Consider the following 57018-nt stretch of genomic DNA (forward strand, 5'->3'; position numbering starts at 1 on the left):
CGTAGATCGCGTCCGCGGGGCACGCCCACGCGCACAGCTCGCAACCGATGCACTTCTCAAGGCCGTCTGGGTGACGGTTGAGCTGGTGGCGCCCGTGATAGCGCGGCATGGGTGGCGTCTTCTTGTACGGGTACTGCTCCGTCACCACCGGCTTGAAGAAGTTGCGCAGCGTCACGCCAAAGCCCGCGACGGGCGCGAGCGCTTCGCCAAGCGATCCCTTCTTGGGGAGGTTCGACTCAAACGGCTTAGAAGCGCCGTCACGCTCGCGGTTCACCTGCCACCGCTCGTCATGGTCACTCACTGGCGTCCTCCTCACGTGCGGTGTCGCTCGCGGCGACGCGGGCCTCAACCGTGCGTCCAGAACGCGGCGAGGGCGGCAGAACTTGGTGCGGCAACGGGGGCACAGGGTAGCCACCAGCGAAGGCGTCGAGCACCTCGCCGTCCGGCTCAGGCTCCACCTCGGCGCGTGCCTTCTTGGCATCAGAGATGAAGCTCCAGAACGCCACAACGATGAGAATCGCCACAAGGCCAGCCACTGCGTCAAACACGCTCAGGTTGCGGCCCCATGCACCGAACGCCTGGCGACCAATCGCGAAGAACGCGAGCCAGCCAAGCCCAACGGGGATGAGCACCTTCCAACCGAACTTCATGAACTGGTCGTAGCGGAATCGCAACACGGAGCCGCGGATCCACACGAAGACGAACATGATCAGCCAGATCTTGATGATCAGCCAGATGGGCGGGAAGATCCCGGAGTTCAAGAAGTCTGCGCCAGGCCACGAATCGGCCCACGGTGCGCGCCACCCGCCAAGGAACAGCGTCGCCGCCACGGCGGAGACGTTGATCATGTTCATGTACTCCGCGAGGAAGTACCAGGCGAACTTGGTGGACGAGTACTCGGTCATGAAGCCCGCGACCAACTCGCCTTCCGCCTCCGGAAGGTCGAACGGCAAGCGGTTGGTCTCACCGATCATCGAGATGACGTAGAGCACGAAGGCGGGAAGTAGCGGCCACACCCACCAGCGGTCAACTTGCGACTCGACGATCGCAGAGGTGCTCATCGAGCCGGCCATCATGAACACGGTGACGAGCGAAAGACCCATCGCGAGCTCGTAAGAGATGACCTGCGCGGTGGAACGCACCGCACCCATGAGCGGATACGTGGAGCCGGAGGCCCACCCACCGAGCACGATGCCGTACACGCCAACGGACGCACACGCGAGGATATAGAGCACCGCCACGGGGAAGTCGGTGAGTTGCAGCGGCGTGATCTCGTCGGTGAACGGGATGCGCGTGGACGGCCCAAACGGGATCACCGCGAAGATCAGCAGGGCGCAGAACACCGAGATGATCGGCGCCGCGATGTACACCAGCTTGTCCGCCGCGCGCACCGTGATGTCTTCTTTGAAGACCAGCTTGAGCGCGTCCATGAGCGACTGGAACAGGCCAAAGGGGCCGTGCACGTTGGGGCCGGGGCGCTGCTGCAGGCGGCCAATCACCCGGCGCTCAAACCACACCGCGAACAGCACGGACAGCAGCAAGAACACGAGCACCAGCACGGCCTTGATGATGACGATCCAGATCGAGTCGCCGCTGAGGCCTGCCTCGGCAATGCACTTGGCCTGCTCGTCGGTGGCCTTCACGGCGGGGTCGGTCATCCCGCAAAGCTTCTGCACGGCATTCAGCGGCACCACCGTGGGGTCCACGGCAAACGGGAGGACGAGCGAGGCGAGGCTCACGCGGACACCCCCTTGGCGGTCACCGCAGTACCCGGCTCAACGCCAAGATCCCTGGCAACCCACGAGCCCGGCGACTTCGCGGGCACCCAAACCACGCCGTCGGGCATATCCGTGATGACCACGGGCAGCTCGATCGTGGCGCGCGAAGCACCCTTGAGCGATACGGCGGTCTCGGCACCAAGCTGCGCGGCCGTGGCGGCGGACATGCGCGCCACCGAGGTGCGGCCCGTGCCAGCAAGGAACGGCTCGCCGTCTTGCAGCGCGCCCTCGTCCACCAGTTGGTGCCACGAGGCAAGCACAACGCTGCCCGACGCTGCGGTTGAGTTTGCACCAGCAGTCGCCTTTGCCTTCGCGGGCGCCTTGGGGGCGGCGGGCCGGGCGGTCTCGTCGACGCCGAGCGCGGAGATCTCGCGAGAGATGTCCCGCACCGAAGCGGTGCCGAGGGTCACGCCGAGCTCCCTCGCGAGGACGTCGAGCACGCGGTGATCGCTCAGCGCTTCGGTGGGAATCGCGGTGGCGAAGGAGCGCAAGCGACCCTCCCAGTTGAGGAAGGTGCCGGATTTCTCCGAAGGAGGCGCAACGGGCAGCACCACGTCCGCGTACTCGGAGACCTCGCCACGGCGAACCTCAAGGCTCACCACAAAGTCGGTCTTTTCCAGGGCCTTTGTGACGTCTCCGGTGAGATCGGAGGGCGTCACGCCGCCGATCACGAGGGCGCCGATCTGGCCCTTGGCGGCAGCGGCGATGATGTCCGCGGCGCTACGGCCGGCCTCGGCGGGGAGGCTGTCAACGCCCCACGCCTGAGCCACGGCAGCACGAGCCGCGTCTTTGGCGACATCGCGTCCACCGGGGAGCAGGCTCGGAAGCGCGCCGGCCTCGACGGCGCCGCGCTCTCCTGCGCGGCGCGGGATCCAGGCCAGCTTGGCGCCGGTCTTCTTGGCCAGGGCAAGGGCCGCACCGAGCGCGCCCGGAGCTCCCGCTGCCCGCTCGCCAACGATGATGACGGAACCTGCCTCGCTCAAGGCGGCAACGGCGTCGGCGGGGAGGTCGGCGAGCGCGGCCGCCTCATCCCCGGGGCGCGTGGCCACGAGAGTGGCGCGAAGCTTCTGGTTGCCGCGGCTGAGCCACGGGGCAACAGCGATGACCTTCTTCGCGGCCTTCTTGAGGCGCAAGAAAACAACGCCGCCCTCGTCCTCGGGCTCAAACGCCACGAGCAGCACGGCGGGAGCCTTCTCAAGCTCGGCAAAGGTCACGCCGAGGCCGCGGCCCGCGACGTGATGACCGAGGAACGCGAGTTCCTCGTCGCTCGCGGTGCGCGTGCGGGCGTCGACGTCGTTGGTGCCCAGCACCACGCGCGCGAACTTCTGGTAGGCGTAGGCGTCCTCGAAGGTGACGCGGCCGCCGGGGAGCACTGCTGCTCCCTTTGGCTTCTTTCCCTCTCCAGCCGCCCTGATGCCGGCAGCCGCCGCCGCAATAGCGTCGGGCCATGAGGCCTCAACCAACTCGCCGTCGATCCGAACAAGAGGCCTGGTAATGCGGTCATCGAGGTTCTGCCACGTGAACGCGAAGCGGTCCTTGTCCGTGATCCAGTCCTCGTTGACGATGGGGTCCTCGTCCGCGAGGCGGCGCAGGATCTTGCCGCGGCGGTGGTCGGTGCGGATCGCGGAGCCGGACGAGTCGTGCTCGGAAATGCCTGCGCTGCTGACCAGGTCGAAGGGGCGCGAGCGGAACCGGTAGGCCGCGCTCGTCAGGGCGCCAACCGGGCAGATCTGCACGGTGTTGCCGCTGTAGTACGAAGAGAATGCCTTGCCGGACTCGTCCTCGGCGGCGACGCCGATGGGGCGGTAACCGTCAAAGTCGAGCACGTCCTCGTCGAAGGTGCCGATCTGCTGCATTGCGCCGCGGTTCTGCAGGTCGATGAAGGCGTCGCCGGCGATCTCCTTGGAGAAGCGAGTGCAGCGCTGGCACAGCACGCAACGCTCGCGGTCAAGCAGGATCTCGCTGCTCAGCGCGAGCGGCTTTTCGAAGACTCGCTTGACGTCAACGAAGCGGCTCTCGGGGCGGCCGTGGCTCATCGCCTGGTTCTGCAGCGGGCACTCGCCGCCCTTGTCGCACACGGGGCAGTCGAGGGGGTGGTTGATGAGCAGCAGCTCCAGCACGCCCTTCTGGGCACGGTCCGCCTCCGGCGACGTGTGCTGCGTGTTGACGACCATGCCCTCGGAGACCGTCATGGTGCACGAGGCCTGCGGCTTGGGGAAGGCGCGCAGGTTGCCGTCGGGGCCCGGGCTCGCCACATCGACGAGGCACTGGCGGCACGCGCCCGCGGGCGCGAGCAGCGGGTGGTCGCAGAAGCGCGGGATGTCGATGCCCACCTGCTCGGCGGCGCGAATGATGAGCGTGCCCTTGGGGACCGTGACCTCGGTGCCGTCAATCGTGAGCGTGACGGTGTCCACTGCCGCGGCCGCCGCCTTGTCTGCGGTTGCGGTCATGCGAGCACCTCCTCAGGCTGGGCATCGGTGTACTCAAACAGGGCCGACGCGGCGCGATCGAACGGGCACCCGCCGCCCGTGACATGGGCCTCGTACTCCTCGCGGAACAGCTTGATGGAACTCGTGATAGAGCTCGTGGCGCCGTCACCGAGGGCGCAGAAGGCCCGCCCAAGGATCGAATCGCACGTGTCGAGCAGCTGCTGGATGTCCGCCATGGTCCCCTGCCCGCCTTCGAGGCGCTTGAGGATCTGCGTGAGCCAGTACGTGCCCTCGCGGCACGGGGTGCACTTGCCGCAGGACTCGTGCTTGTAAAACTCGGTCCACCGCATGACCGCCCGCACCACGCACGTGGTGTCATCGAAGATCTGCAGGGCGCGGGTGCCGAGCATCGAGCCCGCGGCGCCAACGCTTTCGTAGTCGAGCGGAGTGTCGAGGTGCTCGTCGGTGAAGATCGGCGTGGAGGAGCCGCCGGGGGTCCAGAACTTAAGGGTGTGGCCCTCACGGATGCCGCCCGCGTGCCCGAGCAGCTCGCGGAGCGTGATGCCAAGGGGCGCCTCGTACTGGCCGGGCTTCTGTACGTGGCCCGACAGCGAGAAGAAGCCCATGCCCTTGGAGCGCTCAGTTCCCATTCCCGTGAACCAGTCAACGCCCTTGTCCACGATCGCGGGCACCGAGGCGATGGACTCCACGTTGTTGACCACGGTGGGGCGCGCGTAGAGGCCGGCGACCGCAGGGAACGGGGGCTTGAGGCGCGGCTGGCCGCGACGGCCCTCGAGGGAGTCAAGAAGCGCGGTCTCTTCGCCGCAAATGTAGGCCCCCGCACCGGCGTGGACGGTCACGTCAAGGTCAAAGCCCGTGCCGTGAATGCTCTTGCCAAGGTGGCCGGCTTCATACGCCTCGCGCACGGCCTGCAACAAGCGGCGGTACACGTGCACCACCTCGCCGCGCAAGTAGATGAAGGCGTGGTTGCAGCCAATCGCGAAGGACGTGATGATCACACCCTCCACCAGGGAGTGCGGGTTCGCGAGCATCGTGGGGATGTCCTTGCACGTGCCCGGCTCAGACTCGTCGGCGTTGACAACGAGGTAGCGCGGCAGCCCGTCGTCCGGAGGCAAGAAGCCCCACTTCATGCCCGTGGGGAAGCCAGCGCCGCCGCGGCCGCGAAGCCCAGAGTCCTTCACGGCCTGAATGAGGTCTGCGGGCGGCTGCTTGAGCGCCTTCTTGAGCGCCTTGTAGCCGCCTGCCCTGGAATACGTGTCAATGGTCCAGGACTTGTCCTGGTCCCAAATGGCGCTCAGTACGGGGGCGAGGTCTGTCATGACTACTTACCTGCCTTCCACCCACTGGCCTTTGCGGCCTCAAGCCCAGCCAGCGTCGGGCCGCCTGCGCCTTGGTCCTCATTGGCGAGGCCATCCTCAAAGCCGGCGAGCACGCGCTCCACCTGCTTGAAGGTCTGCACCTTGTTGGGCCCACGCGTGGGGGTGACGTCCTTGCCGGCGCGAAGGTCGTCGACGACCTGCTTGGCGGATTCTGGGGTCTGGTTGTCGAAGAACTCCCAGTTGACCATCATCACGGGCGCGTAGTCGCAGGCCGCGTTGCACTCGATGCGCTCAAGGGTGATGGAGCCGTCTTGGGTGGTCTCACCATTGCCCACGCCGCAGTGGCCGCTGAGCTCATCCCAAATGCGGTCGCCGCCCATGACGGCGCACAACGTGTTGGTGCATACGCCTACCTGGTACTCGCCGTTCGGACGGCGCTTGTACTGCGTGTAGAAGGTGGCGACGGCGCTTACCTCGGCGGCCGTGAGGCCAAGCTGGTCCGCGCAGAACGCGATGCCGTCAGGGCTCACGAAGCCATCGACGGACTGCACAAGGTGCAGCAGGGGCAGCAGCGCGGAGCGCGGCACCGGGTAGCGCGCGATGACCTCTTGCGCATCCGCCGTGAGCTGCGCGAGCGTCTCTTCGTCGTACGTCATCGGTCTACACCTCCAAGCACCATGTCGATGGTCGCGATCGCAACCACGACGTCGGCGATCTGGCCACCCTGGGTGAGGATGCCAAGCGACTGCAAGTTGTTGAAGCCGGGGTCGCGGAAGTGGGCGCGCCACGGCTTGGTGCCGCCATCGGAGACCAGGTGGCAACCAAGCAGGCCCTTGGGGCCCTCGATGGCCGTGTACACCTGGCCGGGCGGAACGTGGAAGCCTTCCGTCACCAACTTGAAGTGGTGAATCAGCGCCTCCATGGACTCGCCCATGATGGTGCGAATGTGATCGAGCGAGTTGCCCTGGCCGTCGGGGCCAAGCGCGAGCTGTGCGGGCCACGCAATCTTCTTGTCCGCGACCATCACCGGCTGACCCTCGAGCGCCTCAAGGCGATCCGCGCACTGAGCAACGATCTTGAGCGACTCGTAGCACTCCTCAAGGCGAAGTACCACGCGGCTATATGCGTCGCCATCGGTGCTCGTGGGGACCTGGAAGTCGTAGGTCTCGTAACCGCAGTACGGCTCTGCCTTGCGCATGTCGTACGGCAGGCCAGCGGAACGCAGGATGGGGCCGGTGACGCCGAGCGCCATCGCGCCGGAGAGGTTCAGGTTTGCGACACCCTTGAGTCGCAGCTTGAAGATGGGGTTCTGCAGCTGCAGGTCCGCGAGGTTGTCGATCTGCTTGCGGATCTTGGGGATCAGCTCGCGGATGTACTCCACGGTTCCTGGGGGCGCGTCTTGGGCCACGCCGCCGGGGCGGATGTAGCCGTTGTTGGTGCGCAGGCCCGTGATCATCTCGATGATGCGGAACGTGTCTTCGCGGCCGATGAACGCCTCGGTCATGACCGTGGTGGCGCCCATCTCGTTACCGCCGGTGCCCACCGCCACGAGGTGCGAGCCGATGCGCGTGAGCTCCATCATGAGCACGCGCAACACGTTCGCGCGCTCTGGGACGTCGTCCGTGATGCCAAGCAGCTTCTCGACGCCGAGGCAATAGACCACCTCTTGGAAAATCGACGCCACGTAGTCCATGCGCGTGCAGAAGGTCACGCCCTGAGTCCAGGTGCGGAACTCCATGTTCTTTTCGATGCCCGTGTGGAGGTAGCCGATGCCCGCGCGGGTCTCCGTGACGGTCTCGCCCTCGATCTCGAGCATCACGCGCAGCACGCCGTGGGTTGAGGGGTGCTGCGGGCCCATGTTGACGACAATGCGCTGCTGGGCAAGGCGAGCGGCCTCGTCGGCGATGTCGCTCCAGTCGGAGCCATATGCGGAGTACTCAGCGGCGTCTGGGTGGTCCGTGAAGGCACCCATTGCCTCGTACTCGGCCTGCTCGGCGTTGGTGGTGCGCGGGCTCATCGGTACTGCCTCCGCTCGTCCGGAGACGGGACGGTGGCGCCCTTGTACTCCACGGGAATGCCCCCCAGTGGGTAATCCTTGCGCTGCGGGTGACCTACCCAGTCGTCGGGCATCTCGATGCGCGCGAGCGAGGGGTGGCCGTCGAAGATGATGCCGAAGAAGTCCCACGTCTCGCGCTCGTGCCAATTGTTCATGGGGTACACGGAGACGATGGACGGGATGTGGGCATCCTCGTCGCTCACGGCAACCTCAAGGCGAAGGCGGCGGTTGTGGGTGATGGACTGCATGGGATACACGGCGTGCAACTCGCGACCGGTCTCTGCCGGGTAGTGCACGCCGGACACGCCAAGGCACATCTCGAAGCGCAGATCCTGGTCATCGCGCAGGTGCTGGGCCACCTCAAGCAGGTGCTCGCGCGCGATGTAGAGGGTGAGTTCTCCGCGATCAACGACCACGTACTCGATCGCCTCTGCGGCGCGGTCGCCAAGCAGTTCCTCGAGGATGTCCACCACGCCGTCAAACCACTCCCCATAGGGGCGGTCCGTGGCGCCGGGCATCTCGATGCGGCGCACAAGGCCGTCATAGCCGGACGTGTCTCCGCGAGCGCCAAACATGCCCTGACGCACGTTGATGAGCGTGAGTGCCTCGCGGCCGTCGGCCTCTGGCGCAATCGCCTCTGGCGCGCCGGCGGCGGGAGCCGTCGAGTCGGGAGCGGGCGCGTTGTCCACGGCGGTGCTGTCATCCACGCCGGTACTGTCCTTCACAGCGTCGTCCGTCACCGCAGCAGCCCCGTCATGTCAGAGGTGGGCGTCGCCTTGAGCGCGGCGGCCTCGGCGGCGGCAGCGATCTCGCGGCGGTTGGCGCCAAGCGGGGTGTTCTGGATCTGGGTGTGCAGTTCCAGTAGCGCGTTGAGCAGCATCTCTGGACGGGGAGGGCAGCCAGGCAGATAGATGTCGACGGGCACAATGTGGTCAACACCAGGCACGATGGCGTAGTTGTTGAACATTCCGCCCGACGAAGCGCACACGCCCATCGCGAGCACCCACTTGGGCTCCGGCATCTGGTCGTAGACCTGGCGGACGATGGGCGCCATCTTGTTGGAGACGCGGCCGGCAACGATCATCAGATCCGCCTGGCGCGGCGAACCGCGGAACACCTCTTGACCAATGCGGGCAATGTCGAAGCGCGGGGTGCCCGTACCCATCATCTCGATGGCGCAGCAGGCAAGACCAAACGTGGCGGGCCACAAGGATCCGGCGCGCGCCCAACCCAGCAAGCCCTCGACCGTGCCCAGCATGAATGGCGGTGCGTTTTCTTCAAGTCCCATGGATTACTCCCACTCAAATCCGCCGCGGCGCCACTCGTACACGAAGGGGATCGTGATGAGCACCACAAAGGTCATGATCGCGATGAGCCCAAACCATCCAAGCGCCTCGTGGGCAATGGCCCACGGGTACAGGAAGACCACCTCGACGTCGAACACGATGAAGGTCATCGCCACGAGGTAGTACTTGATGGGCATGCGCCCACCCTCGGCCGCGCCAGGGGTTGGCTGCAGGCCGGATTCGTAGCGATCGAGCTTGGCCGCGTTCTTGCGGTGCGGGCCAAGGACGCGGGACGCGGCAACGCCACCTACGGCGAGGAGTCCGGCGACCACCATCATCACGATGATCGGCACGTAAGGGTTCATGCCTGGCCTTCCTTCTTCACGAGTGACACGCCCCTAAGCCGCCGGGGCAATCTTGGTCATCAGGGCCAGCAATCGGTCCGACCATGACCCGCCACGGGGCTCATAAACGTCTGCCAGCAGTCTAGAGACAAATTCCATGATGAGCGGACGCGGGAGGCCGTAACGCGTGCACAGCTCCATCACGGTGGGGTGCTCCACGAGCGACGCGAACACGCGCCCAAGTGAGTAGTACCCGCCGAGGTCGTCCTTCATCATCCTTGCGTAGCCCTGCAACGCCGCCTCACGGCCCGACGCTGTGGTCGCCTCTCGCGCCGCAACCGCCGCTTCTGTGGCTCGGCGGGCGGCCTGCATTGCGTACGCGATTCCCTCGCCATTGAACGGGTTGACCATGCCGCCGGAGTCGCCGACGAGCATCATGCCGGGGACGTAATGCGGTTGGCGGTTGAAGGCCATGGGGATGGCGGCACCCTTGATGTCGCCCACCTGCTCGCCGAACTCCCAGTCCTCAGCTGAGTTCGCGAGCCACTCCTTGAGCATGGCGCGATGGTCCAACTTTGAGGGGGTTCCCTTGGCGCTCAGTGTGCCCAAGCCCACATTCGCGGTGCCGTCTCCCAAGGGGAAGATCCAGCCGTATCCCGGTAGCAACTTGTCTTTGCCGTGCGAGGTGTCCCGGATGGTGAGGTGCCCCTCCATCCACTCCTCCTCGTGGCGGGGAGTCTGGAAGTAGGTGCGCACCGCAACACCCATGGGGCGGTTCTTCTTGCGCTCCATGCCCAGCCCAAGGGCCATGCGCGCGCTCACGCCGTCGGCTGCGATGACGAGGGGCGCGCGGTACTCAACCGCCTCGCCCGTCTTGCGCCCCTTCTCGTCGACCTCGCGAGCGGTGACGCCAACCACCCTGCCGTCTTCCTGAATCGGTGCGTCGACATGCCAGGCCTCACGAACGTCGGCCCCTGCCTTGCGGGCGTGCTGGGCCAGGCGGTGATCAAAGTCCGCCCTCGGGAGGCTGAGCCCAAAGTCGGGGAACGCTTCGAGCTCGTGCCACGGGAATTCAAGGCGGTGGCCGCCGCCGATCATCCGCAGCCCACGGTTGGGGATCCATCCCTCCTCGCGCGGCGTCTCGAGGCCGATCAATTGGAGTTCGCGCACAGCGCGCGGCGTGAGGCCGTCGCCGCAGACCTTTTCGCGCGGGAAGCGGGACTTCTCGAGCGCGATGACGTCGAAGCCTTCGCTCGCAAGGTAGCGGGCCGCGGCCGCGCCGCCGGGACCGGCGCCCACGACGATGACGTCGGCCTCAGTTTTCACGACCTCAAGGGTAATCGCGCTGGGCCGGGACCTTGACCCATCGCCGATATCAGCCACGACCACTATGTGGCACTTTGGACCCTTCTCACGCCCTCAAAGACCCTGAACGCGGTCAGGGCTGTTGCGCAGCCGGACGCGCCTAGGCTTGCCTTATGTCCGACGCTGGAGTCACCTGGGCGGGAACCCACACCTTTGGCGCTGCTCGGCTGGTGATGGCGCGGTCCATCGAGGAGGCCGCGGAGGTGTTGCGCTCCGCGGATGGACCGGTGCGCGCGCTCGGCACGCGCCACTCGTTCCACGACCTCGCGGACACCGAGGGCACGCTCGTTTCCTTGGTAGACGTTCCTGCAGATCCGGTACTCGACGAGGCGGCGCACACCGTCACGGTTGGCGCTGGCACGCGCTACGGGGTGCTTGCGCTGTGGCTTGAGGAGCGTGGCTGGGCGCTCGCGAACATGGGCTCACTTCCGCACATCTCGATCGCTGGCGCCACCCAGACGGGCACTCACGGCTCTGGGGTGGGCAATGGCAATCTCTCCTCGTCCGTCGAGGCCCTCGAGTTCCTGGATGCCGTCGGTACAACAGTGACGGTTCAGCGGGGGGACATGGACTTCCATGCGCTCGCCGTGGGCCTTGGGGCGTTCGGGGTCGTGACGCGCGTGACGCTAGACATTCAGCCCACCTACCAGGTGCAACAAAGCGTGCTCGCAGGGATTACCTGGGAAGACTTCCTCGCCGATAGCGATCATCTCCTCGCCGCCGCGTACTCCGTGTCCGTCTTCACCAAGTGGGGCGAGCCCACGCTCGAGCAAGTGTGGGTGAAGGCGAGGGAGGGGCGAGACCCAGCCATAGCGTCGGGCTGGATGGGCGGAACCTTGCTGGACGGGCCAACCCGACTCGTGGACGGGGATCCTGCCGACCTCACCGAACAGGGCACGCCGGGGGCGTGGCTGCACCGGCTGCCGCACTTCCGGCTGGACGGCACGCCGAGCAACGGCGACGAGATTCAGACCGAGTACTTTGTGGCGCGCGAGGACGCCGCAGACGCGCTGCGGGCGGTGCGCGAACTCGCGCCCGCGATCGACCCGCTGCTCATGATCACAGAACTGCGGACGGTGGCGGCGGACGGGCTGTGGCTGTCGGGCGCGTATGGGCGGGACACGCTCGCGATTCACTTCACATGGCGGAATCTTCCGGGACCGGTGGCCGCGGTGCTGCCGAAGATTGAGGCCGCGCTGGCGCCCTTTGCGCCGCGACCCCACTGGGGCAAGTGGCACGCATTCGACAGCGAGCGAATTGCGGCGGCGTTCCCCAGGCTCGCCGACGCGCGCGAGGTCTTTGAGCGACTGGACCCGCATGGCAGGTTCGTGAACAAGCACCTCACCCGGCTGGGGGTACGTTAGCGAGGTGACCGTCCACGCCCCCACGCCCGGCCCGTTGGCGGTGCGCACGATCGTCATCGATGATCCAGGACCGCTCCTCGAGGTACTCCCCGAGTCCGCTGGTATCTCGTGGGTTCGCCGCGAGGAAGGCATGGTCGCGTGGGGCGAGGTGGCGCGGATCGACGTTGCCGGGCCCGCGCGCATCGATGACGCAGCGGCCTGGTGGCGGCGCTTGGTTCGCCACACCACGGTGCGCGATGAGGTGCGTTCGCGCGGCACGGGGCTGGTGGCGTTCGGCTCCTTCGCGTTTGCGGATGACTCGACGGCAGGTGGCGCGCTCGTGGTGCCGCGCTTCGTGGTTGGCTCGCACGAGGGAACGCACTGGTTCACCGTCATCAGCGAGGACTCCTCGGAGGAAATGCCAAGCCTGGCCGACGCTCGGGTCATGTTTGCCTCCCCCACCCCCTTGGGTGCGGTGACGGTGGAGGACGGTGACGAGGCCGCGTGGCAAGCGGCCGTTGGTGCGGCCGTTCAGCACATTCAGGGCGGCTCGCTCGAGAAGGTGGTGTTGGCCAGGGCCGTGGAGGCGCGCGCTTCGCGGCCCGTTGACGTACGGACCTTGTTGGCGCCGCTTGCCGCCGAGTACCCCACGTGCTGGGCCTTCCACGTGGACGGGTTGGTGGGCGCCACCCCGGAACTGCTCGTGCGTGTGGATCACGGTTTGGTGGCTTCCCGAGTGCTTGCCGGAACCATCCGCATGACGGGCGACGACATGGGCGATCTCGCCCGCGCGGGTGCCCTTGCGCGGTCCTCGAAAGACCGCGAGGAGCACGAGTACGCGGTTCGCTCGGTGACCCAAGTGCTCGCGGAGCACTGCGGCTCAGTCAACGTCCCGGACGAGCCTTCGGTGCTGCACCTGCCCAACGTCATGCACCTGGCCACCGATGTCACGGGGGTGCTGTCCCACAACGTTTCCGCGTTGGAGTTGGTTCGCGAGCTGCACCCGTCCGCGGCGGTGTGCGGAACGCCCACTCTCGCCGCGGCGCGGGTTATTGACGCGCTAGAGGGGCTCGATCGTGGTCGGTATGCGGGGCCGGTTGGGTGGATCGATGCGGCGGGGGATGGCGAGTGGTGCATTGGGCTGCGGTCTGCTGAGATCTCCCGCGCCGACCCTCGTGAACTGCGGCTCTTCGCCGGTTGCGGCATCGTGGCCGCGTCCGATCCTGCCGACGAGTGGGCCGAGTCCGAAGCCAAACTCGAACCAATGCGCAGGGCCCTGGGGCTCGCGTAGCTGGCAACCTGCGCAAACCGTCGCCCTGCGCAGCATGACAGCGCATCACACGCTTCGCCCCGCCTCGCCGGATCAGGCGGCGAGGCGTACGGAGCTGGACGGTTGTCGTCGCCGAAGCGGATCCACGCTGGAGGGTGGGATGAACCACACCTGACCCTCGTGGTCCACCTCGATGTCCCAGCCACAGTCGTGCACCCGATGGTGACACCCGACGCACAGCATCAGTCCGTTCTTCGCGTCCGACCTTCCCTTGCGGGACCAGAACTGGATGTGGTGAGTATCGCACCATGCTGGCGGTGCGGTGCACCACGAGCAACCTCTGTCTCGCTCCCCGATCACAATGCGCTGCGCTTCCGTGAAGTACCTGCGCGCACGGCCGACGTCCACCGGCAGCGACGCCCCACCGAGCACCACCGGCAGAAACTCCGCGTCCACGGCCATCCTCCGCAAGATCCCATAGTTGACGGGGCCCTCGAGCGAGTCGCACGTCCCGAAGCCCACTGCCTTCTCCAGGACCTCGTGGTCGATTCGCACCACCACGGTTGTCTTGGGCCGGGTGGTCGCGCGGTCGCACCCGGACGCATGCTTCGCGAGCGCAGCGAGGGTGTCGGCATTGATCTGGCCAATGCTCTGCCGTTCCGCCTCGTCCCAGCCGCGCTGATTCGCCATGGCGGCGCGCGCCTCCGCCCCAAACCAGGCGAGCGCAAAGGCGGCCGTCTCTGAGTCGAGCAAACCGCTCACCCTGACCATGCCGTCGGGCTGGGGAGAGAAGGCGAGATACCGATCCTCGCGTTGGCGCGTCTGCCGATCCTCGTAAGCGACCGGGTCTAGTTCCGCGAACCTCGCCAGGCACCAGACGCGCAGCTGCCGCAAGGTGAGCCGAGGCGCCTTGACGACCGCGTCGGCCTCAAACTGGGCCGTGTCGATAGACATCGCCGTAACAGTGGTCTCAATGATGCGGATCTTCTCTGGCGGCAACGTGCCAGACCGTGCGGCTTGCGCGAGAGGCGAGATCACGCGCACCGGCGCAGGCGCGACGGGCGGTGGTGGCACCTCCACGGGCGCCAGGTCGACGGCGCGCACGTCGACGGCGGGCGCGTCGAGATCGAGCGGCACTTCCACGGGAGCAGGCTCCGGCTCGAGCTCAACTGGCGCGCTCACTTCCACGGTGCGCTGCATAGTCTTCCCGAGCGAGATGAGCCGGTGGGCATCGCTCTGCGTGATGCCCGTGCGCCCCGACAGCAGGGCCGCCGTGCTGGGGAATCCCTTCCACCGCGCGAACCGCTCGGGGCCTTCGGAGAGCTCTTCTATGCGGCTCACGAACGGCGCCGCGAATGCGTCGATGGCATTGCGCACCTCGATGAGTCCCGTGGTCCACGCGAGCGCTTGGTCGCCGCTGAGCGCGCCGGGGTCGGCGTCGGCCAATCCGGCCAACGCCTCCATGCGCTGCTGCAGCGACTCGAGCCCGTCCATGCCTCTAGCCAACTCAGGGGGTCTGACATGAACACCCCAAAATCGGCCCTACGAAGGATTCCGTTACCAAAACGTGTCCAAATGTGGATAAACCCGACGGACCGGTCACCTGGGGACGCAGCTTGCCCATCCCAGTGAACAAGCCAAATAGCAGGTACAACTCACCTATCGACCGCAGCCATGTCCACGCGCGTGTCAGCGTCAAACTGCACAGACAACGGCTGGAACTCACCCGTCTCGGGCGTCCACAGCCCGTAAGCGCGGCCATACGTCGACTGTGCGCCAAAGCCGTCAGAGCTCGTCATGACGAGAAGCCGCCCATCGACTACCCCAAGCCCACGAACAGGCGCGTCGCCAACTGACACGGCCACACCTCCAGACGTAGTCAAGATCGGATCGCCCTCGGTCGTCGATCGATTGACATAGATCATGTCCCCTACGACCAGAGGCGGCTCAAGCGGCCCACGACCCACAGCGGTGGTGGTGCTCTCACCGCTCGACACGTCGGTGACGTAGAGGTACGTCGCCCCTCCCGCTGTCGCGCACGTCATCGAGTAGATCTGGCCCACTCGCACGCTCGCGCCGACGCACCGGACAAACGCCAACTCGGGGTCTCCGGGGTCCGGCATCGGAGCAATAGTCGCCTCAGAGCCCGATCCCACCGGACACCATCGATACGCATCCACGCTTCCAAACGAACCCGCACACGGGTCCACAACCATGACGGTTTCACCCAGACCCCAGTTATAGACCGCAATCCGCGCGGTTCCGCTATCGGTGGAATTGCTCAGTAGGAACACTGCCCGCGAAAACTCAGGCTGCACCTGAACAAGGGAGATCTCGGGCCAGTCCGCAACGTCGTCGCCAAGAGCCGCGCGCACCTCAAACCCGGGCACCCGTTCAACCGCCGTCGCGTTCGCATGCACGATTACCACGTCGTTCGCGACACTTCCCACACCATGAGTGCTGACGCTCAACACGGCATCACTCGCGCCGACAGTTCCGAGAATCCCCAGTGGCGAAGCCTCTCCCGGCGTCGCTGCGGGCGCCACCGGCTGCCCGGACCCCGCAAGCCCGTATGCGACCAGTCCCGTCAGGACAACGGAGAGGCCCGACGCTGCCGCCAGGCCCGCGCGCAACCGTCGCCTTCGCGCTACCTCGCCATGGATGCGCGAGACGGCAACTTCGTCCGACGCGCCAGGAGACCACTCGTTCGAGTACCGCACCGCACGCTCGCTCAATTGTGTTTGCAGGCTCACGACCCTCTCCTCACTTTGTGCACAACCACCTCAACGGCTTCCTCGGCTGGGTCCTGCGTGTAGACCCCCGCAAGCACCCCCTGCGCCTCATGCAGGTACCGCTTCACGGTCCCGTCCGCGAGCCCCATAGAAGAAGCAATCTGCGGCACCGTGAGGTCGTCAAAGAACCGCAGCACCACGACGGCCCGCAACTGCGGGCTGAGCGACGCTAGGGCGCGATCAAGATCTACGGATCCCTCGGCGACAGGCACTACGTCGTTGCCAGCAAGAGCGGGCGCCGCCTCCCGGAATCGAGCGTCGCGTCGCGCTCGATCGATGAACACCGACACAATCGCCCGGCGCACATACGCGTCCGCCTGATTCACATGAGCGAAGCCTCGCCCTCGCGAGAACGACTTCACGATCGCGTCATGCACCACGTCCTCGGCTGCGGCAACGTCGCCCGTCAGCAGCGCCGCGTAGCCAACGAGCGCGCCTCGGCGCGTCCGCATCAGCTCGTCCAGCACGGCTGGCCATGTCGCCACGTACCACTCCCCTCATCTTTGAGGACTAACGCCCGGCACCCCGCAAACCGTTGTGCCGCGCCCCACGAGAGGCTTACGCGACCACAGCCTCCACCACCTCAACCCCGCGCGGCGCGCGGCGCAGAGCAAGGCCAAGCTCAGCTACCGAAGAAACGAGCGAGTACCCCGCCCCGTACGCCGCACACAGCGGCCCAATCGCCACGCCATGCGGCGTCGTGAACACGCGCTCCACATGGTCGGAGGGCGCCGCCGAGTGCTCAAGCCCGCCAAAGATGGTCCCGCCCCCGTCGTTCACCACCACGATCCGCACGTCCGGCCGCGCCTCGAGCGGCCCAACGAGCAGCCCGCCAACGTCGTGCAGGAACGTCACGTCGCCCATGAGCGCCTCCACTGGCCCGCGCGCCCCAAGCGCCACCCCCACGGCCGTGGACACGGTGCCGTCGATCCCAGACAGTCCGCGGTTCGCCAGCAGCTGCGGCGCGCGCCCAACGGGCCACGCTGGCGCCACGCGATCGATCGCGCGAATCGGCCCCGACGATCCCACCACAGCAAGGCTCTCGGGCCCCAACGACGCCAGCCACGTTTCAGCGACGGCTTTCGCGTTCCACCCCTCTGTCACCGGAATGCCCGACGCTATCTCTAGCCACGCATTCAGCCACCCCTGGTCTGGGGTTACGTCTGGGCGGTCGAGCCAGGCTCGCGGCACTCGCGGCAACACCTGCGTGGCGTGCAGCGGCGCTTCGCGCCACCGCGCGCCGTGCGCGGCCACATACAGAGCAGGAGCAGACGCAATGAGCGACTGAACGCCGCGCGTGAGCGTTGGCCGCCCAATGACCACCACCTGCTCCACTGAACCGGCGAGTTCCCGCCCCTCCGGTGTGCCCAGCGCGTGCACATACCCCGCAACACAGTTCCCGCCCGCGCGCGCCCCGGACGTGGGTTCCGCGAACAGCGGCCACCCATGCGCCTCGGCAACGATCCGCGCCGCATCCCCCGCGCCGTCGCCCGCGATCACCACGCCACGCGCTACCGACGGCAGCGGCTCACCGATGATCTCCGCCGGCAGCCCCACATTGATCACCCCGGAGAATACGGGCTCTACGCGCGCGGTCTCCGGCCACGCACCGCCATCGGGCCCAAGCGGCTCGCGGAACTCCACATTCAGGTGAACGGGCCCTGCCGCCGCCCGGGCCTCATCGCTCGCCGCGTCACCAGTGGCCGTGGCTGCCGCCCGCGACGCAAGGCGAGTGGCCCGCCCAGGCGGCTCAGCGTCGGCCGGTGCGGCGATGTCAGCGGACCACCGCACAAAGGTGCCGAAAATCCCCACTTGGTCCGTGGTTTGGTTGGCGCCAACGCCGCGTAGTTCGCGCGGACGATCCGCCGTGATGACGATGAGCGGCACGCCCGAATGATGCGCCTCCATGACCGCGGGCAGCAGGTTGCCAACCGCCGTCCCAGACGTCGTCACCACCGCCACCGGCCGCGGCGTGCCCACGGCCGCAAGCCCGCGCGCAATGCCCAGCGCCAAGAAGGCCGCGGAGCGCTCGTCGATGCGCACGTGCAGGCTCACCTTTGGTGCGCCCTCACTGCCCGACGCTGCGGCCACCAAAGCGTGTGCCACCGGTCCGCTTCGGGAGCCCGGGCACAGCACAAAGTCCTCGACACCGTGCACGGCAAGCGACGCCACCAGTTCGCGGGCGAACGACGCCGCGGGGTGCGTCATACGGTGACCTCCAGTTCGCGGGCGCGCAACACGCCATCCACCGGAACCAACGTCTCGGTGACGGTATCCGTGGCAAGAAGCAGACCCGTGCCAAGCCCGCACGCGTACGGAAGCTCGGGGAGCGCCCGCGCAAGTGCGATGCCCGCGGCGAGACCCACCGAGGACTCAAGCGCGCTCGAGACCACAACCGGCAACCCAGCTCGCTCCGCGATCTCGAGGCACGCCTTCACACCGCCAAGAGGCGCCACCTTGAGCACGATGATGTCCGCGGCCTCCGCGGCAACCACGGCGTCCGCGTCGCCAGGGAGGCGCACGGACTCATCAGCGGCGATGGGCGTGTCCACGCGGCGGCGCAGCGCCGCGAGATCGGCAACCGTCGCGCACGGCTGCTCCGCGTACTCGAGGCCCTCGATGCCCCCACGCCTCGCGGCGAGTTCAAGCTCGGTGAGCGCTCGCACGGCGTCGTCCACGTCCCATGCGCCATTCGCGTCCACGCGCACGCGCCCGCCGGGCCCTAGCGCCCCGGCCACGGCCTCTACGCGAGCCGCGTCCTGCAGCGTGGAGCCAAGCCCGCCCACCTTGACCTTGGCGGTCCGGCACCCCGACGCCGCGGCCATCTCGGCCGCCTGGGCCGCTGGCACCTCGGGGATTACGGCATTGGTTGGCACCTCATCGCGTACGGGATCGGGCCATTCGCCGCGCGCCGCCTCCATCGCCGCCGCCCACCAGCGCGAGGCCCTGCGCGGGGTGTAGTCAGCGAAAGGTGAGTACTCCCCCCAGTGGTCCACGCCGTCGGGCCCCTGTGTGTGAAGAAGCACCCCCGAGCGTTCGGTGACCCCCCGAAACCGAGTGGTGAGCTCAACGCGGAACGGCCGGAAGTCCATGCACCTAACCTAAGCGGTGCACCCGGCTCAGCCCAACGGCTCCAAGGCGGGGGCGGGGGCAACGTCCAGCACGCCACGCGGCGTCGTGTCGCTGCCCGACGCTGTGGTGAGGTCGATCACTCGCGTCACCTCATCGAGGGAGACAGAGAAGTAGAGGTCTCCACCCGCGATATACCAGGTGTAACGCCCGTCTCGACACGAGTCGATGGGGCTACCGTTCGCCGTGAGAGCGACGGCGTGGTCGCCCTCGATGGTGCCGACCCCAACACTGCCGTCGGAGAGCGTGCCGTAGAGCGCTCCCGTGCCGCACAGCTTGGAGATGTTGGGGAGCGTGTCGACACCAGTCAGCGGGACCACGGTTCCTGCAATCTGGCCCGCATCCACCTCGAACCCACTCTCCGTTTGGCATCCCACGCCCACCAAGTACTGGCGTGGCATGACAAGCGGCACGCACTTCGTGGTGTCCATGAAGAGGTCCGTGTTCCCCACCATCACGCCGTGGTCGTTCGGTTCGATGCCGGTGATCCCTGCGCGCGGGAAGACGGCGTCGAGAAGCGCCACCTGCTGCTGGTCCGTGAGCTCCGTGCGCACGCTACCGTCCGTGGTGAAGAACTCCTCGCCACATCCGTTGCGCACGACGTAGCCGTCCTCGAAGGCGGCCGCGTATTGCTCCACAACGGGAGCGCCGGGATCGTTCATGCACTCTGATGTCCACGCATTCTCCGTGCGGTCAAGGCTGATCACGGCCAGCTCGGCGTCTGCTGAGATTTCTTTCGCTCCTCGCGGCGACGTGGAGATGAGCGCGGTGCGCGCCGCGGGATTCCAAGCAAGCAGTTGGGCATCGGGGTCGACGGCGACGAGGTTGGCGTTCCATGTGCTGCCGTCTGGGCCCACGATGATGAGCATGACTCCCGCGTTTGGCTCCATCTCCCACATCGCGAGCGCCCAGCGATCGTCAATGAGGTCAAACACCCGCGCGGAGCTAGGAAACGTAGGGTACTCGCCTTGATCGAGTTTGGTGACGCTCACCGCGTCCCTGGATGTCACGTCAACAACCTGCGGCTGAATAGCGGGTGGCACAGGCGTAGGAATATTCACGAGGTTCAGTGCCGCGAGTGTGACCCCGGCGGCCGCGACGATCGCGCCCACTCCCATTCCAAGGGCCCGGCCGGTGCGGCGCCGTTGCACGGACCGCATCACCTCATACTTCGCCGCCAGCGCGTCCACTCCGGTGGCGCCGCTCCGCTCGGCGGCGATGAGCCGCTGCTGAAGATCGTTCATGACCGCACCTCCTTCACCACCACGTCTGCAAGGTCTTCCTCGTCGGCGTCCGTGCCCAACGCTGCCGCGAGCGCTCTCACTCCGTCATAGACATTGCGCTTGACCGTGCCCTCGGCGATGCCAAGGGCGTCGGAGATCTGGGCGATCGACTGATCCGAGAGGTACCGAAGCACCACACACGCCCTCACCCGAGGGGCCAACTGAGCCAGCGCGGCGGCGAGCGCGGGATCTGGCTCAACCACAGCGTCGGGCCCATGCACGGCCTCCATGGGCGCTGCCGCACGTTCGCGCCTGAGCCGCCGGGCGCTCGAGCGAGACATGTCGACAAACCGCGAGGCGATCGCGCGCCGCACGTACGCCTCCGCGCCCGCCACCGAATCAAACCGCGCGCGCCGCGTGAAGGTGGCGATGAGCGCGTCCTGCACCAGCTCCTCGGCATCGTGCCGATTGCGCGTGAGCAGCAGCGCGTAGCCAACGAGCGCGCCGTAGCGCCGCTCTATCAGCTCGTCCGCAACCGCCTGCCAGGCTCCCATCGCGCCTCCTTCGCCCATTGAACGGCACCGGCCGCGTTCCGGGTTGGTACGCGCACTAGGCTCGCCACATGAGCTCTGTTCCGGCCCAGGTCTCCGATCTCATGGACGCCTCCCAGTGGCGCGCCATCGAGGGTTTTCCCGACGCTGACATCACCTATCACCGGTGGGTCGCCAGGTCTGGTGATGAGGAACGCGACCTCCCTGCCGTGCGCATCGCGTTCAACCGCCCCGAGGTGCGCAACGCCTTCCGCCCCCAAACCGTGGACGAGCTGTATCGCGCGCTCGACCACGCGCGCCAAACCGTGGACGTTGCGGCCATCATTCTCACCGGCAACGGCCCGGCGGCCGACGGCGTGCACGCCTTTTGCTCTGGCGGCGACCAGCGGATCCGTGGCCGGGATGGGTACCTGTACGAGGGTTCCGCTGCCAACGCACCGGCCCACGGCGGCCGGCTGCACATCCTCGAGGTGCAGCGCCTCATGCGGAACTCCCCCAAGGTGACGATCGCGGCCGTGAACGGCTGGGCGGCGGGCGGAGGGCACTCGCTCCACGTGGTGGCCGACCTCTCCCTGGCGAGCAAAGAGCACGCGAGGTTCAAGCAGACCGACGCCAACGTCGGCTCTTTTGACGCGGGCTACGGCTCTGCGCTGTTGGCGCGTCAAGTGGGGGACAAGCGCGCCAGGGAGATCTTCTTCCTCGCGCGCGAGTACTCCGCCGAGGACGCCGAGCGCTGGGGTGCCGTGAACGAGGCGGTGCCTCACCTGGAACTGGAGGCGCGCGCCCTCGAGTACGCCAAGATCATCGCCACCAAATCCCCGCAAGCCATCCGCATGCTCAAGTTTGCGTTCAACCTGGCAGATGATGGTTTGGCGGGCCAGCAGGTGTTTGCGGGCGAGGCCACGCGGCTCGCCTACATGACCGAAGAGGCGCAAGAGGGGCGAGACGCCTTCCTCGAGCGCAGAGACCCGGACTGGACCAAGTTCCCGTACGCGTTCTGACGGCGCCGCGCCCTAGTCGCTGAACGTCACCTTGGTCGCGAACTCGCCGTTGGTCGGCACCAGCTCCCACCACGTCTGACCCGGGGCCATGGCCACCGCGTCCCCATTGGAATCCTTAAGCACGAATGGCGCGGTGCGGCTCTTCTTGGACCACGTCACGGCGATGCGCTTGCCGCCGGTAGCCACAAAGCCCTTCCCCTTCTCGCCCGCAACGAGGGTCTCCGGCACCGACATCCCCACCGAGGTTGCCCCGGTCTCGCGCACGGTCACGTAGATGACCACCACGTTGGTGGCGCTGAGCTGCGTGCCTGACGCGGCCTTGTGGGGCGAGTCGTACTCGTAGCGCATCCACAGGGACTTGTCTGCGTTCCACTCCCAGTGCGGGTGCGAGTAGGACGAGAACCGGATGTCGATCTTGGACGTCGGCTTGCCTAGCAGGGTTGCTGTCGCCATAGTGCCGGGATAGGCGAACGCCCACTGCTCCTTGGGCGCCACGGCCCCCTTTGACTGCTCAGCGAAGTCCGCGGGATGCCCGTGCAGGTTGTGGGGGGCAGGCTTGTCGCTGGTGCGGAAGAAGCCGTAGGAGCCCACATCTTGCGCAATGAGCACCGTCCCCGATGCCGCAGCGTCGTTGATGAAGCGCCGCTGCGCCCCAGAGAACACGAGCGGCCCACCGAGCGAGCCCATGATGTTCTTGTCCATAGGACGCATCGAGCGAATGGGGCCAACCTCATCCGGGTAGTTGCTCTGGTACACCGCGATGAGGCGCGAGATGCCGTACTCGACGTTCTCCTCGAACACAACGTCCGCGAACTCGAGGTTGGTCTGCGGCCGCGCGGCCTCCGTGTTCTCGATCTTGATAGACAGCGCGGGCCGCTTCAGGTCACTGGCCGACGCTGTGGTTGCGTCAAGCCCCGTCAGCGGCCAGGTGACGGCCGGCTTGGGGTCCGCGGGCGGGCTGGGTGCGGGCTCGCGATCCACCGGCGACGCCGATGCCTGGACCGTGGTGTTGGGCTCCACCGTGTCGGCGGGCGCGCACGCCCCCACCGCGAGTGCAACGGCAACCGTTAGCGCCGCAAGCCCCGCGGACCTCACCCTGATCATGTCGCGCAGTCTACGGCGCGGCCTACGCTTGACCCATGCAGCACGCCCGCCTTGCCGACAATCCGCGGCGAGCGCTCATCGCCGCGCTGACCGGCGAGGCGGCGGGAATCGCGGTGGAAACGTCGGGCTCCACGGGTGAACCGCGCGAGGTCCTCATCGACACCGACGCCGTGATCGCCTCGGCGCGTGCCACCACCGCGCGCTTGGGTGGGCCTGGCTCGTGGCTGCTTTCTATCCCGCCAAAGAGGATCGGTGGCGCGCTCGTCATCGCTCGCACCTACGTCGATGGCACCGAGTTGCTGACGCGTCCCTCAAGCCTGTCAAACGTGGAGGAGTTCGCCGCCGCCGCGCGCGAACTCGAGGGCCGCCGCCGTTACACGTCGCTCGTGCCAACGCAGGTGGTTCGGTTCGCGCAGACCCCGCAGGGCCGCACGGCCTTGGCGAGCTTTGACGCCGTGCTTGTGGGCGGCGCTCCGCTGCCACCCCTGGATCTCGACGCCAACCTCATCTCTACTTACGGCGCCACGGAGACGTGCGGCGGGTGTGTCTACGACGGCGTGCCTCTTGACGGCGTGGACGTTGCGGTCGTGGACGGCGTGGTTCGCGTCGCCGGCCCGACGCTCGCGCAGGGTTACGCGGATGGCGACGACTCCGCGTTTGTCACCGAAGGCGACGAGCGGTGGTGGGTCACCCCCGATATCGGCACCTGGGATGGCTCCATGCTCGAGGTCCACGGCCGCGTTGATGACGCGATCAACACCGGGGGCTTCAAGGCGCACCCGGCGCGGCTCGAACGCGCGCTCGACGCTCTTCCGTATGTTTCCCGCGCCGCAGTCGCGGGGGTCGCCGACCCCGAGTGGGGCGAGCGCGTCACCGCGTGGGTGGTGCCAGCGTCGGGCATGCCAAGCCTGAAAGAGGTGCGCGAGGACCTCAAGCCGCTCCTCACCCACCTCTATGACCTCCCGCGCGAGCTGCGCATCGTCGAGGAGTTGCCCCTCACCGAGGGTGGCAAGATTGACCGACGCGCGATGCGAACGCTCGCCGCGGGTGAGGAGCAGTAGGTGGCGACATCGTTCGACGACTGGATGGCCGGAGCGCGGCCGCGCACCCTGTGGACCGCGATTACGCCCGTGCTGGTTGGCACGGCCGCGGCCGACGCCGCGGGCGCGTCTCACTTCCTGTTCTCGATCCTCGCGCTCGGTGTGGGATTGGCGCTCCAAGTGGGCGTGAACTTCGCGAACGACTACTCGGATGGCGTGCGCGGCACGGACGTGGATCGCATCGGCCCCGATCGCTTGGTGGCGACGGGCAAGGCCACGCCGTCCGCGGTGAAGGCGGCCGCACTTGGGTCGTTTGGCGTGGCCGCCGTGCTTGGGCTGGCCCTGGTGGCGCTCAGCGGGTACTGGTGGTTGCTTGGCGTTGGTCTGGTGGCGATCGTGGCGGCCTGGTACTACACGGGGTCCGAGCGACCCTATGGATATGCGGGCTGGGGCGAGGTCAGCGTCTTCGTGTTCTTTGGTCCGGTGGCAACGCTGGGAACGATGTACACGCAAGCAGGGCGCGTGACGTGGTGGGCGGTGCTTGCGTCCTTCGCGCTTGGCCTGTGGGCCGTGGCGATGCTGCTGGTCAACAACATCCGCGACATCGAGACCGATGCCGCTGCGGGCAAGCGCACCCTCGCGGTGCGCGTTGGCGACTTCAGGGCACGCCAGCTCTACGCCGCGAGCGTGTCGCTGCCGCTGATCCTGTCCGTGCTCATCGCGTTCGCGCAGCCGTGGGTGCTCATCACGTTGTTGCTCTTGCTGCCCGTTGGGCTGCTGGTGCTTGGCATGCGCTTGCGCGTGGGCGCGGCGCTCAAGCCGCTGTTCCTTGGCACCAGTGCTGTGGGGCTGGTGTACGGGTGCCTGCTCGCGGTGGGGATTGCGCTGTAGGGTCGCGCTACGCCCCCGGACCTCACGCACCTATAGCGCGCAGGGATCCCTAGAAACCGGATCTGACGTACCTACAGGAGACCTCAGGACTCTCGGTCGTCCCTGGTGAAGGCGCCGATCTCAGCGTCTTCTTCCGCGTCCGCCTCGTGAATGTGCTTCTCGGACCTGGTCATCCAGCCGTCCATCTGCGCCGCCGCCTGGCGCCGCATCCCCGGCAACGCCAGGTAGCTCACGAGCCACGCGAGCACAAAGGACGCGATGAGCGAGATCAGGTCTTGCCACTTCACCACCCACCACAGCAGGGCCGCAATCGCGGCCCAAATGCCCAGTCGGGCCAGCCAGTAGGTGAGCACTCTCATGGGACCAGGCTAGTCGCGACCTACGCGCCCATCGAACTACAGTGTGGCCATGCGATATCTGGTGCTGGTGGTGCTCTACGTGGCGATGATCTCGTGGTGCGTCACCGACGTTGCCAATCGCGAAGAGCGCGAGCCCTTTGGATTGCACAAGGCGCTGTGGGTCATTTTCATCGTCCTCGTTCCTTACGTGGGTGCCATCTTCTGGCTGGTGGCCCGCTTTCGCACGCGCCGACGCTACGACGGCTCCGCGCCCGTAGCACCTGACGATGACCCCGACTACCTGCGGTGGCTCCGCGACCAGCAGCGGCGCAAGGGTACCGAGTAGGCGCTCGCCCTCCTCGCGTCCCCCGCAATCAAGCAAAGCTTGCCCCAAGATCCACGATTAATTGTGGTTGACACAATCACCAATTACGGTGGACACTATTCGACGTGGGGGTCACGTGGACGGCCAGCGCCGACAAGCATGGGATCCCCCATGACGAGGCTCTCTACTCCATGGCACACGCGGTACATGTGGCACAGGACGTCCGGTCGGCCGGCCAGAGTGCAACGCTATTCATTGGGCCAAGCCGGTTTGGGACGCTGGAGGTGCTCGCCGAGATCACGCCGCCAGACGGCGTCATGATCTTCCACGTGATGCGGTTGCGGGAATCCACTCGCACCGCCGTTGGCTACGAAGGAGACTGATCGATGAGCAAGATAGCGACCGACCGCACCGATCCGCTCTCATGGTCACCACCCGCCCAAACGCTGTCGGGTGAAGACGCCGCCGCCTACGGGCGGTCCGTCCTCGAGTCAGCGGGCGTCGATGTGGAGGAACTGAATCGACGCGTTGGACGGCCACGTGTCGGCGGCGCCAGAGGTCGGCACGGCGAACGCTCTCCGCGAGTAAACATTGCCGTCACGAAGCTCCAGTACGACGCGTTGCTCGAAATCGAGGAAAGCGAAGGGCGCTCTCGAAGCGAGATCGTCAGGGAGGCGCTCGAGGAGTACTTGGAACGTCGGCTCGCCCGGCCGGAAGGTCACTCCACCCCGTAGAGCTCCCGCATCACGCGCGCGCCAACGAGGTCAAGGTCGAACGACTTCACGTGTTCCTGCTGCGCGGCATGCAGCTCCTCGCGCAAGGCAGCGTCCTCAACCAGTCGCGTCAGAGCGGCGGCGAACGCCGTCGCATCCGTGGCATCCACAGACACCTCTGGGCGCGGCCCAATCACGGACAGGTACCCCGGATTCGCGCCAGCGAGCACCACCCCAGCACCGGAAGCCATCGCCTCGATCAGCACAATCCCAAAGCTCTCACCGCCGGTGGCGGGGAACACCGCGATGTCTGCGTCCGCGAGGAACTGTGGCTTGTCCTCTTCGGACACGAACCCCACGAACGACACGACGTCAGCAAGGTCGTTGCGCACCACCGCGTTCTCCGCCTCGTCCAGCAGCGGCCCTCGGCCCGCGATCCGCACGTCAAGCCGGTCCAAGAGGTCCTGCTCAAGCAGCGGCAGCGCCTCGAGCAGCTCGAGCACGCCCTTGCGCTCCACGAGCCGCCCAAGGAACGCCACGCGCAGCCGCCCGCGCTCTCGCTCCGGAACGCGCCGGAACGCACCAAGGTCAATGCCAATGGGGATCACACGGCAATCAATCCCAAACGACGCGGCAGCGAAGGCGGCGGCCGGCGCGGACACCGCCGCGAAAGCATCAAACTTCCGCAGGTTCTTCCGCAGCGCCACCCCAAGCGCCTTCGTACCCCACTCGGACACCCGCCCATCAGGGAGGATGTGGAACGTCGCCACGATGCGCACGGACCGCGCGCGCAACTTGCGCGCCTCCTCCACCACCCGCCCCGCAAACACCGGCGAGTGCGGCGTCTGCACGTGGATCACGTCGAAGTCTTCAGCGGCCAACACCTCGCGGATCGCGCGCCGTGAAGCCGGGAGCGGAGTCCTCAAACCATTGCCGTTGAAGCGCACAGACGCATTCCGCGCCAAGGAGTGCACATGCGGATCCGCGGAAGAAGAAACAGAACACAACACGTGCACCTCGTGCCCAACCCGCTCCAAATAGGACCGCAGCGAACGCACGTACTGTTGCACGCCGTCGGGCCTATCAATGCTGTCGTCGAGCACCAGCGCAATCTTCACGGAATCAAGACCCCGCGGCGTAGGTGTGGAGGCCCTGGAATACGAAGTTCACCACGGTGAAGTTCATGATGAGCGCGCCAAACCCAACGAGCGCAAGGTAGGCGCTCTTGCGGCCCGCCCACCCCTGCGTGGTGCGCGCGTGCAGATACGCGGCGTAGATCACCCAGATGACGAAGCTCCACACCTCCTTGGGGTCCCATCCCCAGTAGCGGCCCCACGCGTGCTCGGCCCAGATCGCTCCGGCCATCACCGTGAAGGTCCACAGCACAAAGCCCACGGCAATGAGCCGGAACGCGAGCGCCTCCAGCACGTCCGGCTTGGGCACGGCCTCGAGGAACCGCAGGGAGCGGCCCCGCGCCCACGACGTCCGCGGCGTTCCGGAGTCCCGGTAGTCCTTGAGCAGTTGCAGCGCGGTCACGATGAACGCCACTCCAAAGATGCCGGTGCAGATGATCGCGATCGACACGTGGATGATGAGCCACATCGACTGCAGCGCGGGCGGCAGCGTCTGCGCCTCCGCGTAGAGAACGGTGAGGCCAAGCCCCAGCGCAATGGTCGCAAGCCCGGTCACGCCCGCGCCAAGGAAGGTGACGTCCCGCTTGCGTTGCACCAGCAGGAACACGCCAACCGCCACGAGCGCGCCCGTGATCGAGTACTCGTACATGTCCGACCACGGCACATGCTTGGCCTCAATACCCCTGGCAAGTACGCCAACGGCGTTCAGGATGAAGCCAACGAGCGTTGCGGATTTGGCGATGCCAAGCGCCTTGCGCGCGGAACGCGGCAGTTTGAGAGGGATGGGCCCTGCATTGCCCGACGCCGCGGTCACCCCATCGCCAACAGTCGCCGGCGCTCCGGTCACCACCGCCGGCTGGGCCACACGCTGGGCGGCAGCCTTGCGCGCCTGCACTTTGGCGTCCGCCTCGCGCGCCAAGCGGATGGAGTACGCGACCATCGCCACGGCATACAGGATGCACGCGCCCCACAGGGCGGCAACGCTGATGGCTTGAGCGTCGATCATCACTCCTCCTCCCGGCGGCCCGCTGCCGCCATGGCTCGCGCCAACTCCGCTTTGGCCTTCGCCAGGTCATGCGGCGGCGCCAGCGCGGCACCATGGACAAGAGTAACTGGGGCGTCGCCAGCGCCAGCCGTCGCGATCACCCAGATGCGTCTGCGCGCGCCGAACAGGCTGAGCGCCAATCCAAGCAGCGCGGTCACCGCAAAGAACAGCAAGAACGGCAGCGAAGGGTCCGCCCGGATATCAAAGGCGGCATAGCGATAGGTGTCATTCCACGTGAGGCTGCCGGAGCCGTCGGGCAATTCCACCGTCTCCCCTGGCTTGATGACCATCACCGCTTGCTGACCGTCCTCGCCGCGCACCGGGCTGAGGCGCGATTCGTCGAGCTTGTAGACGTTTTGGGGCACGCCGTCGTCGAGGCCGAGGTCGCCCGTGTAGGCGGTGAAGACGATGACGGGGTTGGTGAGATCGGGGTGAAGTGAGAGGAAGTCGGTGCCTTCGCCCACCGCAGTGGGATACAGGGTGGCCTTGATGCCCACCTGCTCGCCGCTCGTGACGTCGGGCGCCTTCACCACGCCCGTGGACGTGTAGAAGCCGTCTTGTGGGATGAACACCACGGGGCCGCTGTAGGCGACGTTACCGTCCGAGTCCGTGAAGGTGAGATCCGGCGCATAGCCGTTGCCCTGCAGATAGATATTGGCGCCGTCAACGCCAAGCGGGCTGTTGACCTTGATGGTGTGTTGGGTGGGTTCGCGGCCCGGCTCGGTGAGGGTGACGTCTGCGGCGAAGCTCTCCGGGCGCCCCGCCAGTGAGAACTGCGAGTGGAACTCGTCAAGGGTGAGCGTGAACGGCTCCAGGGAGTCCTCATTGAACAGCCGCCCAGAGCTGAACGTGTCATACGCCACCACTGAGTTGGTGAAGGAGCGCCCCTCCACGATGATCGCCTGGCCCCGGTACGTGAACGCCGCGCCAAACCCCACGCAGATCAAGATGCCGATGAGCGAGACGTGGAACACGAGGTTGCCGAGCTCGCGGATGTGACCCTTCTCCGCCGCGAGCGCCACCTGGCGCTCGCCCTTCGTGACCCTGTCATCGATGCGCACCCGGTAGCCGGTGAAGGTTCCCCAGAAGCCTGGGTTTGGGCGCAGCGCCTTGGCAACCTGCCCGACGGCCTCGCCGGGTTCACCGCTTGCCTCGCCGTGGGCTTGGGGCTGGTAGCGATCGAGGCGGCTTGGCGCCTTCGTCACCGGGGCGCGCATTTCGCGGTAGTGCGCGATGCAACGCGGGATGATGCAGCCGATGAGGGAGGCGAAGAGCAGCACGTAGATGGCGGTGAACCACGCGGAGCCGTAGACGTCGAGGAAGCCGGCCTTCTCCAGGAACTGGCCCCACCAGCCGTTAGCCTCGACGAACTCGCGGGCCTTGACCGGCTCGCGCGGAGCTTGCGGGAGCACGGACCCTGGGATCGCGCCCATCGCGAGCAACAGCAGCAGGATCAGAGCCACGCGCATCGACGTGACCTGACGCCAGATCCACCGCATCCAGCCGCGGAAGCCGAGGCGCGGCGCCTCGGGAAGCACGTAATTGTCGAGCTTGACGCGGGCCATCAGACGCTCACCCAGAACCCGTCGATCCAGCCTTGCAGCAGGCCCGTGAGGTTGGACCACAGCCCTGTGACGAGCAGGACGCCAAGGATGATCAGCAACGCGCCGCCCACTCGCATGAGCGCCAGGCGGTGCTTGCGCAGCCAGCCAAGCACCTTCGAGGAGTGCTCAATCCAGAACGCGAGCGCAAGGAAGGGTAGCCCCAGCCCGAGGCAATACGCGATCGCGAGAATGATGCCCCGCCCTTGCGAGCCTTCGGTGAGGCTCAGCGTCAAAACTGCAGCGAGCGTGGGGCCGATGCACGGGGCCCAGCCAAGACCAAAGGCGACGCCGAGCACCGGCGCTCCAGCCAGCCCGGCGCGCGGCGAGACGTGCATGCGGCGCTCGTTCTGGAGGAACGGCACGGCGCCCATGAAGGCGAGGCCCATCAGGATCACCACCACGCCGAGGATGCGGCTGATGACGTCGATCTGCGCCTGAACCTGCGCGCCAAGCGCGGACACGGCCACGCCCAGCACGATGAAGACCGCGCTGAAGCCCGCGATGAACAGCAGCACCCCAAGCACCAGCCGAGGGCGGCGGTTCTTGGCGCCAACGTCGGCACCGGCCATGCCGCTCACGTAGCCCAAGTAGCCAGGAACCAGGGGCACCACGCACGGCGACGCGAAGCTCACGAGGCCAGCGAGGATGGCGATGGGAATGGCGGCGAGGAGCGAGCCGGTGAGAACAGTGCCGCTCACGGCGCGGTGTCTCCCGCCACATCATCCACGAGGGACTTCAGCGTTGACGGCTCCGCCTCGCCGATAATGCGGGCATAAATAGTGCCGTCCGGCGCCACCACCAGGGTGGTTGGCACGGCGTTGATCGAGACCAGGCCCTGAAGCTGGGCGATCGCCTTGCCGTCCTCGTCGAAGATGCTGGGGTACTCCACGGAGAAGGTGCGCTCAAAGGCCTGCGCGGTAGGAGCGTCGTCCCTGTTGTTGACGCCGATCACCTGCACGTCGTCGCGAGCGTCAAGCTCCACCATGAGCGGGGCCTCGCTGCGGCATGGCGGGCACGCGGCGTACCACGTGTTCACGAGCACCACCTGGCCCGCGAAGTCCGCGCTATCCACGGGCTCCCCCGCGAACGAGGTACCGGTGAGCGCGAGCTCCTTGGGGTCGTCGAACACCGTGACCGTGCCGTTGCCGCTCACGTAGCCGGGGGAATCGGGGGCGTCCCCAGGGGTGCAGCCCACGAGCCACAGCGCGATAGCGATCAGCAGGGCGATGCCGATGATCCAGCGGGCGATGGGCCTCACTTGGGCGCCTCGATGTGCGCAGCCGGCGTCGAGTAGGTCATGTCAGTTGCCTTGCCGTCCTCGATCGTGAAACTCGTCACGGACGCGACCGCGCACTCGCGAGAGCGGGGGTCGTGGATGAAGCGACGCTTCTCGAAGCTCATGCGCGCCACCCAGATGGGCAGTTGGTGCGAGACCATCACGGTGTCGTGATTGGGAGTGGCCGCGGCGGCGTCCCGGATCGCGGCCCACATGCGCGCCTCTTGCTCCTTGTACGGCTCCCCCCATGACGGCCGCCACGGGTTCCGCAGCAGCCACCAGTTGCGCGGGTGCAGAAAGTCCTTGGGGCCAGACTGCACCTTCGTGCCCTGGTAGACGTTCCCTGCCTCGATGAGCCGCTCGTCGGTGTCCACCTCTAGGCCGAAAGCGGCCGCGATCGGTGCCGCGGTCTGTTGCGCGCGGAGCAAAGGCGAGGCGACAACCCTGCCCACGTCAGTGCCTTGTGCCACGAACGAATCGGCGACGGCGCGCGCCATCGCGTCGCCAGCGTCGGACAGGCGAAACTCCGGAAGGCGGCCGTACAGAATCTTGTCCGGGTTGTGGACGTGACCGTGACGCACCAGGTGGACCAAGGGCATGGCGCCTATTGTCCCAGGGCTACGCGAGTGCCTGGGCCAACACCTGGGGGTCGATGCGCCAGAACCCAACCGTGCTGCCGTCCACGGTGACTACGGGCACCTGCTCGCCGTAGGCGTCCTTGAGGGAGGGATCGGCATCCACGTCCACCAGTTGGTAGTCACTGCCCGACGCTTGGCAGACGGCGGCGACCACCTCAAGGGCGTCGTCACACAGGTGGCAGCCGGCGCGGGTGTACATCACGACGCGAGCGCTCATGTGGTCAGGCTACTTCGTGTTGGTTGGTCGCCGCTGGGTACCATGGCGGCGTGAACTCCCCGGCGTCAGGCACGCAAGTTGCGGCCTTCTTCGACGTGGACAACACCATCATTCGCGGGGCGAGCGCGTATCACCTGGCCCGTGGATTGCGAGAGCACGACTACCTGCGCACGCGCGACATCTTCAAGTTCGCGTTCGAGCAGCTCAAGTACCGGATGTTCGGCGAGACCCAGCAGCAGATGGATGCCGTGACCTCTCAAGCTCCCAAGTTCTTCCGTGGCTGGTCCGCGGCAGAAATTGTGGCGATTGGTGAAGAGGTGTGGGACACGGTGCTCACGCACCGCATCTTCCCTGGCACCAAGGCGCTGATCGACTCCCACTTGGAACGTGGCCACGAGGTGTGGCTCGTGACCGCGTCGCCGCAAGAGATCGCGCGCCTCATCGCGTCCCGCATCGGCGCCACAGGCGGGCTCGGCACGGTCGCCGAGCAGGAGCAAGGTCACTACACGGGCGTCATCGAGGGTGGGCTACTGCACGGGCCGCGCAAGGCAGAGGCGATCCAGGCGCTCGCCGTGGAGCGCGGGCTGGACCTCTCGCGGTCCTACGCGTACGGCGACTCGTCCAACGACGTGCCAATGCTTGAGGCGGTTGGCGTGCCGGGGGCGATCAACCCCGATTCGCGCATGCGGCGCATCGCCGCGGAGCGCAACTGGCCCATCCGCGAGTTCCGCAAGCGCCGCAAGAGCGGGCGGCGTGGGGTGATTCGTGCGTCCGTGACGGGGACCGCGTGGGTGATCCTAGCGGTAGGGCGAGGGATGCGGAAGGCGATCTTCAGGCGGTAGGTCATCCTGCGCGCCCGGCAGGCCAGCCGCCCCACCGAAGTGGGGAGGTGGCACCTGGTGGTAAAGGAACCTACGGAACTTGACGGAGGCAACGCGAACGTGTGGTTGAAACCTGGCACTAGTGACGCACCGCTGTGGCCGTCGGCAGAACCGTTGGTCATGGTGTTTCGCTCGACGACGCAGTTTCCCAACGTGATGCGCGGCTGGATCCTGGGCGCACAGAACATTGGCAAGACACCGCAAACCGAGCGCTTGGCCCTTGAGGAGCGCGACGTGCTTACCCCGGGAGGCGCGTTCCTCATCTTTGAGAACACTCGTGACTTCGCAAAGGAGGTTGGTTCTGACCGACCGCATTGGTCCACCGAGGGTTTCTATCGCGTCGAGATCGCTACTGGTGCTGTCTCGCGGGCGACGTTCGATCCGCCGGTGAAGAAAGGGACCGGTCGGTATCCATTTGGGGGATCGCCATCTGGGCAGCAACTCGTCATGGCCGAAGGAGTGGTGGACGAGGCTGTCAGGGAAGGGGTCCTGCGTGGCGTGGACCAGAGCAGGATGAAGCCTTGGGAACTCAACGACCTGTTGTACCAGGCCTCCCGCACGCGACTGCTGGTCGCGACGTTCGGCGGTGAGCCGCCGCGCACGATTGAAGTCCTTAACGCCGTCCTAAATGGAGTTACGGACACAACCACGATCCAGTGGTCGCCGAACGGCCGGCTGGTGGCAATCTCTCTCGTGTACCGGAACGAGACCAACCGGTGGCCCAAAGAGGTAACGGTCTATGACACTGACACATGGGAGGTGGCGGCCCGGCTCGAGGGCGGAAATCTCTCCGGGTCAGCGTCCTGGGGGCCTGACAGCGATCGCGTCCTCGTGGAAGGAACCGGTGACGAGGCGTGGATCCATCATCTTGACGGCACCAAAGAGCCAGTGACGGTGCTGCCGTCATATGGCACTCGCGACACCCGCCCGGTCCGCGCGCTTGGACTGGCTGACAATGAGCATCTGCTCACTCTGAGGGTCCGCAACGATCGAGCTACCATCATGCGCACATCGCTGTCCGAGGGAACTCACGAACGGCTACTCAGTTGGGACGGTCAAGAGGACACGTACCCCGTAATTGCGCAGATGCCCCCCGAGACCTGGCGCTAGAGACATAGCCAGCCACAGCGTCGGGCCGCCAGGGCATGAAAAAAGCCCGCCTTAAGCGGGCTTTGATCACTTCTTGTTGCGACGCTGGTGGCGCGTCTTCCGAAGAAGCTTGCGGTGCTTCTTCTTCGACATGCGCTTGCGGCGCTTCTTGATGACGGATCCCATGGAACCAACCTTGGAGCTAGAAACTTATAGTCACAGTCCGTCGGACGTGACAGACAAGGAACTATCCTACCGTGCCGGAGCGGTGCTCGTCATCCTCGGTGATGTAGCCCCCGGCGAGCTCGGCCTGTTCCATGAAGGTCTCGACGGCCTGCTGGGGCACGCGGAAGGAGCGGCCAAAGCGCACGGCGGGGAGTTCGCCCGTGTGAATCCAGCGGTACACGGTCATGCGCGACACACGCACCATCTCCGCTACCTCCGCTACCGTGAGGAACGTGGTGCGATTCGCGCCGCTATTGGCCATGTTCGTTGGTTCTCCCTCGTGAGACTTCACCGCGGATATCGGCTGTCTTGAGGCTCCACTGTAGGGGCAGATGTGACTGTTGTGAACCCTGTGACTCGTGCCGATAGTGATAACGGCGGCACTGCCGCACAGCGGGCTCACAAGTGCCGCGATTACTGGAGTTTGGGAGGGTGATGGGCGCCACGAAGTCGGTGCGTTCCGCCGTAGGAGAGTGGGTCAACCGCACCGCCCTCCACACTCCGGCGCGCCTCGCGCTTGGCGCCTTCGCCATCATCGTCTTCTTCTTCGCAACCCTGTTGATGATTCCCGGGGTCACGGTGGACGGCAAGGGCACCCATTTCATCGACGCGCTCTTCGTGTCCACGAGCGCGGTGTGCGTGACGGGCCTGTCCACGATCGACATCTCCACCCACTTCAACCCGTGGGGGCTCGCGATCATCGCCGCGGCCATCAAGGTGGGCGGCCTTGGCATCATGACGCTCGCGTCGCTCGTTGGCCTCGCGGTCTCTCGCCGCATCGGCCTCACGCAACGCATCCTTGCCGCAGGCGAGGCCCGTGCATCTGGGCTGGGTGACGTGAAGTCGCTACTCGCGATTGTGGTGGTGGTGTCTACAGCCACCGAGCTCCTCATTGGCGCCATCCTCTTTCCCAGATTCCTAACCCTTGACTATGGGTTGGGCCGCTCTGCCGGCTTCTCGGCGTTCTACGCCATCTCCTCCTTCAACAACGCCGGCTTCTCCCCCGACCCCGTTGGCCTGTACCCCTACTCAAGCGATCTGTGGATGCTGGTGCCGATCGCGGGCGGAGTCTTCCTTGGCGCGCTCGGCTTCCCCGTGTATTTCAATCTGCTGCGCGCGTGGCGCACCCCCAAGAAGTGGACCCTGCACACCAAGCTCACGGTCACGATGGTGCTGGTGCTGTCGACCGTCTCCGCGTCGTTCCTGCTGCTGTTCGAATGGGACAACCCGGGCACCCTTGGCAGCGAGAGCACGATGGCGACGATCGGCAACGTGTTCTTCCAGTCCATCAACCAACGCTCCGGCGGGTTCTCATCCTTCAACATCGGCAACGCGACCCAACAGACCTGGCTGCTCGAGGACGTGCTGATGTTCATCGGCGGCGGCTCCGGCGGTACAGCCGGAGGTATCCGGACCACGACGCTTGCCGTGCTGTTATTGGCGATCTGGGCCGAGGCGCGCGGCCGCCGCGACATGGAGGCGTACGGGAAGCGCATTGGCACCGAGGTGCTTCGCCTGGCGGTGTCCGTCACGCTCGTGTCTCTGTTCATCGTCATCGTCGGCACGGTCGTGTTCATGTCGGTTACGGGGATCGCGCTTGACCGCGCGCTGTATGAAGTGGTGTCCGCCTTTGCCACGTGTGGCCTCAGCACCGGCATCACCGCTGACCTCAACTACGGCGGCAAAGTGACTCTCATCGTGCTGATGTACGTGGGCCGCGTAGGCTCGCTCACGGTGGTCGCCGCGCTAGCGTTGAACCGGCAACGGCGTGTGATCCGCTACCCAGCAGAAAGGCCCCTCGTTGGCTAAGAACGAAACTTCCTCGCGTGGCGTGCTCGTGGTTGGCTTGGGCCGGTTTGGCTCTGCCGTCGCCGACACCCTGGACAACATGGACGTCGAGGTGCTCGCGGTGGACAAGGACTCGCGCCTCGTAGAGCGCTGGTCAAAGCGCATCCCCGTGGTGGAGGCGGACCTCGCGGATCCGCTCGCGCTCGAGCAGATCGGCGCCTCAGACTTCTCGGCAGCCGTGGTAGGAATCGGCAACGAGCTCGAAGCCTCCGTGCTCATCACGGGAAACCTCGCGGACTTTGGCATCAAGGAAATCTGGGCAAAGGCCATCTCGGCCGAGCACGGCCGCATCCTTGAGCGCATCGGCGCCCACCACGTGGTGCTTCCAGAGGCGGCAACTGGCGTTCGCGTTGCCCACTCCGTAGGCGGCCGCATGATCGACTACATCGAGGTCGAGGACGGCTTCACGATCGTCAAGATGCGGCCACCGCTTGAGACCCATGACTTCTCACTGGGGAAGCTCGATCTCCCTGGTAAATACGGCGTGCAGGTCATCGGCGTGAAAAGCCCCGGCCACGCCTTCGAGTACGCCACCCCTGACACCATCGTGCGGCCCGATGACCTGCTGGTGGTCGCCGGCGAGGGCGAACTTCTCGAACGCTTCGCGCAGCGTCCGTAGAACTGCAGCGTCCCACAAGGCGACGGCACACCCAAGACTGACACCAGCGTCGGCCCCCAGGAGATCATCCCGGGGGCCGACGCTGTGTCTCACCTCAGTTCGTGAGGGTCTGCAACCAGAACTGGTAGGACGTGTCAGTGCTCGACGGGGCAGTCGAGTTCGCCTTCACGATTCCGTTGGACTGCACCTGGAGGTAGCGTCCGTTGGAGTCCTTGATGCGGTACTTGGTGCCGGCCACCTGCTCCATCGTGAATCGCGCGGCGGTGGTGGTGGAGGTCTGGTCGGCCTTCAACTGCGTGGTGCTGGTGCCCACATACTTGTTGCCGTTGCGGGCCTTGAAGTACGTGTACGAGCCAGACGTCACTCGTGACATTTGCTCCCACACACCGACGTCCTGACCGGCCGCCTGCAGGTTCCCCGAGTTGTTCACGTTGACGTACTTGCCGTTCGAGACCGACGTCAGCGCTGTGATCTTGGAGTTCGAGATGCACCATGCTGGGGCGCCGCTCACCGACGCGGCACCATCGGCAGACCGCTGCGTCTTCACGAATCCGTTGTCCACCGCGTAGAGGCACTCGGAGTGCAAGACCCTGTTGCGGGGCTGGTTCTCATTCGCGGCCGGTCCGTCGTGATACACCAGCACTAGGCGGTACGTGCCATCCGGAGCCTTCACCTGCTCAATTGTTGCCTGGTTGGTCCACTCTGTGGACGAACCGCACATGATGATTCCGCGGTACTGGTACGGACCGGTTACGGTGCTCGCCGTGGCGTACGCGATCACCTCGTTCGAGGTGTTGGGCTCTCCGTTTGCGGATGTGCACCGTGACGGCACAATGCTCGGCTTGGCGGCGAACACCAGCAGGTACGGCCCCGGCATTCCTTCGTTTGCTGTCTTCGCAAGCGACAGCTGCCCGGTGTGGAACAGCTCGCCGCCCTCGATGTAGGGCCTGCCGATGTCGATCTGGTGCGTGGTGGGGTACTTCTTCACGCACGTGCCGAGCGCATCGGTTCCCGAGTTGAGGCCCCGGATGTCAAGCCAGGCCTCATTGGGGTCGTGGAACTGCTGCACGGTCCACTGGTTGGTCATCTTTCGGATAGACAGGCCGCCACACGAGCTCGCGTCGCCATCGGCCCACAGCAAGTAGTCGTCGAACTCGTGGTCCCAGTAGGTGTTGTCGGCGGCGGACGTGTTGGTGAAGACGTCCGGGTCGCTCATGTAGAGCGGATACCGGTCCTTGAACCTGTCGATGTCCGCGGCCGTAGGAATGCCGAGGATCTGCTGGTTCGCGTTCCCACTTGGCAGGCCCCAGATCGCAGTGTTGCCATACCCCGAGTACGGGTTGTTCGCGTATGTCACCCAGATGCGCGAGGAGAACCTATCCTCTTTGTCGAGCAGGTCCGGGGTGTAGAGGAAATAGTTCTCAACCGGGCGCTCAGCGCGGCCGCCTGGGGTGATGAGCGTACGAACCGACGGCGCCCACAAGTGCTTGGTTCCAGACAGCGTTTGGATGTTGCCGTTGACGACCTTCTGCAGCTTCGTCTCATTGAGGGCCGCGGTGATCGTGGTCCACTTGAGACCGTCGCTCGAGAAGAAGGCTCGAGTGGTGCTCATGGGGTAGTAGTTCTCGCCCAGTTGACCTTTGCGCAGCGGAGCCTCGCCGAGGTCTTGGGACGTCACCATGCAGTAGCCCTTGTTGTAGGGCGACACGGGGTTGTAGCACTCAAAGTAGGACGGGTCCGACGCATTCGACGACGACGCGAAGTCGGCATCAACGTCAGCCTGCGCTGGGATCGTGAGCGCGAAGCTCGTGAGCCCCACGCCGATGATGGCCGCGGCACTGATGAGCGCGCGGCGGCGGGTTTGAGTCATTGGTCACTCCATTGTGGCTGGCGCGTCCCTGCCGGCGGCGAGGACGGCCCGACGCCGTGGCTGGCTGAAGCTGAGGGGTCTCCGCCAGTCCACGGCGTTGGGCGTGACGACTATGGGCGAAACGGAATTTGTTCGTCAACACGACAAATTCGCTTACCACTGGTAGATTTCGACGCACGCCAAAGAGGTATAGGTTCGAAACGATTCGCGATACTTTCGCACCTCGAAACACCTGGTAACGGCTAGGGTGCACGATACTTTCGGGCCAGCACCCGGCCAGCCCCAACGAAACGGCTAGATGACCCCAAACGCGATCATCGCGTCGGCCACCTTGGTGAAGCCGCTGATGTTCGCGCCCACCACGTAGTTGCCCGGGGCGCCGTACTCTTCTGCCGTGGCGGCGCAGCGCTCGTGGATGTCACGCATGATGACGTGCAGGCGCTCCTCGGTGTACGCGAAGTTCCACGAGTCGCGAGACGCGTTCTGCTGCATCTCAAGCGCCGAGGTGGCCACCCCGCCCGCGTTTGCCGCCTTGCCCGGAGCGAAAGCCACGCCTGCGTCCTGGAAGGCGCGCACAGCGTCGGGCGTGCAGGGCATGTTGGCGCCTTCCGCAACCGCCACCACACCGTTGCGAATAAGCGATGCCGCATCTTCCGCGGTGAGTTCGTTCTGGGTAGCGCACGGCAGAGCGACGTCGCACGGCACATCCCACACGCTGCCGCCCGTGACGAGGCGTGCGCCTCCCCCGCGCTCATCGACGTAGTCGCTGACGCGTCCCCTGCGCTTCTCCTTGATGTCCTTCATGAGGTAAAGGTCGATGCCGTCCTCGTCCACGACGTACCCGCTGGAATCCGACATCGCGATCACGCGGCCGCCCAACTGGTACACCTTCTCCGCAGCGTAAATCGCCACGTTTCCGGAGCCCGAAACGACGGTCTTGACCCCATCGAGCGAACGCCCACGGCGCTTAAGCATCTCGTCAACGAAGAAAACGGTGCCGTACCCCGTGGCCTCCGTGCGCACCTGCGAGCCGCCCCACGTGAGGCCCTTTCCGGTCAGCACGCCGGATTCGTACTGATTGGTAATGCGCTTGTATTGGCCAAAGAGGTAACCGAGCTCGCGGCCGCCAACGCCGATGTCGCCCGCAGGAACGTCCGTGTACTCGCCGATGTGCCGGTAAAGCTCCGTCATGAAGGACTGGCAGAAGCGCATGACCTCGGCATCCGAACGGCCCTTGGGGTCAAAGTCAGAGCCGCCCTTGCCGCCGCCGATGGGCATGCCCGTGAGTGAGTTCTTGAAGATCTGCTCAAAGCCTAGGAACTTGACGATGCCCAGATACACGCTGGGGTGGAAGCGCAGTCCGCCCTTGTACGGGCCAAGGGCAGAGTTGAACTCCACACGGAAGCCGCGGTTGAGCTGCACCTCGCCCGCGTCGTCGACCCACGGCACCCGGAAGATGATCTGCCGCTCCGGCTCGCACATGCGGCGGATGATCGCGGCATCCGCGTAGTGCGGGTGCTTGGAGACCACGGGGCCAAGGCTCTCGAGCACCTCGCGCACCGCCTGGTGGAACTCGGCCTCACCAGGGTTCCGGCGAACTACTTCTTCGAAGACAGGGGTCAAGCGGTCATGCAGGTCGGTCACAGTAGGCCCTTCACGCGACGGGAGTCGCGGCAATAATCGTCAGGTTGCGGGTGCCTTTGGGCGCGTCAATGGTGGCGACGTCGCCCACGTAGAGGCCGTTGATGGCGGCGCCCAGTGGCGATTCAGGGGAGTACACGGCAACATCGAGCGACTCGTCGTTGCCCAAGAGAGTCCGCGAGCCGATCACGAACTCCGTGATGGAGGCGTCGTCCTCGAAGCGCACGGTCACGCGCATTCCCGGCTCCACGAGGCCGTCGTCCGGCTTGGTGGTTGCCTCCGCGCGCGCAATCAGGGCGCGCAGCTCCGCGATGCGGGCAAGCTCCGCCGGGGCGGCGGTGTGGGGGTTGAGGCTAGCGAGTTCGTCCCGTAGGCGCTGCAGCGCCGCAGGCGTGAGCCACACGGTTTCAGTCGTCATGAGGTGCTCCCTTGCACAAAACCCCCGCGAGTGCGGGGGTACCGAGCCATGCTAGCCCAGCCACAGCGTCGGGCAGGCCGCGTGCCCCATGTTGTGCCTGGCAAACGGCAAGAACCTGCGTAACCAAGGCGTGACCTAACCGAGACACCCCCGCGCTTCTTTGCTGCCAAGCGTCTCAATAACATGACCACCATGACCACCACCGCTGGTGCCGCGATGACGCGGTTTCGCCTCGCAGCACTTGTGTTGCTCGTTGTGCTCGCAGGAGCACTTCTCGCGGGTTGCTCGTCGAGCGCCGATGGCCTGGCATCCGCGGCAGGCGCGCCGGTGATCGAGGCCGACGCGGGCGCCGACTCCGCCGCGAATGGGGACGTTTCCAATGAGACTCCTGCCTCCAGCCGCTCGATGATCGTGACGGGGTCCATGTACATGACCGTGGACAAGCCACTCGAGGCGGCAGACCAGGCGTCCACGATGGTGAACGACGCGGGCGGGCGTGTGGATGCGCGATCGGAGACCGCCGCGGACGAGTGGAACGGGGCCTCGGCGAGCCTCGTACTCCGCATCCCCGCATCCAAGCTAGACGCTGTCGTGGAGCAGCTGCGCTCCCTTGGCACGGTTGACCAATTCGAGACCACGGCCTCGGACGTCACCAATAAGGTCACGGATCTCGACGCGAAGATCTCCACCCTTCGCGCCTCCACGCTGCGCATCGAAGGGCTGCTCGCGGACGCCAAGGATATCGCCGACATCATCAAACTCGAGAACGAGCTGGAGTCCCGCCAGGCGGAACTCGAGAGCCTCGAGGCGGAGCAGCGCGGGCTCAACGATCAGGTGTCGCTGTCGACGATCGAACTGTCGCTCACCACGGTTCCGGTGGAGGCTGCGGACGAGTCCTCGAGCACCTTCGTTGACGGCCTCGCTACCGGCTGGAACGGGCTCGTGAACTTCTTCTCCGTGGTCCTCGTGGCGCTTGGGGTGCTGCTTCCGTGGCTCGTGGTGTTCGGCGTGATCGGCGTTGCGGTGATTGCCGTGGTGCGGTGGCGCAAGTCGCGTGCCGGCAAGGTCGACGCGCAGCCGGCCGCACCGGTGGCCGAGGAGCCCCTCGACGAGGTGACGACAGCGCCGTAGGCGACAACAGCGTTGGCCAATCCCACCCGTGGGCGCGCCCCAGCAATAGCATGTGGCCACCGGCGCGAAGGGGCGTCGGCAGAAGGAGCACCACGTGACCGCGACCACCGACATGTACGGCAACCCCACTCCAGTGACGCGAAAGATCCGATCCTTCGGCTCGGAGCCCACGGTCGCAATCACAGGGACCGGGATCGCGACCCTCGCCCAGGTAGCCTTCCTAACCTACGCCGTCCTCGTTGAGCGCGGGGTCGCCGACACCGACCAGGCGACCTGGGTCGTATGGCTCGCGGTGATCGTGATCGGCATGCTCACCGGCTACGGAACGTTGCTGCGCTGGATGTTCGCGGTCCGCTCTCGCTTGTTGCTTGCCGGCTACGACAGCCCCGCCCCGTGGAAGCTCTGGGCGGCGTGGATCATTCCCATCTACAACTTCTGGGGTCCATACAAGGTCTTCGGTGCGTTCCGCGTTCGAGTTCGCCGTCCCTCCGCTTGGGCGGCGCCGACGTGGTGGACCGCGTGGGTGGTGTTCCTTGTCGTCGACAGGATCTACAGCCGGATTCCAGAGACGAACGCGCTCACGACCGGGCTGCTCGTTCTGTCAATCGTCGCGATCGTCGCCGCGTATGCTGGTCTCGTTGTGCTCATCCGCGAGATCTCCGCGAGCTTTGTCCCTCGGCCGGCTCAATAGCGGCTCAGTGGAAAAACACAACGCCGGGCCGGTTCCCTCCTCCGGCCCGACGCTGTGGTGAACTAAACGCGCGCCTCCACCTTCACGGTGGCACCGGCAGGCGCGTACGGCACGTGGTTGCCCTCGATGGGCTCGCCGTCGACAGTGAGCGACGCACGGCCGGAACCCGAGTTTGTCACGTGGATCTCATAGGTGGCTCCGCGCACCTGACGACGCACGGTGAACTCGCCAACTTCCGCGCCGATGCACGGGTCAACGACGAGGCCGTCGTAGTCGGGGCGCACGCCAAGCAGGTACTGCGACACGGTCACGAAGTTCCACGACGCCGTGCCCGTGAGCCACGAGTTCTTGGCCTCGCCGTGACGCTGCGCGTCCTTGCCTGCGATCATCTGCGCATACACGTAGGGCTCGAGGCGGTGCACCTCGGAGATCTCCTCGCGGTACGCGGGAGTGATCTGCTTGTAGTACTCCCACGCGTACTCGTTCCGGCCAACAATCGTCTCCGCGATGATGATCCACGGGTTGTTGTGGCAGAAGATGCCGGCGTTCTCCTTGTACCCGGGCGGGTAGCTCGAGACTTCGCCAAGCTCCACGTGGTACTCGGTGAACGCGGGGTTGAGCAGCACGATGCCGTGGGGGGTGTTGAGGCGCTCGCGCACCGAGTCGAGAGCCTGGATGGCCTTGCCGTCCTCGAGGCCCACGCCGCCCATGATGCAGTAGCCCTGCGGCTCGATCCAGATCTTGGCCTCTGCGTTCTCGTCGCCGCCCACCACGTTGCCGTAGTAGTCGTACGCGCGACGGAACCACGCGCCATCCCAGCCGTGATCCACTACGGCCTGCTTCATCGCAGAGACGGCCGCTTCGGCACGTGACGCCTCCGCCTCGTCTCCACGGCGTCGGGCAAGCGCGGCGTAATCCGGGCCAATGGCGCAGAACATGCCCGCAATGAACACCGACTCCGCGACGCCGCCCGCCTGGTTCTCCGTGGTCTGGAAGGACTCACCGGGGGTGGTGGAGAAGCAGTTGAGGTTGAGGCAGTCGTTCCAGTCGGCGCGGCCGATGAGCGGCAGCCCGTGGGGCCCCATGTTGTGCAGCGGGTGGTCAAAGGACCGCTTGAGGTGGTCCATGAGCGACGTCGCCTTGGACTCGTCGTTGTCGAACGGCACGGACTCGTCAAGGATCGCGAAGTCGCCGGTCTCCTTGATGTAGGCCGCGACGCCGGCGATGAGCCACAGCGGGTCGTCGTTGAAGCCCGAGCCGATCGCGTTGTTTCCGCGCTTCGTGAGGGGCTGGTACTGGTGGTACGCGGAGCCGTCCTCGAACTGCGTGGACGCGATGTCGATGATGCGCTCGCGAGCCCGCTCAGGGACCAGGTGCACAAAGCCAAGCAAGTCCTGGTTGGAGTCGCGGAAGCCCATGCCGCGGCCAATTCCCGTCTCAAAGTACGAGGCAGAACGCGACATGTTGTAGGTCACCATGCACTGGTACTGGTTCCAGATGTTGACCATGCGGTTGAGCTTGTCGTCGCCGGATTCCACCATGTACGAGCCCAGCAGGTTGTCCCAGTACGCGTTGAGCTTGGCGAACTCGGCGTCCGTGGCCTCGTTGGTGGCGAAGTGCGCGAGCAGCTCGCGGCCGCCCTTCTTGTTGACGACGCTGGGGGCCTCCCACTTGTCGTCTGCCGCGTTCTCGAGGTAACCGAGCACGAACGTGAACTGCTTGGACTCGCCCGGCTCAAGCTCAACGGAGAGCTGGTGCGAGCCGATCGGGTACCACCCGGACGCCACGGAATTAGTGGCCTTTCCGGTGTGAGGCACCACAGCTTCGTCGAAGCCGTTTCCGTAGCCGAGGAACGAGTCGCGGTCCGTGTCAAAGCCCGCGACGGGCGCGTTCACGCCGTAGACCGCGTAGTGGTCACGACGCTCGCGGTACTCGGTCTTGTGATAGATCGCGCCGTCCTCAACCTCGACCTCGCCGATGTTGAGATTGCGCTGGTAGTTGGTCTGATCGTCCTCGGCGTTCCACAGGCAGAACTCGATGAAGCTGAACAGCTGCAGGGACTTGGCCGCGTCGCTCGTGTTGGTCAGCGTGACCTGGTGGATCTCCGCGTTGATGTCCACGGGCACAAACAGCAGCACCGAGGCCTCGACGCCCCCGCGCGCTCCCGTGATGCGCGTGTAGCCCATGCCGTGACGCGTCTCGAAGCGGTCGAGCTCGGTCTTGTACGGGCGGTACGAGGGGCTCCACACGTCGCCACCGTCGTTGATGGAGAAGTAGCGGCCGCCGTCGTCAACGGGAATGTTGTTGTAGCGGTAGCGCGTGAGGCGACGCATCTTGGCGTCGCGGTAGAAGCAGTAGCCACCGCCCATGTGGGACACGAGCCCAAAGAAGTCTTGAGCGCCCAGGTAGTTGATCCACGGGTAGGGGGTGTGCGGCGTCGTGATGACGTATTCGCGGGCTTCATCGTCGAAGTGACCGAACTGCATGACATCCCTTCCTCAGGATGGTTAGAGGCAACCAATGGCCAAGCGTAATGCTCCGCTCGAAACGTTGCGACCGCGTAACCGAAACGTTATGGAAACGCCCGTGCCTTGGCCACCCCAGCGTCGGGCCGTGGGAGGCGGTAGGTTTGCCGCATGCTTCTCTCCGATCGCGACATTCGCGCCGAGATCAATGCCGGGCGCGTGGTGCTTGACCCCTACGACCCCGAGATGATTCAACCGTCCTCCATCGATGTGCGCCTCGACAAGTTCTTCCGCGTTTTCGAGAACCACCGCTACGCCGCGATCGACCCCGCCGCCGAGCAGGCCGAGCTCACGCGGCTCGTGGACGTGGGCAGCGAGGGGCCGTTCGTGTTGCACCCCGGCGAGTTCGTGCTCGGCTCCACGTTTGAGTCCGTGGTACTGCCCGACGATGTGGCAGCAAGGCTCGAAGGCAAGTCCTCGTTGGGTCGCCTTGGGCTTCTCACGCACTCCACGGCCGGCTTCATCGACCCTGGCTTCGAGGGCAACGTGACCCTGGAGTTGTCGAACACCGCGACGCTGCCGATCAACCTGTGGCCGGGAATGAAGATTGGCCAGCTGTGCTTCTTCCGGCTGTCCTCCCCCGCGGAGAATCCGTACGGCTCCGCGAAGTATGGGTCGCGCTACCGCGGCCAGCGCGGGCCAACGGCCTCGAAGAGCTACCAGAACTTCCACCGCACGGACGTGTGACCCACCACTGCCATCGCGTGTGAGTGGATTCCCGAGAATCGGGGGTCAGATTCCTTAGAAATCTACTCACAGCTGACGCAATCGGGCCCGAACTACCTGTCTGACCGTCTCGCGACACCAGGCGGGACGCCGCGTCAGGTCGTCGTGCGTGAACCGAATGGTGATGTAGCCAGCAGCGGCAAGTTCGATGTCTCGCCGCCGGTCGCGCTCGCGGGCTTCGGCGCTCCCGTGATACTTGTGTCCGTCGAACTCGAGGATCACGCGCGCACGACGTAGTAGCGCGTCGGCCCGCCGAAAAGTGCTCGAGTCCTCGATTCGCGCCTGCCACTCAATGTCCTGCCACTCCGGACCGGTGAAGACCTGGGTGCGGGCGATCGCCTCAAGCGGAGAGGTCATACCAGCCGAAACCGCGTCGAGAATGCACCGTAGCGCGCCCCGGTTCTTCACCCGCGGCATCCGCGCGAGCTCTCGCAGCGCAGCTTTCGCCGTGGTGGCTCGCGCCCATAGTGCCTCGTACACGACTGTGTCGCGCGACGAAGGGGAAGCAGCCTGCCAGGCGTCGACCAGTGCGCGCTCGGCAGCAACGCACCGCACTCCTTGCGGCAGCTGGCTGGTCAGAATGGGAGCGCGTTGCCACACCACCACCCCGTCAACCGGGGCAAGTCGGACGCCGTAGGGCACCACTGCGTAGGCGGTCGCTGGCGCGCGAAGTCCGGAAGCCATGAGATGGAGCGCGAGTGCGCCCGTCACGTGAAGCTGCGGGTTCCAGAGTGCCAGCGCGAGTCCGCGCACTCGCGGCTCGGTCGCGAGCGCGCGGTGGGCAATGACGCCAGGCAAGACGGATATCGCCGCTCCGCTGGAGACGACCGCGCGTGGAGCCCACGCTCCCCATCGTGCCGCGAGGTCAGCGACCCGATGCGGTTCACCGCTGGCCTCCAGCCACGCCGCAAGTTCCCGAGTTGACACTGGACCAGCCAACAGGAAGCGGGCGCGTGCCGCGCACGCCCTGTGGACAACTGCCCTGTGAGTAGATTCGCAAGGATTGCGGCGAGGATTCCTCAAAAATCTACTCACGGCAGCGAGGATCGGGCGTTGTGTGACGTTGGCCGCATCGCATTGCGAGCGAGCGCCGGGTTCGAGCACACTCGCCCCATCACCAGTCCATGCTGAGGGGGTTCCCATGACCACACGTCGTACTTTCCGTGCCGTCGCCGCCGCGACTACGGCGGCCTTCTTGCTCGCCGGTGCGGGGTTATCCGCCGCGTCAGCGGCGCCCGCTGGCACCCACGAGCTCGTGCCCACGAAGACCTACGCCAACTGCACCGCGCTCAAGAAGGTCTACCCGGGCGGCGTCGCCAAGTCCAAGTCCACCGTGAACAAGGTGAACGGCAAGAAGAAGAACGGACTCAAGAAGAACACCAAGGTGTCCGCGACGCTCTACGCGCAGAACAGCAAGATGGACCGCGACAAGGACGGCTGGGCCTGCGAGTAGCGGAGCGGTGAGGCGCCCGCCTACGCCCGGACCACCCGGCGAGCGGCAACCTGCGCTGATATCTTGTGGCGACGGCCCAGAAGGAAGGCACAGTTCGCATGAAGGCCCCTCGGACGGTGGGCGCTATCGTCGTTACCCTCGTTCTCAGCGCCGCGGTGGCGCCAGGGGCGAACGGCGAGCCGGGCGACTTCGTCGCCTTCGGGAGCGCAGCGATCGAGCACTGCGTGCAAGAGGCGCTCGGCCTTGGATCGACCGAAGCTGTGCCGCGCGATGAGTTCGCCTCGCTCACGAGTCTCGACTGCGAGACTTACCAAGTCGAGTCGCTCACAGGCCTGGAGGCCGCGACGCGCCTTGAGCGCCTCAGACTTTACGCGAATTTCCAGTTGTGGGGCGTCCCGGAAGGCGACCCCGGAAGAGACGAGTACCTCGACACTTACTTTTCACCCATCGGCGCACTAGGCGCGTTACGCGAACTAGAGATCTCCTCCATTCCACAAGGCGTCAATGCCGCGCGGATCTTGGAGGCGCCAATCGAGACGATTGCGGTCAGTGTCGGAGACAGCACTGCCACACAAGGATTGGGATGGTTGAGCGGCTCGACCACCCTTAAGGGCCTAAGCGTCTGGGCGAGCGGACAGCAAGTCGACGTCGCGCCACTCGCGTCGCTCACGACTTTGGAGCGCCTGCGGTTCGAGAGATTCGCCTCTGGCTCCGCGACGTCGCTCGCCAGCCTGATAAATCTCCAGACTTTGGAACTCCCCGGGGCCAATCTCACCGACTGGAACGCGCTGACTACGCTCACGGATCTCCGCGCGGTGGACCTGAGCAACTCCAACGTCGACGCGGTCGACTGGCTCGGCGGCGCGCCGCTCACGTGGCTGTCTCTCGACGAGACGACAGTCACAGACCTCGACGTACTCGCCGACGCGACCGCACTCGAATACGCCTCGCTGCGCGGCCTGGGGATAGAGCACATCAACTTCCTCGCCGACCACGGCGACCTCTCAGAGCTTCACCTCGACGACAACCAGATCACGAGCCTCGCCCCATTGGCCGACTCGACTGGACTAGTCACCCTGACGCTCGACAACAACGAGGTGGAGGACATCTCGGTCCTGTCGACCCTCCCTGCACTCACGACCGTGCGGCTCGACCACAATCGCGTGACCGACGTTTCGCCGCTCGCGTCGCTTCCGATGTTGGGCGATTGGTCAGCGCACGACGAGCGCGGCACCCTGCCGCCCATCGCGGCGTGCGTACAGCACACAATGACCGCTGGGACTGACATCGACGGCACCGCCCGCCCACTTGTCGCACGAGACGGTGTGTACGACGAAGTTAGCTTCGTGGTGCCATTTAACGGCGCGGTCTCGTTGCGTACGCGCGGCGGCTCCAACTTCTCCGCGACGTTCGAGTCGGAAGCTTACGGCCACGACGAGCCGTGCCCGTGGCCCGAGGAGTATTTGCCTACGATGAGCTTCCCGTCCCAACTCGTTGTGGGACAGGTCGCGAGCATCGAACTGGCCGCGTGGGGCACGAGGCGCGTCGAGCCCACCTACCGATGGACCGTCGGAGACGGCACGGACTCTACCTACACACGATCTGTCATCCCGCTCGCGAGTGGAATCGGTTCGACGGTCACGCCGAGCGCTATCACGAGAGCCGACGGCATGGCGACCGTGATCGTATCCGGCGAGCCACTGACAGTCTTGGGCGTCCTCCCCGAGGACATCGGCCTGCAGTTCGTCGAGTCGCCGACTGCAGGGATGACAGCGGCGCCGTGGCCCCTCTTCAAGATCAAGGACGCCACGTGGACATGTGAGTGGATCCTCAACGGCGTGACTGTCCCGACCAACGGGTCATGCTCATGGGCGGTGCCCACATCAGCAATCGGAAAGTCGCTCGTGGTGCGGGCAACCGCATCGAAGACCAACTACCTTCCGCGCACCTACGTGTCGGCGCCAGAGATCGTCCTGCGGAACGACTGGAAGGTGCGAGGCAAAGGCAGCATCTCCGGCACGCCCGACGTCGGCAAAGTCCTCACGGCGGTGCCACCTGCTTTCACACCGAGCCCAACCGCCTACTCGTACGTGTGGATGCGCGACTCGTGGGCGATCGACGGAGCGAACGCAAAGACCTACACGCTCACCGCGGCCGACGCAGGGAAGAAGATTTCGGTCGTGATCTACGGCGAGCGCGCGGGATACCTGCGCACGTCGGTCGAGACGCCCATGGTGAGTGTGAAGAAGTACTTCACGTCGAAGCCGACGCCCGCCGTCTCCGGCACCATGGCCGTCGGCTACACGCTCACCGCCACCAAGGGCACCTGGTCACCCGCGCCCACGAGCTACAAGTACCAGTGGTACCGCGCGGGCAAGGCGATCTCCGGTGCCACAAAGTCCACCTACAAGACCGTCACGGCCGACGGCGGCCACACCATCACAGTCAAGGTCACCGCCACGAAGTCCGGGTACACCACCACATCAAAGACAAGCGCAAGCGTGATGATCCTCAAGGCCCTCACGTCCAAGCCAACCCCCACAATCACCGGCACGGCGAAGGTCAAGTCCACACTCACCGCGAAGAGCGGCACCTGGGGTCCGGGCACCGTCACGAAGAGTTACCAGTGGTATCGCAACGGCAAGGCGATCTCCGGCGCTACGAAGAGCACCTACAAGGTCTCCGTGAAGGACGCGTACGCGAGCATCACCGTCAAGGTGACCGGCAAGAAGGCGGGATACCTCACGGCGAGCCGAACGTCCAAGGCGACAAAGCCGTTGGGCATCAAGTACGCCAACTGCACGGACCTGAAGAAGGACTATCCCGGCGGCGTCGCGAAGAGTTCGTCCACCAAGAACCTTGTCAGAGGGGTAGCCGAGGGAGGCATCCTCTCGACCACGTACGTCTCGTCGAGCCTCTACTCGCTCAACGCCTCGCGCGATGCTGACAAAGACGGCTGGGCCTGCGAGTAGCGCCAACACGCTAGGCTGGCCTCACACGACAGGGGAGCGCCACCGCCTCACATGAGACGGCAAAGGGCGCTGAGAGTGCGGACCAGCCGCAGACCCTCGAACCTGATCCGGCTCGCACCGGCGTAGGGAGTCGAGTCTCGTCCCCTCCTTTAGAGGAGGCATTCATGCGCACCTTGCGCGTTGCAGTTCCCGTCATCGCCGTCGCAACCCTCGCGGCGTGCACGTCCACGCAAGACCCGGCCACGCCGTCGGGCAGCGCGCAGCCAGCGGATACGGAAGTCACCGTTGTCACCCATGACAGCTTTGCGGTGCCCGACGCTGTGGTCGCCCAGTTTGAACGCGACACTGGCATCAAGGTCACCTTTGTTGCCCCCGGCGACGCGGGCGCGATGGTCAACCAGCTGATCCTCACCAAGGATGCGCCGCTCGGTGACGTCGCGTACGGCGTGGACAACACGTTCGCGAGCCGCGCCCTCGATGAGGGCGTCTTCGCGGACTACACGTCGAGCGCCCCAGCCGCGGTGGACGCCGCCCAGTACGCGATCGAGGGCAGCGAGGCGCTCACGGCCGTGGACTTCTCCGACGTGTGCCTCAACTACGACCTCGCCTACTTCGAGGACAACGGCCTCGCGGTGCCTCAGACGTTCGACGACCTTCTGAAGCCCGAATACAAGAGCCTCGTCAGCGTCACGAACCCCGCCACCTCCAGCCCTGGCCTCGCCTTCTTGCTCGCGACCATCGCGGCCAAGGGCGACGGTTGGCAGGACTACTGGAGCGCCCTCGTCGCGAATGACGTGCGCGTCACCGCGAGCTGGTCGGACACGTACTACACGGACTTCAGCGCTCCCAACTACGGCGGCGACTACCCCATCGTCCTCAGCTACGCCTCGTCCCCGCCCTTCGAGGTCATCGACGGCGAGCCCACCACAGCCGCCCTGCTCGACACGTGCTTCCGGCAGGTGGAGTACGTGGGAGTGCTCGAGGGCGCCAAGCATCCCACCGCGGCCGGCAAGGTCGTTGACTGGATGTTGAGCGACGAATTCCAGGCCGCCCTCCCCGAGAACATGTACGTCTACCCCGTCTCGAGCGCCGTCGAGGTGCCCGCGGACTGGGCAACGTACGCGCCGCTCGCAAGCGCACCGTGGTCCGTTCCCGCCGCCGACATCGCGGCCAACCGCGATCAGTGGATCAAGGACTGGACGGCGGTGGTGACCCCCTGATCCACGCAGCGCGGGGGCACGCGCGCCGCCACCTTGCGTGGGCGGCGGTGGTCGCGTTGCCCGTGGTGTTCTTGGCCGTGTTCTTCGCATGGCCGCTGCTCACCGTCTTGCGGCGGGGCCTCGCGGGCACGGGTACGGGCGCGGCGTGGGACGTGCTCGCCTCTCCAGGGGTGCCCGACGCTCTGGTCACCACCCTTGCGCTCGCGGCTTTGGGGACGGTGGGCTCGGTAGCCCTCGGCGTGCCTGCGGCGTGGGCGCTGTACCGGTTGCGGTGGCGCGGTCAGGTGGTGGCAAGGGCGATCGTTGCGGTGCCGTTCGTGCTGCCCACCGTGGTGGTGGCCGCCGCGTTCGGCGCCCTGTTCGCGAAGCGCGGGCTCTTGGGGTTCACGCACCTCGATCAGTCGATGACCGCGATCGTGCTCGCGCTGGTGTTCTTCAACGTGTCCGTGGTGGCGAGGGTGGTCGGCAGCGCGTGGGCCGCACTTGATCCCGGGGCTCAACTGGCAGCGCGCACGCTTGGGGCGAGCCGGTGGAGAGCGTTCCGCACCGTGACCGTGCCCGCGCTCGCGCCGGCGCTTGGCGCCGCCGCTGCCGTGGTGCTGCTGTTCTGCTCCACGTCGTTCGGCATCGTGCTGGTGCTGGGTGGCACGCGAGTGCGCACCATCGAGACGGAGATCTACTTCCAGGTGAACCAGTTCCTCGACCTTCATGCGGCCGCGGTGCTTGCGATCGTGCAGTTGGTGTTCGTTGCGGCAGCGCTCGCGTTGGCGTCGTGGGCCCGGCGCGGGCGCGACCGCGTGGCCACGGGTCGCGAGCTTGACGGCTCTCGGCCCGCGCGCGGGGCCGATGGCCCATGGCTCGTGCTCTCGGTGGCGGCCGTTGGTGCACTCATCGTGCTGCCCGCGGTTGCGCTCGTGGAGCGGTCGCTTCGCGTCGCCGGCGGCGGGCACTCGCTCGCCAACTACGGGGCGCTGTTCACCCAGCCTGCTCAGTCCGTGCTGCCGGTAAGCGTGGCGCAAGCGGCGCTCAACTCCACGGTCACCGCGCTCATCGCCGCGGCGATCGCGGCCGCGCTCACGGTGGCCGTGTCCGCCGCGACGGTGCGCGGGCCGCGCTGGGCACGGTGGATCGACGCGGTGGCGATGGGACCGCTTGGCGTGAGCGCCGTGGTGATTGGCCTTGGCATGCTCTTGACGCTCAATCGCGAGATTGCTGGCGTAGACCTGCGCACCTCGTGGTGGCTGGTGCCGCTCGCGCAAGCCGTGGTGGCACTGCCGCTCGCGGTGCGCATCCTGGTGCCCGCAACGCGGGCTATCGATCCGCGCCTCCGTGCCGCGGGGGCCAGCCTTGGCGCCAGCCCGTGGCGCGTGTGGCGCACGGTGGACTGGCCGTTGCTGCGAGGCCCTGTTGCCCTCGCGGCCGGCTTTGCCTTCGCGATCGCCATGGGCGAGTTTGGCGCCACCGCGTTCGTGGCGCGCCCTGACCGCCCCACCTTGCCGCTCGCGATCGCGCGTCTGCTTGGGCGGCCGGGGGCCGAGAATGTGGGCATGGGATTCGCCGCCGTCGTCTTGCTCGCGCTGCTCACCGCGGCGGTGATGCTCACCACCGAACGGCTGCGCACCCGGGTGAGGGCTGACGTATGACCGGCCTGCGCGTCAGCGACCTGACCGTCACGTATCCCGGCCGGCCGCCCGTGGTGGCGGTAAACCACGTGGACCTCGAGGTGGCTCGAGGCGAGATCGTGGCGCTCCTTGGCCCGTCCGGCTGCGGAAAGTCATCACTGCTTGGCGCCATCGTGGGAACCGTGGAGCCCGCCTCCGGCAGCATCACATTCGACCACGAAGACGTGACAAGGCTCCCCATTCACCGCCGCGGCTTTGGCCTCGTGTTCCAGGACGGTCAGCTGTTTCCCCACCTCACGGTTGCCGGAAATCTCGCCTACGGCATCCCGCACCTCTCGCGTGTGGAGCGCGAGGCGCGCGTGCAGGAACTACTGGAACTGGTTGGTCTTGACGGGCTTGACCACCGCAAGGTCACCGAACTCAGCGGTGGCCAGCGCCAGCGCGTTGCCCTTGCGCGATCCTTGGCACCGAGTCCTCGACTGCTGTGCCTCGACGAGCCACTCAGCTCACTCGATGCCGACCTCCGCGAGCGCCTAGCCGACGACCTCGGCGAAGTCCTCACAGCGTCGGGCACTACCGCGCTCATGGTGACGCACGATCCCGAGGAGGCAACGCGCGTGGCCGCGCGCGTACTGCGCATGCGAGACGGTGTCATCGCCCCCTGATCTCGTGTGGAATCTCTCACTTGGGGTTGATATTCCTGGCCGGTTTGCCGATAACCGTAGGACAACGCCCCAAAGGAGACGATGCCGTGCGCCTGCAGAAGAGCCAGTTTGCCCGACTCGCCATGACGACGTTCGCGCTCGTGGCTATGCTCGCGGGGTTGCAGTTCGCGCTACCTGCTCCGGCGCAAGCGGCGGACGCGGCGGACTTCGATCCCGGCATGCTGATCACCGATTCCGCCTTCTTCAACGGCTCGGCGATGACCGCACAGCAGGTTGATGACTTCATCGACAACCGCAACCCTGGCTGCCTCACCACGGTGTGCCTAGAGAACTACAAGGAGAACGTGACCGCAAAGGCGGCCACCTCCAAGTGCAAGGCGATCCCGGCGGCTACTAAGCAGACGGCGGGCCAGATCATCTCCACGGTGGGCAAGGCGTGCGGGATCAGCCCCAAGGCGATCCTCGTGATCCTCCAGAAGGAGCAGAGCCTCGTCACGAACCGCACGCCAAGCGCGCGCTCCTTCGCCTACGCGATGGGCGCCGGATGCCCAGACTCCACGGGCTGCAACACCCCGTACCAGGGCCTTTACGGCCAGGTGTACTACGGAGCCTCGCTGCTCAAGGGCTACACACTCCCCTCCTCGAGCAACTACACCCGGTACCAGGCCGGCAAGACGTCGAACATCCTTTACGACACCACGGCTGGGTGTGGAACGCGCGCGGTGTTCGTGCGCAACCAGGCCACGCACGCGCTGTACGTGTACACGCCGTACACACCAAACAAGGCGGCGCTCAAGAACCTGTACGGCACGGGCGACTCATGCTCGGCATACGGCAACCGCAACTTCTGGCGCATGTACATCGACTGGTTCGGCGCCACGGGCGTCTACGGCGAGACCGAGATCATCGAGTTCTGGAACGCCAACGGCGGCGGCTCAGGAGCGATCGGCGAGATCAAGGCAGCCCCCGTACTGAACAAGGCGAGCGGGGGAGGCTACTACCAGGCCTTCGCGAACGGCACTATCGCATGGACCAGCGCTGAGGGCGCCGCGCTCGTGGCCAAGCCTCTCAACACCTTCTGGCTCAAGACGACGATCGAGACGGCGGGCTGGCCCGTGCAGTCAACCGTGACGTCGACGGCCGGTGGCGGCGGAGTGCTGCAGAGGACCACCAAGGGCACGATGGTTCAGCCAACGGGCCTCAGCGCCATGTTCATGAAGTCCGGATTCACCGCGGCGTGGGAGGCCTACGGCGGCCCCGGCGGTTTCGTCGGCTGGCCAAAGGCGGACAAGACCACGCTTCGCACCGGGCTGTACACGCAGCAGTTCGACAACGGCCTGGTGTTCGCAGACGGCACGGTGTACGGCTGGGTGCACAACACGCTTGTGGCCGACTACCTGGCGCGCGGCGATGTCGCGAGCGCGCTTGGCTGGCCCACCGGAAACTACGCTCCCTCGACCGCGGCCGGCGGCATTGGCTCGCAGCGTTTCAAGAACGGCATGCTGCTGAACTCCACGGACTACGGAATCCGCGCCGTGACCGGCCCCATCTTTGCCGCGTACGCCAAGGTGGGCGGCCGCGCGAAAATCGGCTGGCCAACCTCGGAGGTGTACCAATACGGCGACACCGCGTACACGGTGCAGGACTTCGAGAAGGCAAGCATCATCTCCGACGGCACGGCCACCGCGATTGTGGCCAAGGACCTCGTGGACGCGGCTATCGCCAATGGCGTGTTCGGCGGCAAGCTGGGGCTTCCCACAGGACTTCCCGCGACGTCGAGCGCGAACGGCGGCGGCGTGGCGCAGAACTTCGTTGGCGGGAAGCTCGCGAAGGCAACCGATGGCGAGGCCGCCTTTGTCTACGGCGGCCTGCTCACGGCGTGGAACGCCAAGGGGCGCACGTCAGGGGTCTTGGGTTGGCCAACGGCAGCGCGCTACAAGGACCCGGTGCTGGGCACCACCAACCAGGACTTCCAGGGCGGAACCGTGTTCCACAACAACAAGAAGTGGGCTGCGGTGGGGACCAACTTCGTCGAGGCTGCCCGCGCGCGCGGCGTCACTACGGACGCGCTCGGCTGGCCGCTCGCCGATGTTGTGAAGACGTCGAAGAACGGCGGCGGCGAGGTGCAGACCTTCACCGTTGGCACCCTCACGTGGCAGAAGTCGAAGGGCAACTTCTTGGTGCCGACCACGGTGTGGGCGGCGGTCAAGGCCAACGGCGGTGTCTCTGGTTCCAAGATCGGCTGGCCCACCGCGGAGGCGTCATGGAACGCGGCGAAGAAGACCTACACGCAGAAGTTCCAGTTCGCGACCATCACGTGCGTGACGGGCAAGACGTGCACGGTGAAGGCGACGTCCTAGCAGTCGCACGCGATGCGCTGGCCCGCCGCGGGTAGCGGTGAGGTCAGCGCGTCCACGGGATAGGTGGCGTCAACGGTCACGCTCGCCCCGGTCGCGTCTGTGACCACCTTGTCGACGGGCAGCCCCTCGCGCGCCCAATACTCGAAGCCGCCGATCATCTCCTTGACCGCGTAGCCGAGCTCGCTGATGATGAGCCCCGCGCGCGTGGCCCCGTTGCACCCTGGGCCCCAGCAGTAGACGACGAACTGGGTGTCCGCGGCGAACTCGGCGGGGATCCGCGAAGGCATGTCGGGCTTAGGGATGTGCACGGCCCCCCTCGCGTGACCCTGCTCCCACGCCTCGAGGCTGCGCGTGTCCACGAGCACAACGCCGGGTTCTTTCGCCTCGAGCGCCGCGTGCGCATCACTGACGTCCGTCTCAAAGGCGAGTTTGGCGCGGAAGTGGGCTGCAGCGTCGGCTGGGCTTGTCATGGGCCCGACGCTACGGCCAGCAGGCAGGGCCAGTCCAGACATATGTGGCCGGGTTTGCAGACTTGAGTCAAGTTCACTCAACTTTTTGCTCACAGGGCTTGACAGCGTCGGGCCGCAGACGTAAGTTGAGTCTAGGCCGCTCAACTATTTGAGCGAGCACTTTTTCAAGGAGGACATCACATGTCACGTGCAGTAGGAATTGACCTCGGCACCACCAACTCGGTGGTTGCCGTTCTTGAAGGTGGCGAGCCCACCGTCATCGCCAATGCAGAGGGCGCCCGCACCACCCCGTCGGTGGTCGCGTTCTCCAAGACCGGCGAGGTTCTGGTTGGCGAGATCGCCAAGCGCCAGGCCGTCACCA

The 57018-nt window shown here is 66.1% G+C and carries 56 protein-coding genes and 1 riboswitch (2 of these 57 cut by a window edge); of the genes, 22 read left to right on the plus strand and 34 right to left on the minus strand.

Features of this window, described 5'->3' with window-relative positions; all coding sequences use genetic code 11:
- The 10 genes from nuoI to QM618_RS12175 all read right to left on the minus strand — a co-directional run.
- Window positions 1-301, minus strand: the start of a protein-coding gene (gene nuoI, locus QM618_RS12130; RefSeq protein ID WP_428099586.1) for an NADH-quinone oxidoreductase subunit NuoI. Its footprint begins 395 nt before the window's first position; only the first 301 of its 696 coding nucleotides appear in the window; the start codon lies at window positions 299-301; the stop codon falls past the left edge of the window.
- Window positions 294-1658 carry an NADH-quinone oxidoreductase subunit NuoH gene (nuoH, locus tag QM618_RS12135; protein ID WP_428099769.1) on the minus strand — a complete coding sequence of 455 codons (1365 nt, stop codon included), beginning with the start codon at window positions 1656-1658 and terminating at the stop codon, window positions 294-296. Before nuoH ends, nuoI begins: the two co-directional genes overlap by 8 nt.
- Before the next feature lie 77 nt (window positions 1659-1735).
- Window positions 1736-4228 (minus strand): NADH-quinone oxidoreductase subunit G, encoded by a 2493-nt coding sequence (locus QM618_RS12140; RefSeq protein WP_428099589.1) that lies wholly within the window; start codon window positions 4226-4228, stop codon window positions 1736-1738.
- Window positions 4225-5547 carry an NADH-quinone oxidoreductase subunit NuoF gene (nuoF, locus tag QM618_RS12145; protein WP_428099592.1) on the minus strand — a complete coding sequence of 441 codons (1323 nt, stop codon included), beginning with the start codon at window positions 5545-5547 and terminating at the stop codon, window positions 4225-4227. The genes QM618_RS12140 and nuoF overlap by 4 nt, the downstream gene beginning before the upstream one ends.
- Before the next feature lie 2 nt (window positions 5548-5549).
- Window positions 5550-6203, minus strand: a complete 654-nt coding sequence (gene nuoE, locus QM618_RS12150) for an NADH-quinone oxidoreductase subunit NuoE (protein WP_428099595.1) — start codon at window positions 6201-6203, stop codon at window positions 5550-5552.
- The gene (locus tag QM618_RS12155) at window positions 6200-7519 is read right to left on the minus strand and encodes an NADH-quinone oxidoreductase subunit D (protein WP_428099771.1); all 1320 of its coding nucleotides are present in this window, start codon (window positions 7517-7519) and stop codon (window positions 6200-6202) included. Before QM618_RS12155 ends, nuoE begins: the two co-directional genes overlap by 4 nt.
- Before the next feature lie 41 nt (window positions 7520-7560).
- On the minus strand, window positions 7561-8310 hold the full coding sequence (locus QM618_RS12160) for an NADH-quinone oxidoreductase subunit C (protein WP_428099603.1): 750 nt from the start codon (window positions 8308-8310) through the stop codon (window positions 7561-7563).
- Between the two features lie 29 nt (window positions 8311-8339).
- On the minus strand, window positions 8340-8891 hold the full coding sequence (locus tag QM618_RS12165) for an NADH-quinone oxidoreductase subunit B (RefSeq protein ID WP_428099606.1): 552 nt from the start codon (window positions 8889-8891) through the stop codon (window positions 8340-8342).
- 3 nt (window positions 8892-8894) lie between these two features.
- Entirely contained in the window at window positions 8895-9254 is a 360-nt protein-coding gene (locus tag QM618_RS12170; protein WP_428099611.1) for an NADH-quinone oxidoreductase subunit A, read from the minus strand.
- Between the two features lie 33 nt (window positions 9255-9287).
- Window positions 9288-10559, minus strand: coding sequence for a geranylgeranyl reductase family protein (locus tag QM618_RS12175; protein ID WP_428099614.1), 1272 nt, complete (start codon window positions 10557-10559; stop codon window positions 9288-9290).
- Between the two features lie 152 nt (window positions 10560-10711).
- On the opposite strand from QM618_RS12175, the gene QM618_RS12180 reads away from it, so the two are divergent.
- Window positions 10712-11962 (plus strand): FAD-binding protein, encoded by a 1251-nt coding sequence (locus tag QM618_RS12180; RefSeq protein ID WP_428099617.1) that lies wholly within the window; start codon window positions 10712-10714, stop codon window positions 11960-11962.
- 4 nt (window positions 11963-11966) lie between these two features.
- Window positions 11967-13232, plus strand: a complete 1266-nt coding sequence (locus tag QM618_RS12185; RefSeq protein ID WP_428099623.1) for an isochorismate synthase — start codon at window positions 11967-11969, stop codon at window positions 13230-13232.
- 72 nt (window positions 13233-13304) lie between these two features.
- Here QM618_RS12185 and QM618_RS12190 read toward each other — a convergent pair whose 3' ends face one another.
- The 7 genes from QM618_RS12190 to QM618_RS12220 all read right to left on the minus strand — a co-directional run bounded on the left by QM618_RS12190 (window position 13305) and on the right by QM618_RS12220 (window position 20909).
- On the minus strand, window positions 13305-14705 hold the full coding sequence (locus tag QM618_RS12190; RefSeq protein WP_428099628.1) for a DUF222 domain-containing protein: 1401 nt from the start codon (window positions 14703-14705) through the stop codon (window positions 13305-13307).
- 161 nt (window positions 14706-14866) lie between these two features.
- Window positions 14867-15964: a hypothetical protein gene (locus QM618_RS12195; protein ID WP_428099632.1), complete on the minus strand. Its 1098-nt coding sequence runs from the start codon at window positions 15962-15964 to the stop codon at window positions 14867-14869.
- The gene (locus QM618_RS12200; RefSeq protein ID WP_428099635.1) at window positions 15961-16488 is read right to left on the minus strand and encodes a sigma-70 family RNA polymerase sigma factor; all 528 of its coding nucleotides are present in this window, start codon (window positions 16486-16488) and stop codon (window positions 15961-15963) included. The genes QM618_RS12195 and QM618_RS12200 overlap by 4 nt, the downstream gene beginning before the upstream one ends.
- A gap of 73 nt (window positions 16489-16561) precedes the next feature.
- Window positions 16562-18211, minus strand: coding sequence for a 2-succinyl-5-enolpyruvyl-6-hydroxy-3-cyclohexene-1-carboxylic-acid synthase (gene menD / locus QM618_RS12205; RefSeq protein ID WP_428099638.1), 1650 nt, complete (start codon window positions 18209-18211; stop codon window positions 16562-16564).
- Window positions 18208-19095 carry an o-succinylbenzoate synthase gene (locus QM618_RS12210; RefSeq protein WP_428099641.1) on the minus strand — a complete coding sequence of 296 codons (888 nt, stop codon included), beginning with the start codon at window positions 19093-19095 and terminating at the stop codon, window positions 18208-18210. The genes menD and QM618_RS12210 overlap by 4 nt, the downstream gene beginning before the upstream one ends.
- A 27-nt stretch (window positions 19096-19122) precedes the next feature.
- Window positions 19123-20376, minus strand: coding sequence for a hypothetical protein (locus tag QM618_RS12215; RefSeq protein ID WP_428099644.1), 1254 nt, complete (start codon window positions 20374-20376; stop codon window positions 19123-19125).
- A complete protein-coding gene (locus QM618_RS12220; protein ID WP_428099647.1) occupies window positions 20373-20909 on the minus strand; it encodes an RNA polymerase sigma factor in 537 nt (178 codons plus the stop codon). Before QM618_RS12220 ends, QM618_RS12215 begins: the two co-directional genes overlap by 4 nt.
- A 68-nt stretch (window positions 20910-20977) precedes the next feature.
- Here QM618_RS12220 and QM618_RS12225 point away from each other — a divergent pair, with 68 nt between their 5' ends.
- Window positions 20978-21907, plus strand: coding sequence for a 1,4-dihydroxy-2-naphthoyl-CoA synthase (locus QM618_RS12225; RefSeq protein ID WP_428099652.1), 930 nt, complete (start codon window positions 20978-20980; stop codon window positions 21905-21907).
- A 12-nt stretch (window positions 21908-21919) separates the two neighbouring features.
- Here QM618_RS12225 and QM618_RS12230 read toward each other — a convergent pair whose 3' ends face one another.
- Window positions 21920-23011, minus strand: a complete 1092-nt coding sequence (locus QM618_RS12230) for a DUF3048 domain-containing protein (RefSeq protein WP_428099656.1) — start codon at window positions 23009-23011, stop codon at window positions 21920-21922.
- 35 nt (window positions 23012-23046) lie between these two features.
- On the opposite strand from QM618_RS12230, the gene QM618_RS12235 reads away from it, so the two are divergent.
- Window positions 23047-24072 carry an AMP-binding enzyme gene (locus QM618_RS12235; RefSeq protein WP_428099659.1) on the plus strand — a complete coding sequence of 342 codons (1026 nt, stop codon included), beginning with the start codon at window positions 23047-23049 and terminating at the stop codon, window positions 24070-24072.
- Complete coding sequence (locus QM618_RS12240) at window positions 24073-24942, plus strand: 1,4-dihydroxy-2-naphthoate polyprenyltransferase (RefSeq protein ID WP_428099661.1); 870 nt, start codon at window positions 24073-24075, stop codon at window positions 24940-24942.
- A gap of 83 nt (window positions 24943-25025) precedes the next feature.
- Here QM618_RS12240 and QM618_RS12245 read toward each other — a convergent pair whose 3' ends face one another.
- Complete coding sequence (locus tag QM618_RS12245; RefSeq protein WP_428099665.1) at window positions 25026-25301, minus strand: DUF4229 domain-containing protein; 276 nt, start codon at window positions 25299-25301, stop codon at window positions 25026-25028.
- 49 nt (window positions 25302-25350) lie between these two features.
- On the opposite strand from QM618_RS12245, the gene QM618_RS12250 reads away from it, so the two are divergent.
- From QM618_RS12250 to QM618_RS12260, 3 genes are all read left to right on the plus strand, one after another.
- On the plus strand, window positions 25351-25626 hold the full coding sequence (locus QM618_RS12250) for a PLD nuclease N-terminal domain-containing protein (RefSeq protein ID WP_428099668.1): 276 nt from the start codon (window positions 25351-25353) through the stop codon (window positions 25624-25626).
- Window positions 25627-25730: 104 nt separating this feature from the next.
- Entirely contained in the window at window positions 25731-25988 is a 258-nt protein-coding gene (locus tag QM618_RS12255) for a hypothetical protein (protein ID WP_428099672.1), read from the plus strand.
- Between the two features lie 3 nt (window positions 25989-25991).
- Window positions 25992-26339, plus strand: coding sequence for a ribbon-helix-helix domain-containing protein (locus tag QM618_RS12260; protein ID WP_428099675.1), 348 nt, complete (start codon window positions 25992-25994; stop codon window positions 26337-26339).
- Here the strand turns inward: QM618_RS12260 and QM618_RS12265 are convergent.
- Genes QM618_RS12265 through QM618_RS12295 form a run of 7 tightly spaced genes read right to left on the minus strand, consistent with a single transcriptional unit; the run spans window position 26324 to window position 32231 of the window.
- Complete coding sequence (locus QM618_RS12265) at window positions 26324-27436, minus strand: glycosyltransferase family 4 protein (RefSeq protein ID WP_428099677.1); 1113 nt, start codon at window positions 27434-27436, stop codon at window positions 26324-26326. The two genes, QM618_RS12260 and QM618_RS12265, sit on opposite strands and share 16 nt — an antisense overlap.
- A 4-nt stretch (window positions 27437-27440) precedes the next feature.
- A complete protein-coding gene (gene ccsB, locus QM618_RS12270; RefSeq protein ID WP_428099680.1) occupies window positions 27441-28457 on the minus strand; it encodes a c-type cytochrome biogenesis protein CcsB in 1017 nt (338 codons plus the stop codon).
- Window positions 28457-30061: a cytochrome c biogenesis protein ResB gene (gene resB / locus QM618_RS12275; RefSeq protein ID WP_428099682.1), complete on the minus strand. Its 1605-nt coding sequence runs from the start codon at window positions 30059-30061 to the stop codon at window positions 28457-28459. Before resB ends, ccsB begins: the two co-directional genes overlap by 1 nt.
- The gene (locus QM618_RS12280; protein ID WP_428099684.1) at window positions 30061-30798 is read right to left on the minus strand and encodes a cytochrome c biogenesis CcdA family protein; all 738 of its coding nucleotides are present in this window, start codon (window positions 30796-30798) and stop codon (window positions 30061-30063) included. Before QM618_RS12280 ends, resB begins: the two co-directional genes overlap by 1 nt.
- Window positions 30795-31358, minus strand: coding sequence for a TlpA family protein disulfide reductase (locus tag QM618_RS12285; RefSeq protein ID WP_428099688.1), 564 nt, complete (start codon window positions 31356-31358; stop codon window positions 30795-30797). Before QM618_RS12285 ends, QM618_RS12280 begins: the two co-directional genes overlap by 4 nt.
- On the minus strand, window positions 31355-31975 hold the full coding sequence (locus QM618_RS12290; protein ID WP_428099691.1) for a histidine phosphatase family protein: 621 nt from the start codon (window positions 31973-31975) through the stop codon (window positions 31355-31357). The genes QM618_RS12285 and QM618_RS12290 overlap by 4 nt, the downstream gene beginning before the upstream one ends.
- A 19-nt stretch (window positions 31976-31994) precedes the next feature.
- Window positions 31995-32231 carry a glutaredoxin family protein gene (locus QM618_RS12295; protein ID WP_428099695.1) on the minus strand — a complete coding sequence of 79 codons (237 nt, stop codon included), beginning with the start codon at window positions 32229-32231 and terminating at the stop codon, window positions 31995-31997.
- A gap of 50 nt (window positions 32232-32281) precedes the next feature.
- Here QM618_RS12295 and QM618_RS12300 point away from each other — a divergent pair, with 50 nt between their 5' ends.
- Both QM618_RS12300 and QM618_RS12305 read left to right on the plus strand, forming a co-directional pair.
- Window positions 32282-33073 (plus strand): HAD family hydrolase, encoded by a 792-nt coding sequence (locus tag QM618_RS12300; RefSeq protein ID WP_428099697.1) that lies wholly within the window; start codon window positions 32282-32284, stop codon window positions 33071-33073.
- Window positions 33074-33232: 159 nt separating this feature from the next.
- Window positions 33233-34222, plus strand: coding sequence for a hypothetical protein (locus QM618_RS12305; RefSeq protein WP_428099699.1), 990 nt, complete (start codon window positions 33233-33235; stop codon window positions 34220-34222).
- A 66-nt stretch (window positions 34223-34288) separates the two neighbouring features.
- On the opposite strand, the gene QM618_RS12310 is transcribed toward QM618_RS12305, so the two are convergent.
- Window positions 34289-34387 carry a 30S ribosomal protein bS22 gene (locus QM618_RS12310; RefSeq protein ID WP_005504750.1) on the minus strand — a complete coding sequence of 33 codons (99 nt, stop codon included), beginning with the start codon at window positions 34385-34387 and terminating at the stop codon, window positions 34289-34291.
- A gap of 61 nt (window positions 34388-34448) precedes the next feature.
- Window positions 34449-34688 carry a helix-turn-helix domain-containing protein gene (locus QM618_RS12315; protein WP_428099702.1) on the minus strand — a complete coding sequence of 80 codons (240 nt, stop codon included), beginning with the start codon at window positions 34686-34688 and terminating at the stop codon, window positions 34449-34451.
- A gap of 173 nt (window positions 34689-34861) precedes the next feature.
- On the opposite strand from QM618_RS12315, the gene QM618_RS12320 reads away from it, so the two are divergent.
- Window positions 34862-36235 carry a TrkH family potassium uptake protein gene (locus QM618_RS12320; RefSeq protein ID WP_428099704.1) on the plus strand — a complete coding sequence of 458 codons (1374 nt, stop codon included), beginning with the start codon at window positions 34862-34864 and terminating at the stop codon, window positions 36233-36235.
- Window positions 36228-36893, plus strand: a complete 666-nt coding sequence (locus tag QM618_RS12325; RefSeq protein ID WP_428099706.1) for a potassium channel family protein — start codon at window positions 36228-36230, stop codon at window positions 36891-36893. The genes QM618_RS12320 and QM618_RS12325 overlap by 8 nt, the downstream gene beginning before the upstream one ends.
- A gap of 94 nt (window positions 36894-36987) precedes the next feature.
- Here QM618_RS12325 and QM618_RS12330 read toward each other — a convergent pair whose 3' ends face one another.
- The 3 genes from QM618_RS12330 to QM618_RS12340 form a co-directional block, all read right to left on the minus strand.
- Window positions 36988-38763 carry a hypothetical protein gene (locus QM618_RS12330; RefSeq protein ID WP_428099709.1) on the minus strand — a complete coding sequence of 592 codons (1776 nt, stop codon included), beginning with the start codon at window positions 38761-38763 and terminating at the stop codon, window positions 36988-36990.
- Window positions 38764-39057: 294 nt separating this feature from the next.
- Entirely contained in the window at window positions 39058-40398 is a 1341-nt protein-coding gene (gene gdhA / locus QM618_RS12335) for an NADP-specific glutamate dehydrogenase (protein ID WP_428099773.1), read from the minus strand.
- Between the two features lie 19 nt (window positions 40399-40417).
- Window positions 40418-40822: a GreA/GreB family elongation factor gene (locus QM618_RS12340; protein WP_428099711.1), complete on the minus strand. Its 405-nt coding sequence runs from the start codon at window positions 40820-40822 to the stop codon at window positions 40418-40420.
- Between the two features lie 192 nt (window positions 40823-41014).
- Between QM618_RS12340 and QM618_RS12345 the strand changes: the two genes are divergently transcribed.
- Window positions 41015-41953, plus strand: a complete 939-nt coding sequence (locus tag QM618_RS12345; protein WP_428099713.1) for a DUF4349 domain-containing protein — start codon at window positions 41015-41017, stop codon at window positions 41951-41953.
- A 94-nt stretch (window positions 41954-42047) separates the two neighbouring features.
- Entirely contained in the window at window positions 42048-42644 is a 597-nt protein-coding gene (locus tag QM618_RS12350) for a DUF4328 domain-containing protein (RefSeq protein WP_428099715.1), read from the plus strand.
- 62 nt (window positions 42645-42706) lie between these two features.
- Here the strand turns inward: QM618_RS12350 and QM618_RS12355 are convergent, their stop codons facing one another.
- Window positions 42707-45130 carry a GH36-type glycosyl hydrolase domain-containing protein gene (locus QM618_RS12355; RefSeq protein WP_428099717.1) on the minus strand — a complete coding sequence of 808 codons (2424 nt, stop codon included), beginning with the start codon at window positions 45128-45130 and terminating at the stop codon, window positions 42707-42709.
- A 150-nt stretch (window positions 45131-45280) separates the two neighbouring features.
- Here QM618_RS12355 and dcd point away from each other — a divergent pair, with 150 nt between their 5' ends.
- Complete coding sequence (dcd, locus tag QM618_RS12360; RefSeq protein WP_428099719.1) at window positions 45281-45856, plus strand: dCTP deaminase; 576 nt, start codon at window positions 45281-45283, stop codon at window positions 45854-45856.
- Window positions 45857-45922: 66 nt separating this feature from the next.
- Here the strand turns inward: dcd and QM618_RS12365 are convergent, their stop codons facing one another.
- Window positions 45923-46693 (minus strand): DUF559 domain-containing protein, encoded by a 771-nt coding sequence (locus QM618_RS12365; RefSeq protein WP_428099721.1) that lies wholly within the window; start codon window positions 46691-46693, stop codon window positions 45923-45925.
- Between the two features lie 343 nt (window positions 46694-47036).
- Between QM618_RS12365 and QM618_RS12370 the strand changes: the two genes are divergently transcribed.
- From QM618_RS12370 to QM618_RS12395, 6 genes are all read left to right on the plus strand, one after another.
- Window positions 47037-47348 (plus strand): excalibur calcium-binding domain-containing protein, encoded by a 312-nt coding sequence (locus QM618_RS12370; RefSeq protein WP_428099723.1) that lies wholly within the window; start codon window positions 47037-47039, stop codon window positions 47346-47348.
- A gap of 98 nt (window positions 47349-47446) precedes the next feature.
- A complete protein-coding gene (locus QM618_RS12375) occupies window positions 47447-50320 on the plus strand; it encodes an excalibur calcium-binding domain-containing protein (RefSeq protein ID WP_428099725.1) in 2874 nt (957 codons plus the stop codon).
- A gap of 20 nt (window positions 50321-50340) precedes the next feature.
- A riboswitch (TPP riboswitch) is annotated at window positions 50341-50466 on the plus strand.
- An 18-nt stretch (window positions 50467-50484) separates the two neighbouring features.
- Window positions 50485-51540, plus strand: coding sequence for a thiamine ABC transporter substrate-binding protein (locus tag QM618_RS12380; protein ID WP_428099727.1), 1056 nt, complete (start codon window positions 50485-50487; stop codon window positions 51538-51540).
- Complete coding sequence (locus tag QM618_RS12385; protein ID WP_428099729.1) at window positions 51504-53183, plus strand: ABC transporter permease; 1680 nt, start codon at window positions 51504-51506, stop codon at window positions 53181-53183. The genes QM618_RS12380 and QM618_RS12385 overlap by 37 nt, the downstream gene beginning before the upstream one ends.
- Entirely contained in the window at window positions 53180-53827 is a 648-nt protein-coding gene (locus QM618_RS12390; RefSeq protein ID WP_428099731.1) for an ABC transporter ATP-binding protein, read from the plus strand. Before QM618_RS12385 ends, QM618_RS12390 begins: the two co-directional genes overlap by 4 nt.
- 86 nt (window positions 53828-53913) lie before the next feature.
- Entirely contained in the window at window positions 53914-56187 is a 2274-nt protein-coding gene (locus tag QM618_RS12395) for an LGFP repeat-containing protein (protein ID WP_428099733.1), read from the plus strand.
- Here the strand turns inward: QM618_RS12395 and QM618_RS12400 are convergent.
- Window positions 56184-56657, minus strand: coding sequence for a rhodanese-like domain-containing protein (locus QM618_RS12400; RefSeq protein ID WP_428099735.1), 474 nt, complete (start codon window positions 56655-56657; stop codon window positions 56184-56186). The genes QM618_RS12395 and QM618_RS12400 overlap by 4 nt on opposite strands.
- A 180-nt stretch (window positions 56658-56837) precedes the next feature.
- Between QM618_RS12400 and dnaK the strand changes: the two genes are divergently transcribed.
- Window positions 56838-57018: the 5' end (the start) of a molecular chaperone DnaK gene (dnaK, locus tag QM618_RS12405; protein ID WP_428099737.1), read on the plus strand. It continues 1673 nt past the right edge of the window; 181 of the gene's 1854 nt are visible here — the first part of the coding sequence; it begins with the start codon at window positions 56838-56840; the stop codon falls past the right edge of the window.

This window comes from Demequina sp. (assembly GCF_049841215.1).
In the GTDB taxonomy this organism is placed as follows: Bacteria; Actinomycetota; Actinomycetes; order Actinomycetales; family Demequinaceae; genus Demequina.

Bases quoted from the DNA above. Each gene is read 5' to 3' on its own strand.
- nuoH (WP_428099769.1), bottom strand. From the start codon at position 1,658: ATGACCGACCCCGCCGTGAAGGCCACCGACGAGCAGGCCAAGTGCATT.
- QM618_RS12140 (WP_428099589.1), bottom strand. From the start codon at position 4,228: ATGACCGCAACCGCAGACAAGGCGGCGGCCGCGGCAGTGGACACCGTC.
- nuoF (WP_428099592.1), bottom strand. From the start codon at position 5,547: ATGACAGACCTCGCCCCCGTACTGAGCGCCATTTGGGACCAGGACAAG.
- nuoE (WP_428099595.1), bottom strand. From the start codon at position 6,203: ATGACGTACGACGAAGAGACGCTCGCGCAGCTCACGGCGGATGCGCAA.
- QM618_RS12155 (WP_428099771.1), bottom strand. From the start codon at position 7,519: ATGGGTGCCTTCACGGACCACCCAGACGCCGCTGAGTACTCCGCATAT.
- QM618_RS12165 (WP_428099606.1), bottom strand. From the start codon at position 8,891: ATGGGACTTGAAGAAAACGCACCGCCATTCATGCTGGGCACGGTCGAG.
- QM618_RS12170 (WP_428099611.1), bottom strand. From the start codon at position 9,254: ATGAACCCTTACGTGCCGATCATCGTGATGATGGTGGTCGCCGGACTC.
- QM618_RS12180 (WP_428099617.1), top strand. From the start codon at position 10,712: ATGTCCGACGCTGGAGTCACCTGGGCGGGAACCCACACCTTTGGCGCT.
- QM618_RS12190 (WP_428099628.1), bottom strand. From the start codon at position 14,705: ATGGACGGGCTCGAGTCGCTGCAGCAGCGCATGGAGGCGTTGGCCGGA.
- menD (WP_428099638.1), bottom strand. From the start codon at position 18,211: ATGACGCACCCCGCGGCGTCGTTCGCCCGCGAACTGGTGGCGTCGCTT.
- QM618_RS12210 (WP_428099641.1), bottom strand. From the start codon at position 19,095: ATGGACTTCCGGCCGTTCCGCGTTGAGCTCACCACTCGGTTTCGGGGG.
- QM618_RS12215 (WP_428099644.1), bottom strand. From the start codon at position 20,376: ATGAACGATCTTCAGCAGCGGCTCATCGCCGCCGAGCGGAGCGGCGCC.
- QM618_RS12220 (WP_428099647.1), bottom strand. From the start codon at position 20,909: ATGGGAGCCTGGCAGGCGGTTGCGGACGAGCTGATAGAGCGGCGCTAC.
- QM618_RS12225 (WP_428099652.1), top strand. From the start codon at position 20,978: ATGAGCTCTGTTCCGGCCCAGGTCTCCGATCTCATGGACGCCTCCCAG.
- QM618_RS12230 (WP_428099656.1), bottom strand. From the start codon at position 23,011: ATGATCAGGGTGAGGTCCGCGGGGCTTGCGGCGCTAACGGTTGCCGTT.
- QM618_RS12235 (WP_428099659.1), top strand. From the start codon at position 23,047: ATGCAGCACGCCCGCCTTGCCGACAATCCGCGGCGAGCGCTCATCGCC.
- QM618_RS12245 (WP_428099665.1), bottom strand. From the start codon at position 25,301: ATGAGAGTGCTCACCTACTGGCTGGCCCGACTGGGCATTTGGGCCGCG.
- QM618_RS12250 (WP_428099668.1), top strand. From the start codon at position 25,351: ATGCGATATCTGGTGCTGGTGGTGCTCTACGTGGCGATGATCTCGTGG.
- QM618_RS12260 (WP_428099675.1), top strand. From the start codon at position 25,992: ATGAGCAAGATAGCGACCGACCGCACCGATCCGCTCTCATGGTCACCA.
- ccsB (WP_428099680.1), bottom strand. From the start codon at position 28,457: ATGATCGACGCTCAAGCCATCAGCGTTGCCGCCCTGTGGGGCGCGTGC.
- resB (WP_428099682.1), bottom strand. From the start codon at position 30,061: ATGGCCCGCGTCAAGCTCGACAATTACGTGCTTCCCGAGGCGCCGCGC.
- QM618_RS12290 (WP_428099691.1), bottom strand. From the start codon at position 31,975: ATGCCCTTGGTCCACCTGGTGCGTCACGGTCACGTCCACAACCCGGAC.
- QM618_RS12295 (WP_428099695.1), bottom strand. From the start codon at position 32,231: ATGAGCGCTCGCGTCGTGATGTACACCCGCGCCGGCTGCCACCTGTGT.
- QM618_RS12305 (WP_428099699.1), top strand. From the start codon at position 33,233: ATGGTGTTTCGCTCGACGACGCAGTTTCCCAACGTGATGCGCGGCTGG.
- QM618_RS12310 (WP_005504750.1), bottom strand. From the start codon at position 34,387: ATGGGATCCGTCATCAAGAAGCGCCGCAAGCGCATGTCGAAGAAGAAG.
- QM618_RS12315 (WP_428099702.1), bottom strand. From the start codon at position 34,688: ATGGCCAATAGCGGCGCGAATCGCACCACGTTCCTCACGGTAGCGGAG.
- QM618_RS12320 (WP_428099704.1), top strand. From the start codon at position 34,862: ATGGGCGCCACGAAGTCGGTGCGTTCCGCCGTAGGAGAGTGGGTCAAC.
- QM618_RS12330 (WP_428099709.1), bottom strand. From the start codon at position 38,763: ATGACTCAAACCCGCCGCCGCGCGCTCATCAGTGCCGCGGCCATCATC.
- QM618_RS12340 (WP_428099711.1), bottom strand. From the start codon at position 40,822: ATGACGACTGAAACCGTGTGGCTCACGCCTGCGGCGCTGCAGCGCCTA.
- QM618_RS12345 (WP_428099713.1), top strand. From the start codon at position 41,015: ATGACCACCACCGCTGGTGCCGCGATGACGCGGTTTCGCCTCGCAGCA.
- QM618_RS12355 (WP_428099717.1), bottom strand. From the start codon at position 45,130: ATGCAGTTCGGTCACTTCGACGATGAAGCCCGCGAATACGTCATCACG.
- dcd (WP_428099719.1), top strand. From the start codon at position 45,281: ATGCTTCTCTCCGATCGCGACATTCGCGCCGAGATCAATGCCGGGCGC.
- QM618_RS12370 (WP_428099723.1), top strand. From the start codon at position 47,037: ATGACCACACGTCGTACTTTCCGTGCCGTCGCCGCCGCGACTACGGCG.
- QM618_RS12375 (WP_428099725.1), top strand. From the start codon at position 47,447: ATGAAGGCCCCTCGGACGGTGGGCGCTATCGTCGTTACCCTCGTTCTC.
- QM618_RS12380 (WP_428099727.1), top strand. From the start codon at position 50,485: ATGCGCACCTTGCGCGTTGCAGTTCCCGTCATCGCCGTCGCAACCCTC.
- QM618_RS12390 (WP_428099731.1), top strand. From the start codon at position 53,180: ATGACCGGCCTGCGCGTCAGCGACCTGACCGTCACGTATCCCGGCCGG.
- QM618_RS12400 (WP_428099735.1), bottom strand. From the start codon at position 56,657: ATGACAAGCCCAGCCGACGCTGCAGCCCACTTCCGCGCCAAACTCGCC.